General features: G+C 67.3%; 54 protein-coding genes and 4 pseudogenes (1 of these 58 cut by a window edge). 42 read left to right on the forward strand and 16 right to left on the reverse strand.

Annotation, left to right across the window (positions count from 1 at the left end; translation table 11 throughout):
* On the forward strand, window positions 1–831 hold an 831-nt coding region (locus tag ARGLB_RS05065; protein ID WP_003799663.1), incomplete at its 5' end, for an HNH endonuclease.
* A 48-nt stretch (window positions 832–879) separates the two neighbouring features.
* On the opposite strand, the pseudogene ARGLB_RS22995 reads toward ARGLB_RS05065, so the two are convergent.
* Window positions 880–1,344, reverse strand: a pseudogene (locus ARGLB_RS22995) (gfo/Idh/MocA family oxidoreductase); the annotation flags it as partial.
* Window positions 1,345–1,659: pseudogene (locus ARGLB_RS23000) on the reverse strand (ThuA domain-containing protein); the annotation flags it as partial.
* A 1-nt stretch (window position 1,660) separates the two neighbouring features.
* Here ARGLB_RS23000 and ARGLB_RS05080 point away from each other — a divergent pair.
* From ARGLB_RS05080 to ARGLB_RS05100, 5 genes and pseudogenes are all read left to right on the forward strand, one after another.
* A pseudogene (locus ARGLB_RS05080) lies at window positions 1,661–1,954 on the forward strand (substrate-binding domain-containing protein); the annotation flags it as partial.
* A gap of 95 nt (window positions 1,955–2,049) precedes the next feature.
* A complete protein-coding gene (locus ARGLB_RS05085) occupies window positions 2,050–3,759 on the forward strand; it encodes a sensor histidine kinase (RefSeq protein ID WP_139023263.1) in 1,710 nt (569 codons plus the stop codon).
* Window positions 3,760–3,812: 53 nt separating this feature from the next.
* Window positions 3,813–4,631, forward strand: coding sequence for a Cof-type HAD-IIB family hydrolase (locus ARGLB_RS05090; RefSeq protein WP_003799669.1), 819 nt, complete (start codon window positions 3,813–3,815; stop codon window positions 4,629–4,631).
* A gap of 107 nt (window positions 4,632–4,738) precedes the next feature.
* Window positions 4,739–4,981, forward strand: coding sequence for a hypothetical protein (locus tag ARGLB_RS05095; protein ID WP_003799671.1), 243 nt, complete (start codon window positions 4,739–4,741; stop codon window positions 4,979–4,981).
* Window positions 4,982–5,004: 23 nt separating this feature from the next.
* Complete coding sequence (locus ARGLB_RS05100) at window positions 5,005–5,802, forward strand: glycerophosphodiester phosphodiesterase family protein (RefSeq protein ID WP_003799673.1); 798 nt, start codon at window positions 5,005–5,007, stop codon at window positions 5,800–5,802.
* Between the two features lie 27 nt (window positions 5,803–5,829).
* On the opposite strand, the gene ARGLB_RS23960 is transcribed toward ARGLB_RS05100, so the two are convergent.
* Window positions 5,830–6,279, reverse strand: coding sequence for a hypothetical protein (locus ARGLB_RS23960; RefSeq protein WP_003799676.1), 450 nt, complete (start codon window positions 6,277–6,279; stop codon window positions 5,830–5,832).
* A gap of 171 nt (window positions 6,280–6,450) precedes the next feature.
* Between ARGLB_RS23960 and ARGLB_RS05110 the strand changes: the two genes are divergently transcribed.
* Together ARGLB_RS05110 and ARGLB_RS05115 are read left to right on the forward strand one after the other, a co-directional pair.
* Complete coding sequence (locus tag ARGLB_RS05110) at window positions 6,451–6,678, forward strand: DUF6480 family protein (RefSeq protein WP_003799677.1); 228 nt, start codon at window positions 6,451–6,453, stop codon at window positions 6,676–6,678.
* A 104-nt stretch (window positions 6,679–6,782) separates the two neighbouring features.
* Window positions 6,783–7,907, forward strand: a complete 1,125-nt coding sequence (locus tag ARGLB_RS05115; protein ID WP_003799680.1) for a glycerate kinase — start codon at window positions 6,783–6,785, stop codon at window positions 7,905–7,907.
* A gap of 2 nt (window positions 7,908–7,909) precedes the next feature.
* Here the strand turns inward: ARGLB_RS05115 and ARGLB_RS05120 are convergent, their stop codons facing one another.
* Window positions 7,910–8,407 carry a DUF6328 family protein gene (locus ARGLB_RS05120; protein WP_003799682.1) on the reverse strand — a complete coding sequence of 166 codons (498 nt, stop codon included), beginning with the start codon at window positions 8,405–8,407 and terminating at the stop codon, window positions 7,910–7,912.
* Between the two features lie 178 nt (window positions 8,408–8,585).
* On the opposite strand from ARGLB_RS05120, the gene ARGLB_RS05125 reads away from it, so the two are divergent.
* A complete protein-coding gene (locus ARGLB_RS05125; protein WP_003799683.1) occupies window positions 8,586–9,485 on the forward strand; it encodes an SDR family oxidoreductase in 900 nt (299 codons plus the stop codon).
* Between the two features lie 60 nt (window positions 9,486–9,545).
* Window positions 9,546–10,094 carry a hypothetical protein gene (locus tag ARGLB_RS05130; RefSeq protein ID WP_003799685.1) on the forward strand — a complete coding sequence of 183 codons (549 nt, stop codon included), beginning with the start codon at window positions 9,546–9,548 and terminating at the stop codon, window positions 10,092–10,094.
* 106 nt (window positions 10,095–10,200) lie between these two features.
* Here ARGLB_RS05130 and ARGLB_RS05135 read toward each other — a convergent pair whose 3' ends face one another.
* A complete protein-coding gene (locus ARGLB_RS05135; protein ID WP_003799688.1) occupies window positions 10,201–11,553 on the reverse strand; it encodes a uracil-xanthine permease family protein in 1,353 nt (450 codons plus the stop codon).
* Window positions 11,554–11,829: 276 nt separating this feature from the next.
* Between ARGLB_RS05135 and ARGLB_RS05140 the strand changes: the two genes are divergently transcribed.
* On the forward strand, window positions 11,830–12,435 hold the full coding sequence (locus ARGLB_RS05140; protein WP_003799690.1) for a malonic semialdehyde reductase: 606 nt from the start codon (window positions 11,830–11,832) through the stop codon (window positions 12,433–12,435).
* A 264-nt stretch (window positions 12,436–12,699) separates the two neighbouring features.
* On the opposite strand, the gene pgm is transcribed toward ARGLB_RS05140, so the two are convergent.
* Entirely contained in the window at window positions 12,700–14,361 is a 1,662-nt protein-coding gene (pgm, locus tag ARGLB_RS05145; protein ID WP_003799692.1) for a phosphoglucomutase (alpha-D-glucose-1,6-bisphosphate-dependent), read from the reverse strand.
* A gap of 404 nt (window positions 14,362–14,765) precedes the next feature.
* Here pgm and ARGLB_RS22660 point away from each other — a divergent pair, with 404 nt between their 5' ends.
* Window positions 14,766–15,674, forward strand: coding sequence for an NERD domain-containing protein (locus ARGLB_RS22660; protein WP_083839596.1), 909 nt, complete (start codon window positions 14,766–14,768; stop codon window positions 15,672–15,674).
* Window positions 15,675–15,684: 10 nt separating this feature from the next.
* Window positions 15,685–16,251, forward strand: coding sequence for a DUF4190 domain-containing protein (locus ARGLB_RS05155; protein ID WP_003799696.1), 567 nt, complete (start codon window positions 15,685–15,687; stop codon window positions 16,249–16,251).
* A 16-nt stretch (window positions 16,252–16,267) separates the two neighbouring features.
* Here the strand turns inward: ARGLB_RS05155 and ARGLB_RS05160 are convergent, their stop codons facing one another.
* Complete coding sequence (locus tag ARGLB_RS05160; protein ID WP_043418075.1) at window positions 16,268–17,698, reverse strand: amidase; 1,431 nt, start codon at window positions 17,696–17,698, stop codon at window positions 16,268–16,270.
* A gap of 139 nt (window positions 17,699–17,837) precedes the next feature.
* Between ARGLB_RS05160 and ARGLB_RS05165 the strand changes: the two genes are divergently transcribed.
* The 3 genes from ARGLB_RS05165 to ARGLB_RS05175 all read left to right on the forward strand — a co-directional run bounded on the left by ARGLB_RS05165 (window position 17,838) and on the right by ARGLB_RS05175 (window position 19,500).
* Complete coding sequence (locus ARGLB_RS05165) at window positions 17,838–18,164, forward strand: rhodanese-like domain-containing protein (protein ID WP_003799701.1); 327 nt, start codon at window positions 17,838–17,840, stop codon at window positions 18,162–18,164.
* Window positions 18,165–18,211: 47 nt separating this feature from the next.
* Window positions 18,212–19,192, forward strand: a complete 981-nt coding sequence (gene pheA, locus ARGLB_RS05170; protein ID WP_003799702.1) for a prephenate dehydratase — start codon at window positions 18,212–18,214, stop codon at window positions 19,190–19,192.
* Window positions 19,193–19,284: 92 nt separating this feature from the next.
* Complete coding sequence (locus ARGLB_RS05175; protein ID WP_003799704.1) at window positions 19,285–19,500, forward strand: hypothetical protein; 216 nt, start codon at window positions 19,285–19,287, stop codon at window positions 19,498–19,500.
* Between the two features lie 19 nt (window positions 19,501–19,519).
* On the opposite strand, the pseudogene ARGLB_RS05180 reads toward ARGLB_RS05175, so the two are convergent.
* Window positions 19,520–20,566: pseudogene (locus ARGLB_RS05180) on the reverse strand (diacylglycerol/lipid kinase family protein); the annotation flags it as partial.
* A gap of 55 nt (window positions 20,567–20,621) precedes the next feature.
* On the opposite strand from ARGLB_RS05180, the gene serS reads away from it, so the two are divergent.
* Entirely contained in the window at window positions 20,622–21,902 is a 1,281-nt protein-coding gene (gene serS, locus ARGLB_RS05185; RefSeq protein WP_043418050.1) for a serine--tRNA ligase, read from the forward strand.
* A gap of 124 nt (window positions 21,903–22,026) precedes the next feature.
* Window positions 22,027–22,872: an HAD family hydrolase gene (locus ARGLB_RS05190; RefSeq protein WP_003799709.1), complete on the forward strand. Its 846-nt coding sequence runs from the start codon at window positions 22,027–22,029 to the stop codon at window positions 22,870–22,872.
* A gap of 53 nt (window positions 22,873–22,925) precedes the next feature.
* Here ARGLB_RS05190 and ARGLB_RS05195 read toward each other — a convergent pair whose 3' ends face one another.
* Window positions 22,926–23,525: a hypothetical protein gene (locus tag ARGLB_RS05195; protein WP_003799712.1), complete on the reverse strand. Its 600-nt coding sequence runs from the start codon at window positions 23,523–23,525 to the stop codon at window positions 22,926–22,928.
* Between the two features lie 306 nt (window positions 23,526–23,831).
* Window positions 23,832–24,320 carry an inorganic diphosphatase gene (locus ARGLB_RS05200; protein ID WP_003799714.1) on the reverse strand — a complete coding sequence of 163 codons (489 nt, stop codon included), beginning with the start codon at window positions 24,318–24,320 and terminating at the stop codon, window positions 23,832–23,834.
* A 154-nt stretch (window positions 24,321–24,474) separates the two neighbouring features.
* Here ARGLB_RS05200 and dacB point away from each other — a divergent pair, with 154 nt between their 5' ends.
* From dacB to hpt, 4 genes are all read left to right on the forward strand, one after another.
* Complete coding sequence (gene dacB / locus ARGLB_RS05205) at window positions 24,475–25,983, forward strand: D-alanyl-D-alanine carboxypeptidase/D-alanyl-D-alanine endopeptidase (RefSeq protein WP_003799715.1); 1,509 nt, start codon at window positions 24,475–24,477, stop codon at window positions 25,981–25,983.
* Window positions 25,984–26,075: 92 nt separating this feature from the next.
* Window positions 26,076–27,194, forward strand: a complete 1,119-nt coding sequence (locus tag ARGLB_RS05210; RefSeq protein ID WP_003799718.1) for an Rv3626c family coenzyme F420 biosynthesis-associated protein — start codon at window positions 26,076–26,078, stop codon at window positions 27,192–27,194.
* A 144-nt stretch (window positions 27,195–27,338) separates the two neighbouring features.
* Window positions 27,339–28,388: a tRNA lysidine(34) synthetase TilS gene (gene tilS / locus ARGLB_RS05215; RefSeq protein WP_003799720.1), complete on the forward strand. Its 1,050-nt coding sequence runs from the start codon at window positions 27,339–27,341 to the stop codon at window positions 28,386–28,388.
* A gap of 29 nt (window positions 28,389–28,417) precedes the next feature.
* The gene (gene hpt, locus ARGLB_RS05220) at window positions 28,418–28,969 is read left to right on the forward strand and encodes a hypoxanthine phosphoribosyltransferase (protein ID WP_003799723.1); all 552 of its coding nucleotides are present in this window, start codon (window positions 28,418–28,420) and stop codon (window positions 28,967–28,969) included.
* Here hpt and ARGLB_RS05225 read toward each other — a convergent pair.
* Window positions 28,960–29,850 (reverse strand): type IV toxin-antitoxin system AbiEi family antitoxin domain-containing protein, encoded by an 891-nt coding sequence (locus tag ARGLB_RS05225; protein ID WP_003799726.1) that lies wholly within the window; start codon window positions 29,848–29,850, stop codon window positions 28,960–28,962. The genes hpt and ARGLB_RS05225 overlap by 10 nt on opposite strands.
* 339 nt (window positions 29,851–30,189) lie before the next feature.
* Here ARGLB_RS05225 and ftsH point away from each other — a divergent pair, with 339 nt between their 5' ends.
* The 11 genes from ftsH to ARGLB_RS05280 all read left to right on the forward strand — a co-directional run bounded on the left by ftsH (window position 30,190) and on the right by ARGLB_RS05280 (window position 40,951).
* Window positions 30,190–32,256, forward strand: a complete 2,067-nt coding sequence (ftsH, locus tag ARGLB_RS05230) for an ATP-dependent zinc metalloprotease FtsH (RefSeq protein WP_003799728.1) — start codon at window positions 30,190–30,192, stop codon at window positions 32,254–32,256.
* A gap of 10 nt (window positions 32,257–32,266) precedes the next feature.
* A complete protein-coding gene (gene folE, locus ARGLB_RS05235; RefSeq protein WP_003799730.1) occupies window positions 32,267–32,905 on the forward strand; it encodes a GTP cyclohydrolase I FolE in 639 nt (212 codons plus the stop codon).
* A gap of 10 nt (window positions 32,906–32,915) precedes the next feature.
* Window positions 32,916–33,836, forward strand: a complete 921-nt coding sequence (gene folP, locus ARGLB_RS05240) for a dihydropteroate synthase (protein ID WP_003799732.1) — start codon at window positions 32,916–32,918, stop codon at window positions 33,834–33,836.
* Between the two features lie 24 nt (window positions 33,837–33,860).
* A complete protein-coding gene (folB, locus tag ARGLB_RS05245) occupies window positions 33,861–34,220 on the forward strand; it encodes a dihydroneopterin aldolase (RefSeq protein WP_003799734.1) in 360 nt (119 codons plus the stop codon).
* Entirely contained in the window at window positions 34,217–34,813 is a 597-nt protein-coding gene (gene folK / locus ARGLB_RS05250; protein WP_003799735.1) for a 2-amino-4-hydroxy-6-hydroxymethyldihydropteridine diphosphokinase, read from the forward strand. The genes folB and folK overlap by 4 nt, the downstream gene beginning before the upstream one ends.
* Complete coding sequence (locus tag ARGLB_RS05255; RefSeq protein WP_003799737.1) at window positions 34,810–35,337, forward strand: DUF3180 domain-containing protein; 528 nt, start codon at window positions 34,810–34,812, stop codon at window positions 35,335–35,337. The genes folK and ARGLB_RS05255 overlap by 4 nt, the downstream gene beginning before the upstream one ends.
* Window positions 35,318–35,830, forward strand: coding sequence for a PH domain-containing protein (locus ARGLB_RS05260; RefSeq protein WP_003799739.1), 513 nt, complete (start codon window positions 35,318–35,320; stop codon window positions 35,828–35,830). The genes ARGLB_RS05255 and ARGLB_RS05260 overlap by 20 nt, the downstream gene beginning before the upstream one ends.
* Window positions 35,827–37,437: a PH domain-containing protein gene (locus ARGLB_RS05265; RefSeq protein WP_003799740.1), complete on the forward strand. Its 1,611-nt coding sequence runs from the start codon at window positions 35,827–35,829 to the stop codon at window positions 37,435–37,437. The genes ARGLB_RS05260 and ARGLB_RS05265 overlap by 4 nt, the downstream gene beginning before the upstream one ends.
* Window positions 37,430–38,335, forward strand: coding sequence for a Rossmann-like and DUF2520 domain-containing protein (locus ARGLB_RS05270; RefSeq protein ID WP_003799743.1), 906 nt, complete (start codon window positions 37,430–37,432; stop codon window positions 38,333–38,335). The genes ARGLB_RS05265 and ARGLB_RS05270 overlap by 8 nt, the downstream gene beginning before the upstream one ends.
* Window positions 38,336–38,388: 53 nt before the next feature.
* A complete protein-coding gene (locus ARGLB_RS05275) occupies window positions 38,389–39,318 on the forward strand; it encodes a 4-phosphopantoate--beta-alanine ligase (RefSeq protein WP_003799745.1) in 930 nt (309 codons plus the stop codon).
* 118 nt (window positions 39,319–39,436) lie between these two features.
* The gene (locus ARGLB_RS05280; protein WP_003799746.1) at window positions 39,437–40,951 is read left to right on the forward strand and encodes an MDR family MFS transporter; all 1,515 of its coding nucleotides are present in this window, start codon (window positions 39,437–39,439) and stop codon (window positions 40,949–40,951) included.
* 127 nt (window positions 40,952–41,078) lie between these two features.
* Here ARGLB_RS05280 and ARGLB_RS05285 read toward each other — a convergent pair whose 3' ends face one another.
* Together ARGLB_RS05285 and ARGLB_RS05290 are read right to left on the reverse strand one after the other, a co-directional pair.
* A complete protein-coding gene (locus ARGLB_RS05285; protein WP_003799749.1) occupies window positions 41,079–41,915 on the reverse strand; it encodes an alpha/beta fold hydrolase in 837 nt (278 codons plus the stop codon).
* A 43-nt stretch (window positions 41,916–41,958) separates the two neighbouring features.
* On the reverse strand, window positions 41,959–42,912 hold the full coding sequence (locus ARGLB_RS05290) for an alpha/beta fold hydrolase (protein ID WP_050934284.1): 954 nt from the start codon (window positions 42,910–42,912) through the stop codon (window positions 41,959–41,961).
* A 139-nt stretch (window positions 42,913–43,051) separates the two neighbouring features.
* Between ARGLB_RS05290 and lysS the strand changes: the two genes are divergently transcribed.
* The 6 genes from lysS (at window position 43,052) to ARGLB_RS05320 (ending at window position 51,004) form a co-directional block, all read left to right on the forward strand.
* Window positions 43,052–44,590 carry a lysine--tRNA ligase gene (gene lysS / locus ARGLB_RS05295; protein ID WP_003799753.1) on the forward strand — a complete coding sequence of 513 codons (1,539 nt, stop codon included), beginning with the start codon at window positions 43,052–43,054 and terminating at the stop codon, window positions 44,588–44,590.
* A gap of 2 nt (window positions 44,591–44,592) precedes the next feature.
* Complete coding sequence (locus tag ARGLB_RS05300) at window positions 44,593–44,778, forward strand: hypothetical protein (RefSeq protein ID WP_043418082.1); 186 nt, start codon at window positions 44,593–44,595, stop codon at window positions 44,776–44,778.
* 138 nt (window positions 44,779–44,916) lie between these two features.
* Window positions 44,917–45,243, forward strand: a complete 327-nt coding sequence (locus ARGLB_RS05305) for a histone-like nucleoid-structuring protein Lsr2 (RefSeq protein WP_003799757.1) — start codon at window positions 44,917–44,919, stop codon at window positions 45,241–45,243.
* 432 nt (window positions 45,244–45,675) lie between these two features.
* Window positions 45,676–48,168 carry an ATP-dependent Clp protease ATP-binding subunit gene (locus ARGLB_RS05310; protein ID WP_003799759.1) on the forward strand — a complete coding sequence of 831 codons (2,493 nt, stop codon included), beginning with the start codon at window positions 45,676–45,678 and terminating at the stop codon, window positions 48,166–48,168.
* A gap of 159 nt (window positions 48,169–48,327) precedes the next feature.
* Window positions 48,328–50,448 carry a prolyl oligopeptidase family serine peptidase gene (locus tag ARGLB_RS05315; RefSeq protein WP_085929185.1) on the forward strand — a complete coding sequence of 707 codons (2,121 nt, stop codon included), beginning with the start codon at window positions 48,328–48,330 and terminating at the stop codon, window positions 50,446–50,448.
* A 37-nt stretch (window positions 50,449–50,485) separates the two neighbouring features.
* The gene (locus ARGLB_RS05320; RefSeq protein WP_043418058.1) at window positions 50,486–51,004 is read left to right on the forward strand and encodes an amino-acid N-acetyltransferase; all 519 of its coding nucleotides are present in this window, start codon (window positions 50,486–50,488) and stop codon (window positions 51,002–51,004) included.
* On the opposite strand, the gene ARGLB_RS05325 is transcribed toward ARGLB_RS05320, so the two are convergent.
* Together ARGLB_RS05325 and ARGLB_RS05330 are read right to left on the reverse strand one after the other, a co-directional pair.
* Complete coding sequence (locus ARGLB_RS05325; protein ID WP_003799765.1) at window positions 50,991–51,266, reverse strand: hypothetical protein; 276 nt, start codon at window positions 51,264–51,266, stop codon at window positions 50,991–50,993. The genes ARGLB_RS05320 and ARGLB_RS05325 overlap by 14 nt on opposite strands.
* A gap of 2 nt (window positions 51,267–51,268) precedes the next feature.
* Window positions 51,269–52,645: a glycosyltransferase family 2 protein gene (locus tag ARGLB_RS05330; protein ID WP_003799766.1), complete on the reverse strand. Its 1,377-nt coding sequence runs from the start codon at window positions 52,643–52,645 to the stop codon at window positions 51,269–51,271.
* Window positions 52,646–52,970: 325 nt separating this feature from the next.
* Here ARGLB_RS05330 and dhaK point away from each other — a divergent pair, with 325 nt between their 5' ends.
* From dhaK to dhaM, 3 genes are read left to right on the forward strand one after another with little or no spacing between them, the layout of a single operon-like run.
* Window positions 52,971–53,972, forward strand: a complete 1,002-nt coding sequence (dhaK, locus tag ARGLB_RS05335; RefSeq protein WP_003799768.1) for a dihydroxyacetone kinase subunit DhaK — start codon at window positions 52,971–52,973, stop codon at window positions 53,970–53,972.
* A 2-nt stretch (window positions 53,973–53,974) separates the two neighbouring features.
* Complete coding sequence (dhaL, locus tag ARGLB_RS05340) at window positions 53,975–54,601, forward strand: dihydroxyacetone kinase subunit DhaL (RefSeq protein WP_003799771.1); 627 nt, start codon at window positions 53,975–53,977, stop codon at window positions 54,599–54,601.
* Window positions 54,598–55,323: a dihydroxyacetone kinase phosphoryl donor subunit DhaM gene (gene dhaM, locus ARGLB_RS05345; protein ID WP_003799772.1), complete on the forward strand. Its 726-nt coding sequence runs from the start codon at window positions 54,598–54,600 to the stop codon at window positions 55,321–55,323. The genes dhaL and dhaM overlap by 4 nt, the downstream gene beginning before the upstream one ends.
* A 16-nt stretch (window positions 55,324–55,339) precedes the next feature.
* Here the strand turns inward: dhaM and ARGLB_RS05350 are convergent, their stop codons facing one another.
* A protein-coding gene (locus ARGLB_RS05350; RefSeq protein ID WP_003799774.1) for a hypothetical protein crosses the window boundary here: on the reverse strand, window positions 55,340–55,441 show its 3' end. The gene runs 396 nt beyond the window's last position; 102 of the gene's 498 nt are visible here — the last part of the coding sequence; its start codon lies beyond the right edge, outside the window — the gene reads right to left on this strand; its stop codon occupies window positions 55,340–55,342.

Raw genomic sequence — 55,441 nt, forward strand, 5'->3', positions numbered from 1 at the left:
ACCCAGCGCGCCAGCCACGCCGCATCGGAACGGACCGTGAGCCTCCGACCGGCCCCGGACTGCATGACCTATTTGACGGCGCTGCTGCCCGCCCATGAGGGCGTCGCAGTCTACGCGGCCCTGACCCGGCACGCGGACACCCTCAAGTCCGCCGGCGACCCCCGCAGCCTGGGACAAATCAAGGCCGACACCCTCGTCGAACGCACCACCGGCACCCCCGGCGGCATCACCGGCATCGAAATCAACCTCGTCATGACCGACCGCACCCTCCTCCAAGCCGACACCGAACCCGCCCGCCTCACCGGCTACGGTGTTGTCCCCGCCGCCTGGGCACGGGACCTGATAACGCAGGAAAAGAGTGACGGACGTGAGGAGCTCAAAACCTGGCTCCGCCGGCTCTACACCGCCCCAAGGACAGGTGACCTCGTGGCCATGGACTCGAAACGGCGCCTGTTCCCGCCAAAGCTGCGCCGCTTCATCCAGGTCCGCGACGACACCTGTCGCACCCCCTACTGCGACGCCCCGATCCGCCACCACGACCACATCATCCCCTGGCACAACGACGGTCCAACCAGCCTGGCCAACGGCGCCGGGCTCTGCGAAGCCTGCAACCACACCAAGGAACTCTCCGGCTGGAAAGCCCAACCCAGACCCGGGCCGCGGCACACCATCGAACTCACCACACCCACTGGCCACACCTACCAGTCAACGGCACCACCGCTGCCGGGAACCGGGCCAGCAGGAATCGGCAGGAGCTCAATCAACCTGTCTGGAACCAGCCAGCCGGAACAGCGGGGCCGGCCGCAACAGCCCGGCCAACCGCAACAGTAGAAGCGAACCCGATACGGGTGAAGCGGCGGCGGAATTACCGCCGCCGCTTCACCGGACAAGGGAGGGATCCGCTCCTACGAGCTGACCTCGGCGACTTGTTACGGCCAGCGCCGTCAGTTCCACCGGGTCCGCACGGGCCGCCGTGCTCTTGATCTGCACCGCGGAACCCGTCCGGGCCGAAGCCAGCATGGACTCCATCACGTCGAGGACGTGGTAGGCCAGCTGGCCGCCGGCGCGCGGCTCGGAGCCCTGTGGTGTTGCGGCGAGATCGGCGATCCCGAAGCCGCGTCCGGAGTCGACGTAGCCCGCCGAGAGTGGCAGGGTCTGCCAATCGTCCGCGCCAAGCGGGAAGACCTGGACATCGCCGTCGAAATGGTTCGGGTCGGGCACCGCCAAGGAGCCGCGTTCACCGTGGATTTCGATGTTGGCCGACTTGGATTTCACGGCCTCGAAGCTCATGAGCAGCGTGGAAAGGGCGCCGGAAGCGGGCACCAGCACTCCCGTGACATGTGTTGGATGGTGGGCGGCGGCCGGGAGCATGTTCACCGTGTACGGCACGTAGTTGTCGGACTGCTCCCCGATGCGCTCGTCCGGATGCTTGCCGGGGTGGCACGCGAACTGGCCGCCGATCGGGTGCAGGTAGTCGGAGCTGTTGCGGTAGGAATCCGCGATCCCGCCGTGCCAGCCGGCCAGGCCCGTGCCGTTCTCGACGGCGGCCCGCAGTCCCTCGAACTCGTCCCTTTCAATCGTGGTCATGGTCATGCACTGCATGATCAGGTCCACTCCCGCCATGTAGGCGGCGTCGGCGTAGACCTTGGGCGATTCCTCTGCCGAAGCGCGCCGGCAGGGGATCCGGGTGCCTGAGGACATGAGCCTGGTCGGCTTCGACGGCACCTACCAGGCCGAGGAGTCAGTGCCGCCGCTGACGTCGGTTTCGCAGCCGCTGCAGGAGATGGGTGCCACTGCCCTGCGGTTCGTCCTGCGCCGGATGCGGGGCGAAGTGCTGGATTCGCGAGGGGTGGAACTCGCCATCCAGCTGGTGGTCAGGGAGTCCACGGCGCCGCCGCGGGAAGAGGGCGCGCGGAAAAACAGGCTTCGTAAAGATGGGATTATCTCGGGCTAGCCTCGGCTCGGCCGCCTCCTGCCGGTTAGGCTGTGACCAGTGCCTTCAAGCAGCTGGAGGAACGTACTTCATTCTGCTCCGGGGGGAAGGGACTGATGAGCCAGGTAAGTGAAACGCGTGCCCAGCCGGAACAACTGCCCGGTGGCGGCTCGCGCTCCGCCGTGGCGGATAAGGTGGACGCACTCTTTGGCGGCCTTGGCGATCGCGGCCGCGTCATGGTCCGGCAGTTGCCCCTCTCCGTCACGGTGCTCCTGGTGGTTGCCGCGGCCGCAGTTTTTCACCCGGAGACATTGGCCGACTCCCGCTTCCGGCTCGCGTTGCTGGCGCATACCGCGCTTTTTGTCCTGAGCGTGGCCGTTCCCTGGGGCAGACTTCCGGCCAGGACATGGGTGCTGATTCCGGCGCTGGACTGCCTGGCCATCGGTTTCACGCGGGAGGCCGGCGGTCCCAGCTTCAGCGTCTTGAGCCTCCTGCTGGTCTTTCCTGTGGTGTGGCTGTCGGTCGACCGCAACCGGGCCGGCGTTGTTCTCGCCGTGGCCGCAACCGTCCTCAGCACGGTACTGCCCGCGGCAGCCTTGGGTACACCGCCCACGCAGGGGTCGATGATCCGGACGATCTTCCTGCCGCTTGTCATGGCTGCAATTGCAGTGACGGCCCACGTGGTGGCGGGTACCCTCTACCGCCAGCGAGAGACACTGGTCAGGCAGGACGAGGCGCTCGCGGACACCACCGCCGAAAGTGTCCGTCGGCAGCAGCTCCTGGACGCGGTGCTTTCCACGGTCAATGTCGGCGTCTGGGTCGTGGACAGCCAAGGGCGGGACATCCTGACCAACCGTGCCCTGCAGACGGACGCGGCGCTGTCCGGTCTGGCCCCGTCAGCCAGCCAGCCGCGGCTGTTCGAGGCTGACCGGACCACTCCGGTGCCACCGGCACGCTTTCCGACAGCGCGCGCCGCCGCAGGCGAGACGTTCACCGACGCGCTGTACTGGGCCAGTGAGGGCGATGCCGGTAAAAGCAAGGCCGGCGAGGGCGAGGACATGCGCGCCTATTCGGTCACGGCCCGCACCATGAGTTCCACCGATGGAAACCATGCAGGTGCGGTGATCACCTTCGCCGAGGTCACGGCGCTGATCCGTGCCCTGTCGGCCAAGGACAACTTCGTCGCCACCGTGTCCCACGAGCTCCGCACCCCGCTGACGTCCATCCTGGGCTACCTCGAACTGGTCCTGGACGAGCCCGGCCACGAAGACATCGAAGACGAGCTGAAGATCGTGCAGCGCAATGCCACTCACCTGCTCGGCCTCGTGAACGATCTGATCGCCGTTGCCTCCGAACGGGTCGAACTGAACCTGCAGGAGGCCGATGTGGCGGGTCTGCTGGCCAGTGTGGTTTCGTCCGCCCGTACCCACGCCAGCGGCAGTGGCGTGGAACTGGTCCTCGACGTCGAGGAGCCCCTGACCGCCCGCGTCGACCCGGGGCGGATCCGCCAGGTGTTCGGCAATTTGGTCTCCAACGCGATCAAGTTTTCGCCGGACGGCGGACGGGTTATTGCCAGGGCGCACCGGGTGAACAGCCACGTTGTCTGTTCCATCGCGGACAGCGGCATCGGCATGGACGGGCCGGAACAGGAGCAGGCGTTCACCAAGTTCTTCCGGTCCGCCCGCTCACGTGAGACTGCCATCCCGGGGGCCGGCCTGGGGCTGCCGATCAGCAAGACCATCGTCGAGGGCCACGGCGGTTCCATCAGCCTGCGGAGCGAGCCCGGCAAGGGAACCACCGTTACGGTGAACCTGCCCGTCTCCTGAGCCGGCGCCGGCTGCTGCGGAGACCATGCAGTCCGCCCACGTAAACTGGCAGCATGCGGTTGGTAGCGAGTGACATAGACGGAACGATCCTTGGGCACGACGGAAAAATCAGTGACCGCACCGTCCGTGCCTTCCACGCCTGCCGGAGGGCCGGCGTCGAACTCGTCTTTGTCACCGGCCGCCCGCCGCGCTGGCTGCACCCGCTCGAAGAGCAGCTGGGCCACACCGGCACGGTGATCTGTTCGAACGGCGCCGTGGTCTGGGACCTCGAAGCGGACAAGGTTGTTTCGGCGCAGACCATGGCCATCGACGACATCTTCGAAATCCGGCGGATCATCAAAAAGGTGCGCCCCACGGCCCTCTTCGCCGCCGAAACCCTCACCGGCTTCCACCTCGAGCCAGGATTCATCGAAAACGGCTCAAGCGAACTGCTGTCCGAATTCACCCCTGCCCCGCTGGCCTCGACGCTCACCGCGGAGGACGCCGTCGTCAAGTTCCTGGCCATCGTCCGCGAAGGCACGGCCGACGAGTTCCTCGCCGAGGTAAGTCCCGCCGTCGGGAGCCTCGCGTCGGTGACGCATTCGGCGCCCACCGTCGCCATGCTGGAGCTCGCCGTGCCCGGGATCAACAAGGCCGTTACGCTGGCCGAATACGCCGCCTCGCTGGGGGTAGATGCCGCGGATGTCGTGGCGTTCGGCGACATGCCCAACGACATTGAGATGCTCCGCTGGGCCGGCCACGGCTATGCCATGGCCAGCGGGCATCCGGAGGCGATCCGGGCGGCCGGCCAGCAGGCGCCGCATTTTGACGACGACGGCGTGGCCCAGATTCTCGAGGAAAAGCTCGCTGCGCTGGGGCTTCAGCTGCCGTAAGCCGGCTGTCGCCCGCCTGTCACCGAACTCCCGGCTGGCGGTCAACCTGCGTTCATGTGCGGACCGTAGGGTGTGGCCTGTTGGGTGAGTGACCGATAGGGGACATCGTGGCCAGGAAAAAGAGCAAGAATGCGGCTGAGGGCCCGCTGCGTCCCGTTGAGCCGGCCCCGCACTGGTCGGCCCTACGCGAGGGGGACCGGGTCAGTGTCCGGCTGGCGCCTGGCGTTGAAACCGGAGGCCTCATTTCGGCTGTCACTCCGGACCGCACCGTGGTGTGGGTGGATCTCGACGGCGGCCGCGGCCGAACGCTCCTGCACTGCAGCGACGGCGTGGAGATCCTGCCCGCCTGAGGGTGCTCCGTTAAGCTTCGGGGATGACGGGAACCCTGCCTTACTTCTCCGCTGCCGGGCCTGTGGCCTTAGCCCACCGCGGATTTTCGCGTACCGGCCTGGAAAACTCGCTGGCGGCGTTCCGCGCCGCCGTCGAGCTCGGCTATTCCCACCTCGAAACGGATCTACACACCACGTCCGACGGCGTGCTGCTCCTCTTCCACGATCTGACCCTGGACCGGGTCACGGACGGTCACGGCCGGATCCGTGACCTCACGGCAGACGAGGTGCGGCGCGTGCGGATCGGCGGGACGGAGCCTGTGCCCACGTTTGACGAACTTGTGGCGGCATTTCCAAATACGCGCATCAATCTCGAGGTCAAGGACTGGCACTCCGTCCCCAGCGTGGTGGCCGCGATAGAGCGCCACCAGGTCCATGACCGGGTGCTGATCGCCAGTTTCTCCGACCGCCGGCGCCGCGCGGTCCTCAAGCAGCTCAGCCGCAGGACGGCTTCGTCGGCGGGCAGGCAGGCCAACGCCCTCTTCCTGGTGCTGGGGCCGCTGCTGTCCGTTCGCGCGTTCAGGTCACCGGTGCGCGCCGTGCTGCGCCGGGCGCTGCGCGACGTCGATGCCCTGCAGGTGCCGGTCCGCTACCGGGCCATCCCCGTCGTCACCCCGGGATTTGTTCGCCGGGCGCACGCGCTCGGGCTGTATGTGCACGTCTGGACCATCAACGACCCCGCCGAGATGCACCGGCTGCTCGACCTCGGCGTGGACGGGATCGTCTCCGACCGCGCCGACCTGCTGAAGGAAGTCCTGCAGTCACGCGGGCAGTGGGGCTAGGTGTACTCAGCCAGGCGCGCCCAGGACCTAGCCGCGTCCCAGACCGGTGCCCGGGTCCTGGTCCCCTTCCGAAGGATCTGCCCCCATTTCCTCCGGATCCGGATCGGGAAGACCTGCCGGGCCGGGTACGCCGCGCGCTGCTTCCGGGGCGTCCGTGGCGCCTGCCGCGCCGATGCCGCCGGACGCCGCCGCCCCGGTTGGCCGGCCGGATTCGTCGGCGGACGTGCCCGACCTGCCTTGACCTTCGCTCGCCTCGGTGCCCGGGCCCTGCGGCGTGTAGGTGGTGCGGCTGCCTTGCTGCGGACCGTCGTCGCCATCCCGGGCGTTGGAACCTTCGCTGATGGAGGAGTGGACCTGGATGTCCTCGTCGGATGCTCCGGGCTCAGGAACGTGGGCGTCATCCGTAGGATCGGACGTCTGCGCCAGGTCCTCCATCGCGTTTTCCGCTGCTTTGCCAATGCTGTCGCCGATTCCCATCAGCTTGCTCCTTCGATACGTTCCGGCGGGGCCGGACTGCGTGGCATCTGACTGTTCCAGAATTATCAGCATGCTTACAATTAGTCCAGTGCTGCCGGACCCGGCAGCATGAGTCCGTCACCGAAGTCCGTCGCCACGCCGGCGGCCTGTTCCAAGGAGGACCGCAGGACCATGAGCACCTACCATCCCGAAAACGACCCGGCCAACCCGGACCGGGACGCCGCCAGGACAGACGAAGCCAAGGCAGAGGGCCCTGCAGGCGGGGACCCGGCCGCCACGCCCAACCCCGACCCCCTGGACGGCAACATCACCGGACTTGAGCCCGGCGGGGGAGTGCCGCCCGGCGAGACGCCGCCCGCCGAAGACCAGATGAGCGGCGACCAGGGGCACGACGAATAGGCAGCAGCTGGACGCCGGCATTACCACCAGCCTCAGGAGCCTAAAGCTGACCGCATGACGGACCGGGCAAGCCCATTCCCCGGCGCTGATGGCAGGATAGGGGCATGCGTATCCTCATCGCCCCTGACAAATTCAAGGGATCACTCACCGCCGTCGAAGCCGCCGCCGCCATCGCCGAGGGTGCACTCCGTGTCTACCCGGACGCCGTGACCACCCAGTTTCCGATTGCCGACGGCGGCGAGGGAACCCTGGAATCCGCCGTCGCCGCCGGTTACGAGGAGCGGATCAACGCCGTTGTTGGTCCCATCCTGGCCCCCATTGGCGCCGCCTGGGCCCTCCGGAAGGACAAGTCCGGCGCCACCACTGCAGTCATCGAGACCGCGCAGGCTTCCGGCCTGGCCCACATGGAGCCCACACCGGAGAACTCCCTGCGGGCGCACAGTTACGGCTGCGGCCAGCTCATTGCCGCTGCCCTCGACGCCGGGGCCACGGAAATCGTGCTGGGCGTCGGCGGCTCGGCCATGACCGACGCCGGCAGCGGTGCCCTCCGCGCGCTGGGCCTTAAACCGCTCGACGCCGCGGGGAACGTGGTGCCGCTGGGCGGCGGCTCGCTGGCCGACGTCGTTTCCCTCGATGTCTCCGGCCTGGACCCGCGGCTGTCCGCGGTCCAGTTCCGGATTGCCTGCGACGTCCAGAGCCCGCTCTACGGCACCACCGGCGCCGCGCATGTCTTCGGCCGCCAGAAGGGCGCCGACGACGACGCCATTGAGAAGCTCGACGCCGGCCTGCGCAACTGGGCATCCCTCCTCCGGGAGGCGACGGGGCGGGACGTCAACGTCCCCGGCGCCGGCGCCGCCGGCGGCTTCCCGGCGTCGTTCCTGGCCTTCGCCCAGGCCACCTTGGAAGGCGGATTCGCGCTGGTTGCCGCGCTGACCGGGCTGGCCGGGAAGCTTGCCGACGCCGACCTCGTGATCACCGGCGAGGGCTCCATGGACTCGCAGTCGCTCACCGGCAAGGCCCCCATCGCGCTTGCGGAGGCCGCCCGGGAGCGGGGCATCCCCGTGGTCGCGGTGGCGGGACGCATCCTGGTCACGCCGGAGGAACTGGCCGAACACGGCGTGGTGGCTGCGGCGCAGCTGCTGGATGTTGCACCCAGTCCGCAGGACGCCATCTCCGACGCCGGCAAATACCTCGCCTGGGCCACGCGCCAGGTGCTGGAAGGGGCCTGACGCTACTGCTCTTCCTTCCTGGCCTTCCTGTGCAGGTGCACGGGGACATAGGCCAGGAGGATGGCCAGCACGGCCAGCAGCACGCCGCCGGCGATGAGGCCCACCCTGCGGCCGGCCGTAACGTCGAACACCAGCGCGGCGGTTCCCACACTCAGGGCCGCCACGCCGCCGAGGGCGATTTTGGTGATGTTGTCCGCGCTGGCTACGAGGGTAGCCTTGAGCCGCTTCCGGAACAGCCGGCGGTGGACGCTGACCGGCAGGAGGATGAACGCCGTGGTCAGCGCGGCAAGGGCCACGTTCACGAGGTAGAGAGTGACCTGGTAGTCATCGAGGGTTTCAAAGCGCTGCTGGAACGGCAACGTCAGCAGGAAACCGGCAAGGATCTGGACGCCGGTCTGCAGGACCCGCAGCTCTTGGATCAGTTCCATCCAGTTCCGGTCCAGCTGCTCCTCGCGGGTCTCGTTCCGGCCGCTGCCGGCCGGGGCATCCGGATCGGTCATTAGCCCTCCTCTGTCGTGCCCGTGGCGTGCGAGTTTGCCTCAAACCTAGGCTCAAGTCTGCCCTAATTCAACAAATGCTAAGTTTACTGACTAGCTTTGCGCCAGGTGGTGGACTTGCTCCGCAAACCTGCGTTAGGTTCGAACAACCGGCAGCCCGACAATGTGAGCAGGTGGACAAATGAGCGACCCAGCCAAGCAGTCTGACCAGCCCGGTGATCCCCGGGGAACGTACCATTCAGGGCCCTTTCCAAGGCAGGAACAGAAGCAGCCGGGCCTGACCGCACCCATGGACCCGCAACCGGACCACGGCGAGCTGAGCTACGAAGGAAGCGGGGCGCTGGAGGGCAAGGCGGCGCTCATCACGGGCGGCGACTCCGGCATCGGCAAGGCGGTGGCCATCGCCTTCGCACGCGAGGGGGCCGACGTCGCCATTTCCTACCTTCCCGAAGAGGAGGACGATGCGCAGGACACCGCCGAATGGATCCGCAAGACCGGCCGGCGGGCACTGCTCCTCGCCGGTGACGGCAGGAACGAGGACTTCAGCACGGCGATAGTCCAGGACGCTGTTGCTGAGTTCGGCCGGCTCGATGTGGTGGTGCTCAACGCCGCCTACCAGAAGAACCGCGACAGCCTTGAAACGCTGCCCACGGAGGAGTTCGACCGCGTCTTCAAGACCAACCTGTACTCCCTGCTGTGGACTGCCCGGGCAGCGGTGCCGCACCTGAAAGCCGGTGCCTCGATCATCACCACGGCCTCCATCCAGGCATTCAATCCCTCTCCCGGGCTCATTGACTACGCCATGACCAAAGCGGCCCAGGTGGCCTTTACCAAAGCCCTCGCCCAGGAACTGGGACCCAAGGGGATCCGCGTGAACGCCGTGGCGCCCGGGCCCATCTGGACACCGCTCATCCCCGCCACCGAATGGCCGAACAAGCTGCCCAAGTTCGGTCAGGACACCCCGCTGCAGCGCGCCGGCCAGCCTGCCGAGCTTGCCCCCGCCTACGTTCTGCTGGCTTCCGACGCCGGTTCGTACATGTCCGGGGCGGTGGTTCCCGTGACCGGCGGAAAAGGCCTATGAGTTCTCCCGAATACCCAACAATTCCCAGCCAAGCAATTCCCCACCAAGCAGGAGGAACAGATGAGCCAGGACAACCAGCACACCGCCCCTGAAGAGGAAGTGGGAGGCTACGGCACACCCACCGCGGAACAGGAAGCCGGCGGCCAGCAGTTTGCCCAGCCCCGGGAAGAGGAAGACTTCGACGCCGCGGGCCTGAACCAGAACAGCCCCGAGGGTGAGACCTTCCAGACCGGCACGCCGAACCTCAGCCACTTCGCCCAGGAGGACCAGGACAGCTCCGGCGAACCTGGCGCAGGACGCTTCGGCGGAACCGATGAGCAGCTGCACGCCGAGAACGAAAGCAGCGTGGCGGGCTTTGACCCGGCCCCCGGCGAATCACCGCTGCCGCGCGATCCGGACGCCTCACCCGGGGCGGGCGCCGAAGACGCGGACACGGCCGTACCCTCTGCGGACGCCGAAATCGACGAAGGCAACGCTGACGAATCCGGCGCCGGGCAGTTCTCCTCGGAACCCGGGCAGGACGCCTCGGGCATTCCGGACGGCAGCGGGGACGACCTGCCGAAGGAGAAGTCACCCAACGACGACGACGAAACGTTCGACGCCGGGTAAGCATTTTTGCACCGCTTCCGAAACCGGCAAGGCCGCGGCGCCCCGTTCGAACAGGGGCGCCGCGGCCTTGCCGTTTGGGCCGGAGCCACAAAGTGGTGCAGAAATGCTAGCGCTTTTTGGGCTGCCTCTTTGCTGCGGCGTTGATGGCCGCCTTGGCTGCGGGCGGCAGGCCCTGCTGTTCGGTCTCGGGCTCGGCAGCGGTGCCGCGCGCCCGCGCGATGGCCTTCATGCCGTGGTAGATCACCAGGGCTGCAGCGGACCCGAGCGCGATGCCCGTGAACTTCAGTTCCCCGACGGTCCAGGTGTAGTCCGCGATGCCGATGATGAGGGAGACCGCGGCGGTGGTCAGGTTGACCGGGTTCGAAAAGTTGACCTTGTTCTGGACCCAGATCTTCACACCGAGGACGCCGATCATGCCGTACAGCATGGTTGCCGCGCCGCCCAGCACGCCCGGCGGAACGGTGGCGATCAGTTCGCCGAACTTCGGTGAGAAGCTCAGCAGGATGGCGAAGATGCCGGCCACCCAGTAAGCAGCCGTGGAGTAGACCTTGGTGGCTGCCATGACGCCGATGTTTTCCGCATAGGTGGTGGTGCCTGAGCCGCCGCCGAAGCCGGCGAGCACCGTGGCGGCGCCGTCCGCCATCAGGGCACGGCCGGAGACCCCGTCCAGGTTCTGGCCGGTCATGGCGGACACGGACTTAACATGGCCGATGTTCTCCGCCACCAGGACCAGGACCACAGGAACGAACAGGCCCACCACGCCGAGGTGGAACTCCGGGGTCTGGAAGTGGGGGAGGCCCACCCACGGGGCGGCGTCCATCTTGGAGTAGTCCACCTCGCCCCGGAGCATGGCCACAAGGTAGCCCACCACCACACCCACCAGGATGCTGAGGCGGCCAAAGATCCCGCGGAACAGGACGCTCACCACGATGATGGTCACCAGCGTGATCAGTGCTGTCACGGGGGCGGCGTCGAAGTTGTTCTTCGCGGCCGGAGCCAGGTTGAGCCCGATCAGGGCCACGATGGCGCCGGTGACAATCGGCGGCATCAGCCGGTTGATCCAGCCGGCGCCGAACTTCTGCACGATCGCGCCGATCACGGCGAGGCCGGCTCCGGCCATCACCACGCCGCCCAGCGCGCCGGGCACGCCGAACTGCTGCTGGGACGCCGTGATGGGGGCGATGAACGCAAAGCTTGACCCGAGGTAGCTGGGAACCCGGCCCTGGGTGATCACGAGGAACAGGAGCGTGCCGATGCCGGAGAAAAGGAGGGTGGTGGCCGGCGGCATGCCGGTGATGATCGGCACCAGGAAGGTGGCGCCGAACATGGCCACGACGTGCTGCATTCCCACGCCGATGGTCAGCGGCCACGTGAGCCGTTCGCCGGGAGCCACAACTTCGCCCGGACGCACTGCCTTGCCGTTGCCGTGCAGCTTCCATTTGGTTCCGAGCATGCTCATTGGCGGGGCCTTTCGGAGAGGGAGTTTGCCCGCTCGCCGGGCTGGATCTTCAGGAGCAAGAATACCCCGCCGGACGCGGGCACGAGAGGGAATCCTGCCAGCAGTGTGTCCAGCAAGCAGGCGCCTGGGCGTGTCAAACGTCACGCCGCCCATTTGGCCGTTCCGGGAAGAGCCTGCCGCTGCATCCGGTTGAACCCGGGGAAAGCAACTGAACCACCGCAAGCAACAGGACTGCCCGACGCCCGCTGGGATGTCGGCCTAGTGAAAGGGGCGCGAATGACCATCGCCCACGAAGAAGCAGTAATCGATTCCGCCGCCGTGGATGCCATCTTTGCCGAGGCCCGCACCGCCAACGCGTTTACCGGTGAAGTCAGCGAGCAGCAGGCCCGCGCCATCTACGAACTGACCAAGTTCGGCCCCACGGCCTTCAACTCCCAGCCCCTGCGCGTCACCTATGTGCGCTCGGAGGAGGCCCGCGGCAAGCTCGTGGCCGCCCTGTCCTCGGGCAACCGGGCCAAGACGGCCTCCGCACCCCTGGTGGCGATCCTCAGCTACGACACCGCCTGGCAGGAGCAGTGGGACAACTTCCTCCCCGGCTACAACGCCCCCAAAGCCATGTACGACGCATCCCCGGACCTGGCCACCTCCACGGGCAACAACAACGCCCACCTGCAGGCCGGCTACTTCATCCTGGCCGTCCGCTCGCTCGGTTTCGCCGCCGGCCCGATGACCGGTGCGGACTTCGCTGCCATCGACGCTGAGTTCTTCCCGGCAGGCGACCAGAAGAGCTTCCTGGTGGTGAACATCGGCCAGCCGGGTCCCGAGGCCTGGGGTGACGCCAAGCCCAAGTTCGCCTACGAGGACGTCGTCCGCACGGTCTGAGCGTTTCGCGTACTGCGCCACTGACTGGCCCCGGACACGGAATGCCTCCGGCAATATGGGGGACATTCCGGAGGCATTCGGGACAGTATTTTTGCAGTTAAGAACTGCAAGGCATGCTCCGGGCCAATTCCAATGTTAGTCCTGTTTGGACTTCTTGGGCCGGTCCGTTCTGCCCCAACTATGCGCCTGCGGCCGCAGCAGAAAAGCGCCGGATGGCCAAAGCCATCCGGCGCTTTCCGGTTCCTTGCAGTTCCGGCTGGAGCCCTACGAAATGACCCCGTCCACCAGCGCCTTGGCTTCGGCCTGGACCTGCTTGAGGTGGTCGGCGCCCTTGAAGGACTCCGCGTAGATCTTGTAGACGTCCTCGGTGCCGGAGGGGCGGGCCGCGAACCACGCGTTCTCGGTAACCACCTTCAGGCCGCCGATGGAGGCGCCGTTGCCCGGCGCCTTGGTCAGCTTCGCGGTGATCGTCTCGCCGGCCAGTTCAGTGGCAGTGACGTCCTCCGGGGACAGTTTGCCCAGCGCCGCCTTCTGGTCCCGGGTGGCGGCGGCGTCGATGCGTGCATAGACAGGCGCGCCGAACTGGTCGGTGAGGCCCTTGTAGAGTTGAGACGGCGACTTGCCGGTGACGGCAGTGATCTCCGAAGCCAGCAGTGCCAGCAGGATGCCATCCTTGTCCGTGGTCCAGACGCTGCCGTCGCGCTTGTTGAAGGAAGCGCCGGCTGATTCCTCGCCGCCGAACGCGCCTTCGCCGGAGAGCAGGCCGGGGACAAACCACTTGAAGCCCACGGGCACCTCCACGAGCTTGCGGCCCAGGCCGCCCGCCACGCGGTCGATGATCGAGGAGGATACGAGGGTCTTGCCCACGACGGAGTTCGGGTTCCAGCCGCTGCGGTTGCGGTACAGGTAGTCGATGGCCACCGCAAGGTAATGGTTGGGGTTCATCAGGCCACCGTCAGGGGTAACGATGCCGTGCCGGTCGGCGTCGGCGTCGTTACCGGTGGCGACGTCGTAGGCGGCGGACCCGTCCGCACCAACAGCCATCCGGTTGATAAGCGAGGCCATGGCTGACGGGGAAGAGCAGTCCATCCGGATCTTCTCGTCCCAGTCCAGGGTCATGAAGGCCCACTGCGGGTCCACCGTGGGGTTGACCACCGTTAGGTTCAGCTGGTGGCGTTCGCCAATCTCGCCCCAGTAGTCCACGGACGCGCCGCCCATGGGGTCGGCGCCGATCCGGACCCCGGCGTCCCGGATGGCGTCCAGGTTCAGGACAGAAGGCAGATCGTCCACGTAGCTGCTCAGGAAGTCGAACTTTCCGGTGGTTTCGGCCTCGAGGGCCTGGGCCAGCGGAATACGCTTCACGCCGCGGAGCCCGTTCTCCAGGAGTTCGTTGGCGCGGTTGGCGATCCAGCCCGTCGCGTCGGTGTCTGCAGGGCCGCCGTGCGGAGGGTTGTACTTGAAGCCGCCGTCAGCCGGCGGGTTGTGGCTGGGGGTGACAACAATGCCGTCAGCCTGCGGGGCTCCGGCCGGGGCGTTGTTGTTGTACGTGAGGATGGCGTGGCTCAGCGCCGGGGTGGGGGTGTAGCCGTGCCGCGCGTCGATGAGGACGTTCACGCCGTTTGCCGCCAGCACCTCAAGGGCGGAGTTCTGCGCCGGTTCGCTCAGCCCGTGGGTGTCCTTGGCCAGGAACAGCGGGCCGGTGATGCCCTGTCCGGCGCGGTATTCCACGATCGCCTGCGTGATCGCCACGATATGCCCTTCATTGAAGGACGCTTTCAGGCTTGATCCGCGGTGCCCGGAAGTTCCGAAAGCCACGCGCTGGCCGGGATCCCCCAAGTCAGGCTTGACGTCGTAGTACGCGTCGAGCAGTGCGGTCAGGTCGACAAGGTCTTGGGGTTGGGCAACTGTGCCCGCTCGGCTAGCCATGGCACCAGCATGCCAGACGACGGCGGAGGGCAACACGGAGTGTCCGGAATCCGGCCCCTGTGACGCGGAATGTCATCAATTTTCCGGGCTACTTGCATTTATCCGGGATAAGAAACTGAGTAGTGCCGAAAAAGTACTTATATACCCACCCCTGAGGGGGCTGTTACGTTCAAACGGCAGGAATCAGTCCGGTATGAAGTACGACGCCGGGCGTCCGGACCAGCGGAAACGTCCAGGAAGCCTGTGGCTGAATTCCAGCCGTGCCCACGGGGGCGGATAATTCGGCCGGTTTCGGACGGCAATTTGGCCGGCTTTTCGGGCAGGGCCATTTACGGCCGGGTGATTTGGTTCGGTTGAATTGGGCCGGTCATTTGGACGACGCGCGAGTAATGCAGAGGTGAACAATGGGGTCTGGAGATGCAGCATTCGAACGGACGAGGCTCGCCTCTGAACGGATTGCTGCTGGCTCCGTCAGCGCGGAGCAAAGCAGCCATCTCGTGGCCGAAAGGCTAGCCCAACTGGGGCCTTACGGCTGGTTCCTCCTGCACGATGTGCATTGGCCCGGCCGCCCGCTGGCCCGGCTGGAGCATGTCCTGGTGGGACCCGGCGGGGTGGTGGTGGTCAGTGCCAAGAACTGGTCCGGCCATGTCGACGTCGTTGAGGGAACCCTGCGGCAGAACGGTCATGACCGGTTCCCGGCAGTGGAGACGGCGCTGGCGCAGGCAGCCGCGGTGGCTGCTGTCCTGCCGGCGCCGCGGCGGAGGCTGGTCCGCTCGCTGATCTGCCTGACGGCCCAGCCCGAATTGCAGGGCACCACCGGATCGGGCATCGAGGTGCGGGGGATGGATTGCATCGCGGCCGCCGTGACCGACCTGCCCGACGTGCTGGATGCCCCTTCGGTGCTGTTGCTCTACGCGCAGCTTGGGCAGCTCCTCACCCGTCCGCAGGTGCCGGAGGCCGGCACCGTCGGGAACCAGCACAGCCCCGATACACGACGCGCGGACACCCCCCGGCCGGAAACGTCCCCGGCTGCGCTCCGGCGCCCGGTCCACGGTACACCGTGCACAGCCGTCCCCTTCCACCGAACTACCTTTACGGCCGGGACCAACGTCCGGGCCCCGTGCTGCGCGTCGTGGGAAGGTCGCTCATCGCGGGCCTCGTCTTCGCGGCGTTGTTGGCGCCGCCCCTGTGGCTGTTGTGGGAGCTGCTCCCCAAGTGAGCCGGCTTCCCGAGCCATTGCGGTGCACGATCCGTTGCGGTGCACGATCCGTTGCCGTGGCGGCGGCGGTAATGTTCTGTTGAGGACCATATGAGGGGATTTCCATGACAGAGCAGCGTCCCGGATCCGGCGACGAGCCGACACCGGACACCCACCACCAGTCGTCGTACGGCAAACAGGGCCCGGACATCCCGGCCCCGCCACTGTACGATCCGCCGCAATACACCCCGACGCAGTACACCCCGGGCCAGCAGTATGGCGGGCAGTACGGCGACGCCAGCCAGCAGTACGGCCAGCCGGCCAGTCCCTACGGCCAGCCGGCCAGCCCCTATGGCCAGCAGTACGGCTACCAGTACGGCCAGCAATACAATCAGGCCTATGCCAGCCCGTACGGCCAGCCCTCCTACTACGGCGCAGCACCCCAGCCGAAGAGCCTGAGCATTGCCAGCCTTTGCTGCGGCATTGCCGTCTACCTGGGCTTCGGATTCTTCATCCTGCCGCAGCTGGCCGCGGTGATCCTGGGCCATCTGGCGCTGCGGCGTGAACCGTCAGGCCGCGGCTTCGCCATCGCCGGCCTGGTGATGGGGTACCTTGGCCTGGTCCTGACCGTCCTCGCGATCGTGGGACTCACCATCCTGGCGAGCGTTGCCAGCACGTCCAGCACCATCTGAGCGGCCGGTCCCCAACCTAGAACCCCAGCTGGGCTGCCACCTGCAGGAGCAGTGCTTCTGAGCCGGGCCGCCCAATCAGCTGGATGCCCATCGGCAGCCCCGCCCCAGGGCTGCCGCCGGTCCAGTGCACGGGAATGCTGATGGCCGGCAGGCCGCACACATTGACCATGGACGACCATGGTGCGAACTCGCACTGCCTCCGGTAATCGCCGTCGGCGTCGCCTGCCCATTCCGGGGACGGCCACCTGCCGTCCCCGTGCCCCGACCCGGTGAACCAGCCCACCGGACGCGGCGTCTGGGCCAGCGCCGGCGTCAGGACCAGGTCCCAGGCCGAATACTGTGCCAGCGTGTCGCGCTCAAATTGCCGCAGGAACGCGAGGCATTCATTGAGTTTGGCGGCGCTCCGCTGCTGCGCCCGCCGCCGGAAGGTGCGCGTCAGCGGCGTCAGCAGGGCCTCGCGGTGCGGCGCGATCCGGGCCGCGCCCACGCCTGCTGTCCAGGCGGTGGTGAAGGCGTCGGGGTATCGGTTGTCGTACCGGATCTCCGCCTCGGCGACGTGGTGCCCCGCCCCGGTGAGCAGCCGGACGCCGGCGTCCAGCGCGTCCAGGGCCTCCGGATCCGGGGTGAACGGGAAGATCCCGCCCCACGGGCTGTCCAGGCTGACACCGATCCGCAGCGAGGCAGGCGCGCGGCTGACGGCTTCCAGGTAGCCCGCTCCGTCTGGCGTTCCGGGGCCGGTGTGGGCCAAGACATCGAGCAGCAGCGCGGCGTCGGCCGCGGAGCGCGCCAGCGGTCCGGCCACCACCAGGCCGGCCGGATCCCCGCTGCTTTCACCCGCCGGGACCACGCCCCTGCCGGGCTTCAGGCCCAGCAGGCCGCACGCTGCCGCCGGTATCCGGATCGACCCGCCGCCGTCGGTCCCGGGCGCGAACGGCACCAGCCCTGCCGCCACGGCAGCGGCGCTGCCGCCGGAGGAACCGCCCGAACTCCTGCTCAGGGCGTACGGATTACGCGACGGCGGTGCGATGCGGTTTTCGCTGTAGGCCGTCAGCCCGAATTCGGGTACCTGCGTCTTGCCGAGGGAGATGGCACCAGCGCCCCTGACGGCTGCCGCGAGGGCGCCGTCGGCCGGTGCGGGCCGCCGGTCCAGTGCTGCGCTGCCGTGGGTGGTTACCACGCCGGCAACATCGGTGAGGTCCTTGAATGCCACTGGCATCCCGTGCAGCGGCGGCAGCGGCTGGTCCGGACGACGCCGGGCGAACAGGGCGTCTGCTGCGGCGGCCTCGGCCATCGCCCTCGGCCCGGTGACGGTGATAAAGGCACCCAGCCGCGGGTTCGATTCCTCGATCCGCGCGAGGAAATGCGCCGTGACTTCGCGGGCTGAGACCTCCCCGGAACGCAGCGCTGCCCTCAGCTGCACGGCCGGCAGGCGGTGGATGTCGGCCAGGCGGGGTGGGGCGGACACTGTGCTCCTTTGCGGCGGCTCGCGGGCTTCGGACCAGCGTAACCTGTGCCGGCCGAAGGGTGCGGGGGCTGCGCTGGCGATACGCTGGAACTGAGAGCTTGAGGCCAAGGAGAGGACTCCCATGAGCGACTTCGATACCGTCACCGTTAAGGACGTCCCCGCGGACGCCACCATCCTGGACGTGCGGGAGGACTACGAATGGGCGGCAGGTCACGCCGAAGGTGCCCTGCACATCCCCATGGACCAGTTGCCTGGCCGCCTGGATGATCTGGACCCGGACGAGGACCTGTACGTCATCTGCCGGACCGGCGGGCGTTCCTTCCGGGCAGCCCAGTGGCTGGTGGGCCAAGGCTACTCCGCAGTGAACGTAGCCGGCGGCATGGACCAGTGGCTCGAGTCCGGCAAACCGCTGGTGTCCGACAACGGCCTCAAGCCCGTGGTCCTGTAGCAGCAGCAACTCCTGCCTGCCCTTCCCATACACGCAAAGGAATATCCATGCCCTCCGCCCGCCGCACCTACACCTTCCTCGGCCCCGAGGGCACGTTTACGGAGGCGGCGCTCCTGCAGGTTCCGGACGCGGCCGAATCCCTGCGCATCCCCTCCTCCAACGTCAACGCCGCTCTGGACAGGGTGCGGGACGGATCAGCCGACGCGGCGATGGTGCCCATCGAAAACTCGGTGGAGGGCGGTGTTACGGCCACCCTGGATTCCATTGCCACGGGACAGGAACTGAGGATCATCCGCGAGGCTCTCGTGCCCATCAGCTTCGTGCTGGTGGCACGGGCGGGCGTCGAGCTTTCCCAGATCCGCCGGATCTCCACGCACGGGCACGCCTGGGCGCAGTGCAGGTTGTGGGTCGACGAGCATATTCCCGGCGCAGAATACATTCCGGGGTCCTCCACGGCTGCTGCTGCGATGGGCCTGCTGGAGGACGACGCGCACTACGACGCCGCGATCTGCGCGCCGATAGTCGCCGCTGAGCAGCCGGCTCTGCATGTGCTGGCCGAGAACATCGGTGACAATCCGGGCGCCGTGACCCGGTTCATCCTGGTCAGCCGTCCAGGCATCCTGCCGGCCCGGACCGGCGCGGACAAGACAACGGTCGTGGTGCCCCTTCCCGAGGACCGGCCGGGCGCGCTGATGGAAATTCTGGACCAGTTCGCCACCCGCGGCGTGAATCTGAGCCGCATCGAGTCCCGGCCCACCGGGCAGTACCTGGGGCACTACTTCTTCAGCATCGACGCCGACGGCCACGTCGGCGACGCACGGGTGGCCGACGCCCTCGCCGGCCTGCACCGCATCAGCCCCGCCACGCGGTTCCTTGGTTCGTACGGCCGTGCCGATGCGCAGGCTCCCGTGGTGCCGGAGCACACGTCCGATGAGGCATTCCAGGCAGCGCATGCATGGGTCAAGGGGATACTCGCCGGAGACTCCCTGGGCCCGGAGACACTGGTGGAAGCTTCGCCGTCAGCGTAGATAAATGCCCCACCGGGCACTTCCCTGCCCCTGTTGCTGTGCGTATGCTTGCATGATCAACAAAGGGATGACCCCAACGAAAGGAGCGGGTCATGTCGGACAAGAATGACAACGACGGCCAGGGAATGATCGTCAATCCCAAGCCCACAGCGGAGAACCAGGACTGGGACGGGGACGACGCCGACCGTGCGGACCGCCTTCGCTTCGAAGAGGAGCAGGCCATGATCCGCGAACAGTCCGAAGCCCGGGCTGCCGCCAAGGCCGCTGCCGAGTCTGCCAAGCACGCCGGCACAGCGCAGTCAGCCTAGGGCGCAGTCATCCCAGGGTTTCCCTGACCCGCACCAGCAACGATCTCGGCTCCACCTGCACAGTCACCTTTGTGGCATCACCGGACGTGTCGCCGTCGAGCTGGGTGGGCATGGGTTCGGGGCACTTGATGACCACCTTCCCGGAGCGGTAGACGCTCATGACGGGCAGGTGCCGCTTGTGCTTGAACAGGATCTTGGCGTACATCGCCAGCCAGCCCACGGCGCTGCGGGGGCTCATGACCACCACGTCCAGCATCCCGTCGTCGATCATTGCCTGCGGGATGAAGTCGATGCCGCCCGGAACCAGGCCGCAGTTGGCGAACAGGATGCTGCGGATCTTCCTGGACTGGTCCGGCTGGTCATCCAGCGAGATGGCGACTTTCTTCCTGCGCCCGCGGAGGTGGCGGACGCCGGCCTCGGTGTAGGCAAGCCAGCCGACGGCGCGCTTCAGGCCATCGTTCGTGTCGCCCACCACCTCGGCGTCCATGCCGATGCCGGCGATGACGAGGAACGAGTGGCTTGAGGAGTGGCCGGTGCGGGAGTTTTCGATTTTCATCCGCGCCGTGTCGATGAACCGCTGGTGGCCAAAGAGCGCGGTCTGGATGCTTCCGTGCAGGTCGTAAACATCCAGGTCCACGTTGCGTGCCAGCAGGTTGCCGGTCCCGAGCGGGATCAGTCCCATCGCCACGCCGGTGTGGGCCAGGGCCTCGGCGGCCACCCGCACGGTACCGTCACCGCCACCCACAAGAACGACGTCGGCCCCGTACTCCAGCGCCGACCGGACCTGCGAGTGGCCGGGGTCCTCCGGCGTCGTTTCGAAGAAGCGGGGCTCCTCCCAGCCGGCGGCCAGGCAGGCGCGCTGGATGGTTGCGCGGGCTTCATCGGCCTTGGCCTTGATGGGGTTGAGGACGACGGCGACCCGCTGGCGTTCCAGGCCGTGTTCATGGGCCACTTCCCGCACGGCGCTGCGGACGTGCAGGGCCTTCAGCCTGCGCACGCCCCACCAGCTGGAGACGGCGAAGGCCAGGGCTACAGCGATCAGGACGTAAAGAAGCAGGTCGCTCATGGTGCTCCAACACTATCCCGCCCGGAGTGTCCCGCAGATTCGATACCCTTGTCTGGTGATCGACGTAAAAGACCTCAGCGAAAATCCGGACAAGTTCCGCGCCAGCCAGCGCGCCCGCGGTGCGGACGAAACCCTGGTGGACGCGATCATCGACGCCGACGCCGCGCGCCGCACGGCACTGATCAGCTTCGAAAACCTCCGGGCCGAACAGAACGCTTTCGGCAAGAAGGTGGCGCAGGCCAAGGGCGAGGAAAAGCAGGCACTGCTCGCCGAGGTCCGCGAGCTGGCGGGTGCGGTGAAGGCAGCCTCGGCTGAGGCCGACGCTGCCCAGGCCAAGCAGGAAGAACTGCTGCGCACCATCCCCAACCTCATTGAAGACGGCGTTCCGGCCGGCGGCGAGGACGACTACGTTGTGGTCAAGACCGTCGGCACGCCGCGCGAATTCCCTGACTTCGAACCCCGCGACCACCTTGAGATCGGCGAACTGATCGGCGCGATCGACATGGAGCGCGGCGCCAAGGTCTCCGGTGCCCGCTTCTACTTCCTGCGCGGCGTGGGCGCCCGGCTGGAAATGGCCCTGCTGCAGATGGCCATGGAGCAGGCCATCGAGGCCGGCTTCATTCCCATGATCACCCCCACCCTGGTGCGTCCCGAGACCATGCAGGGCACCGGATTCGATGTAAAGCACGACGCCGAGATCTACCGTCTCGCCGAAGACGACCTTTACCTTGTGGGCACCTCTGAAGTGCCGCTCGCCGGGTACCACGCCGACGAGATCCTGGATCTCTCCGCAGGCCCCATCCGTTTCGCCGGACAGAGCTCCTGCTACCGCCGCGAGGCCGGCTCGCACGGCAAGGACACCCGAGGGATCATCCGCGTCCACCAGTTCAACAAGGTGGAGATGTTCATCTACACCACGGTGGAAGAGGCTGCAGCCGAGCATGAACGCCTGCTGGCCTGGGAAGAGCAGATGCTGGCCAAGTGCGAGCTTCCGTACCGCGTGATCGACACCGCCGCCGGCGACCTCGGCATGTCCGCGGCCCGGAAGTTCGACTGCGAAGCGTGGGTCCCCACACAGGGCGCCTACCGCGAGCTGACCTCCACGTCCAACTGCACCACGTTCCAGGCGCGCCGCCTCAACATCCGTGAACGCGTGTTCACCGAGGACGGCAGCCCCAAGGGCACCCGTGCTGTGGCCACGCTCAACGGCACGCTGGCAACCACGCGCTGGATCGTGGCACTGCTGGAGCACCACCAGAACGCCGACGGCTCGGTCAACGTGCCTTCGGCCCTGCAGAAGTACCTCGGCGGCCTCCAGGTTCTCCCGGTTCTCTAAGCCGGTTCCGTCCAGCGGGTAAATACTCACACCGGGAACAACGTGTGAATATTTACCCGCTGTTAACGCGCTGCTGTGCTCTGCGTCCTAGCTGGTGTCAGGGGCGTCTGCTCTACTAGGAAGCATGACTACACTGACTGAATCCTCAGCCGCCGGCATCGAAGACCGGCGAGAAGCACAACAGAACCTCATGATCGCCCTGGACGTGGACGGCACCCTCGTGGACCACGACGGCCACATGTCCGCTCCGGTCCGCGATGCCGCGCAGGCTGTGGTCGCGGCCGGGCACGAGGTCATGATCGCCACCGGCCGCTCGCTCAACGCCACGCTCCCCATCATCGAACAGATCGGCCTGGAACGCGGTTACGCCGTCTGCTGCAACGGCGGCGTGACCCTCCGCCTGGACCCCGGACTGCCCAACGGCTACGACATCATCCACAAGGCCACCTTCGATCCGGGTCCGGCGCTCCGCGCCCTACGAAAGCGCCTGCCGGCAGCAAAGTACGCGCTGGAGGACGCGGACGGGAACTTCCTCTCCACCGAGCGCTTCCAGGACGCGAGCTTCGGCGTCGAGGCCATCGGCGTGGACTTCCAGACCATGCTCGAGGCCACAGCGGTCCGCGTCGTGGTCTTCAGCGCGGAGAACACACCGGAGGAGTTCAACGAAGCCATCCAGCACATCGGCCTTGCCGGTGTTACCTATTCGGTCGGCTGGACCGCGTGGCTGGACATCGCCGCTGCCGGCGTCACCAAGGCCAGTGCGCTGGAGAACCTCCGCAGCCGCCTCGGCGTTGATCCCGCCGCCACGGTTGCCATCGGCGACGGCCGCAACGACATCGAGATGCTCGCCTGGGCGGGCCGCGGGGTAGCCATGGGGCAGGCTCCGGAGGAAGTGGTCGCCGCCGCGGACGAGGTCACCAAATCGGTATACGACGACGGCGCCGCCCACGTGCTGCGCGGCCTCCTGTAGCCGCATCCGTTAGCGGCCGGCCCCCTAGCTGCCGGCCCGCCGTGACGGGCGGTCTAGCGCACGTCGAGAATCAGTGCGAGCAGCCTGGCCGCCGCCGGCCGGGCTGCGTGCTCCTCGTTCCACTGCGACCTCGCCACGGCCTTGCTGACAGCCTGGGAAGTAATGCCGAGTTCGGCGGCCACCATCTTTTGCTGGCCGCGCACCCCGGGGGTCATCAGGTCAAGCACGCGCCACTCGGCCTCGCTCCTGTCCCGCACTATGTGGCCCAGCAAACGGAGCACAGACTCTGACTCGGCCGCGACGTCCGGCAGGGGACCCTCCACGGCCACCGGGATGCGCTCCTTGCTGTTGCGCAGGCGGTCCACGGCCCGGCGGGCGTAGATGAGGCCGTGCCCGCTGGCGTCCTTGATCTGGTTCGGCAGCGGCTCATTCACCGGACCCACGCCGATCCCCACATACCAGCTCCCGCAGCGGAGCGCGACCAGGGCGGCATCCACCGCCTGGTGCGGGCAATCCACGATTCCCTGCACCTCGTCCTCAACGGAGCGGTCAAAGTCCAGACGCGCCGGGATATGCCGTAGGTCCTTAAGGAGATGCGGGACCCGGTCGCCGTCGCGCCGGCTGTCTGTTTGATTGATAGTCAGCGTGAACATTGTGGAAATCAGACTACCCGGTGCCCACGTTGAGGCAAGCCGGGAGCCGATGGCACGTTACGGATCTCACGCTGAGCGCGAACGGACACTTCGGCCCGCCAATTCGCACGTTAAAGAACGACGGCGGCGGGTGCGGTTCACGGGGAACCGCACCGGCCGCCGTCGGGCCTCTTGTCAGGGAGGCGGTGGGTGGGCCCACGCCGTCGGGGTTCCCTGGCCGAGCGGGCGAGGCTAGGGAGGCGGTGGGTGGGCCCACGCCGTCGGGGTTCCCTGGCCGAGCGGGCGAGGCTAGGGAGGCGGTGGGGATTAGTGCGCTGCGGGCACGTAACGCTTGATCGAAGCCTCAAGTTCGGCTTCGGCGGCAGCGCGGTCGGCCCAGCCTTCGGCCTTGACCCACTTGCCGGGCTCCAGGTCCTTGTAACGGGTGAAGAAGTGCTCGATTTCCTTGATCAGGAATTCGTTGACGTCGCTGACTTCCTGGATGTGGTCGAAGCGCGGGTCGGCCGGAACGCAGAGGACCTTGGCGTCCCCGCCACCGTCGTCGGTCATGTTGAAGACACCGATCGGGCGGGCTTCGACGATGACGCCCGGGTGCAGATCGAAGTCCTGCAGGAGCACCAGGGCGTCCAGCGGGTCACCGTCTTCGCCGAGGGTGTTCTCGAAGAAGCCGTAGTGGGTGGGGTACTGCATGGAAGTGAAGAGGACACGGTCCAGGCGGACTCGGCCGGTCTCATGGTCGACTTCGTACTTGACGCGCGATCCCTTGGGGATCTCGATGGTCACGTCATGCTTCATGGAATGCTCCTCGACGATTGCTTGGTGTTCGCGGCACACGCGATGATCAACCAAAAATGGACTGTCGGTGCCGCCGACTACTATTGAGGATATAGCGAGAGGCCCAGGTTTCAGGAACTAATGGGGTAATTTCAGGACTTTGAGGACCAGCAGCATGAGCGGCACCAGGAGCACGGCGAGCGGCCGCGGCAGGCTTACCACCATGGTCCGGAGCTGGCCCACCGTCCTGCTCACAGTGCTCCTCCTGGCGCTGGCCCTTCCCGCCGGGATGCTCATTGCCCCTGCGCTGACAGGCCCGGCCCGGTCCACGGCCGAACCCGCCCAGACCCCCTCCTGGCACCTGGTCCCGGAACGCCTGTCCGTCCCGCAGGGCATCGATCCGCTCAGCAACGCCGCACCGGTGCCGGTTCCCGCCAACGTGGCGGCCCGGCTCGACCCCGTCCTCAAGACCGACGGCGGCGGCTCCTTCACTGCCGTGGTCCAGGACGCCGCCACCGGCAAGGTTCTCTATGACCGCGAAGGTGCCGCCAGCAGGATTCCGGCCTCCAACATGAAGCTCCTCACCGCCGTGGCCGCGCTGCGGGGAATCGGCCCCGAGGAACGGTTCAGCACCAGGGTCCTCGCCGGGCCGGCGGCCGAAACACCGGGAGCAGCTCCGGCGGCTGCAACCAGGTCCATCGTGCTGGTGGGCGGCGGCGACGTCCTGCTCGGCGCCGGTGACTCCGCCGAGTCCAAGGTCCTTGGCCATGCCGGGCTTGCCACACTGGCCAAGCAGACTGTGGAGTCACTTCGGAAAGGCGGCTTCAAGGGGCAGCTCCAGGTGCTTGTGGATGATTCCCTTTTCACCGGTCCGGCACTGAACCCGGCCTGGAGCCCGGACGACGTTGCGGCCGGCGAGATGGCCCCGCTGTTTCCGCTGGCACTGAACTCGGCGCGGTTTGATCCCGCAGACACCACGGCTCCCCGGCCCCAGGACTCCGCCATCGCCTCCGGCGAGGCGTTCGCTGCCGGGCTCAAGGCGGCAGGTGCCGCCGCTGGCCTCACGGTGGCACCCGCCGTCGTACGTCTTGACGGAAAGCCGGCGGCGGACGCCAAGGTCCTCGCCGAGGTGCGGTCCGCGACGGTCAGCCAGCAGGTAGACCTCATGCTCCAGACCTCGGACAACTACCTCGCCGAAACCCTTGGCCGCATGACAGCTGTGGCGGGCGGCCAGCCGGGGACGAACGAGTCGGCCAGGGCGGCCGTTCTTGAGCAGCTCTCCGGGCTGGGAATCCCCACGGACGGGATGTTCGCCGCGGATGTGTCCGGACTGGCCCCGGCCAACCAGGTTTCTGCCCGCCAGTTCTCCGAGGTGGTCCGCGCCATCACCAACGGCAAGGACACCCGGCTCAGGGCTGCGCTGGCGGGGTTCCCCGTGGCGGGGCTGACGGGCACGCTCGGCGACAGATATATCGACGAGTCCACGGCCGAGGGCGCTGGCCTGGTGCGGGCTAAAACGGGAACCCTGAACACGGTCATCGCGCTGAGCGGGTACGTGGTGGACGCCGACGGCAGGCTCCTGGTGTTCTCCTTCATCGGCAACGGCCTGACGCCGGGAGCCGCGGGCAACAAGCCGGCGCTGGACACAGCGGCCACGGCGCTGGCCGGCTGCGGCTGCAGCTAGGCGTGTCTTATGGCTCCGGTGTGGTGCCCTTGCCGTTCGCCGGTCAGCGAACTTAAGGCGCGCTGCAAGGCACGTATGTTCTGATGGAGCGTATGGAGTCCACTGCAAGCCAGTCATCCGCCCCTGCCCAGGCCCTCATCAACTGGGACCTTGCCGCGTCCGCAGCAGCACGGCTGGCTCCGCCCGGTCCGACGCTGACTGCTGCCGAGATCGGGGACGCCGTCTCCCAGCTGCGGGAGCTGGCAGATGCCTCCGTTTCGTACGTCCACCAGATCACCGGGCTGGAAGCTGCTCGGGATCTCCGTGACTCCTCCGTCCTCGTCGTGGACCGTGCCTCGTGGGCGAAGGCCAACACGCAGAGCTTCGCGGTGATGCTGAAGCCCGCCATCGAAAAGATGCTGGAGAACCGCCGCGGCACCGTCAGCCCCGGAGCCGCCACGGTCAGCGGAGCCATCACCGGCAGCCAGCTCGGCGCCGTGCTCGCGTTCCTCTCCAGCAAGGTCCTGGGCCAGTATGATCCGTTTGCCGCGCTCGCTGAAGGATCGCAGGCGCCGTCGGGCGGCCGCCTGCTGCTCGTCGCGCCCAACATCATCGCCGTCGAACGCGAGCTGAATGTGGACCCCACTGATTTCCGGCTTTGGGTGTGCCTGCACGAGCAGACGCACCGCGTGCAGTTCGCAGCGGCACCGTGGCTCCGGCACCACATGCTGAACGAGATCGACAACCTCAGCGGGCACCTTCTGGGCAACGTGGACTCCCTGATGGAACGTGCCTCGGCGGCCGCACGCTCGCTCAAGGACCGCGCCGCCTCCGGTTCCACTCCCGGCCGCGGCGCCATCCTCGATCTCCTGCAGGATCCCGAGGAGAAAGCCTCACTGTCCCACCTGACGGCGGTCATGAGCCTGCTCGAAGGCCACGCCAACGTGGTGATGGACGCCGTGGACGCCAGCATCGTCCCTTCAGTGAAGACCATCCGGCAGCGGTTCAACGCCCGCGGCAAGGACAGGGGTGTCATTGAGAAGTTCATCCGCAGCCTGCTGGGCCTGGACGCCAAGATGAAGCAGTACAGCGACGGCGCCAAGTTTGTCCGCGCCGTGGTGGACGTGGCCGGGATGGACGGCTTCAACCGCGTCTGGGAGGCTCCGGCGAACCTGCCCACCGAAGAGGAAATCCACAACGCCAGGATCTGGCTCGACAGGATGGGTTTCTAGGTTTTCGTGCAGCACCTCCCCAACACTCCAGGCGGCTCTGTCCGCGGCGGGCCTGCTGCCGGCGGGCCCGTTCCCAGTGGGCCCGTTCCCAGCGGAAGGCGGCGGCCTGGCCGTTTGGCGCCGGTCCTCGGCACAGCACGGAAAATGCTGCAGGATGCGCTGGCCGAATCCGGCTATCCCGGGCGCGTCCTGGTGGCCTGCAGCGGCGGCCCCGATTCCCTGGCCCTGGCAGCCGTGGCCGCCTACTTTGCGCGCCGCGGCCACGTGGACGGCCGTCCCGTCACCGTAGGCGCGGTGGTTGTGGACCACCAACTGCAGCCCGGATCCGCTGATGTTGCGGCGAGAACCGCTGAGACCCTCCGGGACCTGGGACTGGACCCGGTGCAGATCCGCACTGTCGATGTCGCCTCCACCGGTTTCGGTCCGGAAGCTGCAGCCCGCGATGCGCGCCATGCCGCACTCGAGGCGGCGGCAGGGGAGTGGGAAGCCGGCGCGATCCTCCTGGGGCACACACTCGATGACCAGGCGGAGCAGGTGCTGCTCGGCCTGGCCCGCGGCTCAGGCACGCGGTCCCTGGCCGGGATGCGCCCTGCCCGGGGCAAGCTGCTCCGGCCATTCCTTGGCCTGCGCAGGGCGGACACCCTGGAGATCTGCCGTGCAGAGGACCTCGATCCCTGGCACGACCCCAGCAATTCTGATCCTGCCTTCGCGCGTTCGCGGACCAGGGTGGAGGTCATGCCGGTGCTGGAGGAAAAACTCGGTCCGGGCGTTGCCGAGTCCCTCGCTCGCACCGCCGCCATTCTGCAGCTGGATGCCGATTACCTGGCGGACGTGGCCAACAGCACTTACGAGTCGCTCGCTGAGTACGACGGCCCGGACATCAGCCTCCCGGAGGCTGCCCTCACTGACCTTGCCCCGGCCATCCGGTTCCGGGTGATCGCTATGGCGGCTGCCGGCGTCGGCGGTCAACAGCCCAGCTACCAGCGCCTTTTGGCGGCGGAAGCACTGCTGCGGCGGAAGGGCTCGGCCGGTCCGGTGGAACTGCCCGGCGGGGTAAGCGTGTACCGCCTCTCGCTCGCCGAGCTGCAGGACCGGGAGCGTGCCCAGGGGCCGAGCGGGACGGAAGGCGTTCCCCGCGAGGCCGCCCGCTGTGGGAAGCTTGTATTCCGGCTTCATAAACCGTCCCGCAAATAGTCGCACCCGCATCTACACAGGAGCAATTGGTGGATTCATCCGACGTCCAGGCAGACCTCAAGCACGTTCTCTACACCAAGGAACAGATCCAGCAGCGCATCACCGAGCTCGCGGCGCAGATCGACAAGGACTACGAAGGCCGTGAAATCCTCATCGTGGGCGTGCTCAAGGGTGCGGTCATGGTCATGGCTGACCTTGCGCGTGCACTGCACAGCCACATCTCCATGGACTGGATGGCAGTCTCCTCCTATGGCTCCGGCACGCAGTCCTCGGGCGTGGTGCGAATCCTCAAGGACCTCGACACGGACCTGATGGGCAAGGATGTGCTCATCGTCGAGGACATCATCGACTCCGGCCTCACCCTGTCCTGGCTGAAGACCAACCTCGAATCCCGCGGCACCGCCTCGGTGGAAATCTGCACGGCCTTCCGCAAGCCGACCGCCGCCAAGGTGGAGATCGACGTCAAGTACGTCGGCTATGACATCCCGAACGAGTTCGTGGTGGGCTACGGCCTGGATTACGCCGAGAAGTACCGCAACCTGGACTTCGTGGGCACCCTGGCCCCGCACGTCTACGAGTAGGCGCCCCTGCCGGAGCTGGCCCCACATTTCTGCACCGCTTTCGGTGACTGCGCCGCCGTCGGACCCTGGAAACACGGGCCCGTCGGCGGCGCATTGCCGTTCAAAGAGGTACAGAAAAGCCCGACGGCGGCCGCCCCAACGTTGTTCCGCCGGATGTCCTTCTTGAACTGGGGCTTGTTCAGATGGAAGCCAACGCCATCGATTTCCACAATCAGGCATCCGTTGAGCAGAAAATCCACATAGCCGATTCCCGCCAAGTAGACTTGGGTGCGCACATCGAAACCGTGCCGCCGGAACAGTACCCGGGCCACCGTTTCCAGCAGGGAATCCGACCCGCGTTCCACGAGGTCGAGCACCGCACGCGCCCGGCCGTTGCGGGCTCCGGGCAGCAGCCGACGCAGGAAATCGAGGTCGATCTCGCCGCGGTTGTAGGCACATTCCGCCATCACCAAGGACTCCAGCTCGGGCAGGCATTGGAGCGCGTGGATGAGGACATCCTTCAGCGGGAGCACGGGCGGCTGCAGGGTCGAGATATTTCCGCTGAACCTGTGGGAACGGACGCCGCGGGGCAGCCGCCGGTGGCAGGCTGCGAGATGCGGTTCGACGGGAGCCTTGAGCGTCCAGAGGGAGTAGTGGCCGGCCGCCGACACACAGGTCACCGCGGCGTTGGATTCGTAGGCCCGCACGAAATCACAGTTCGCTTGAGGCAACTGGTAGACCCCGTGCCGGGAATTGAGCAACAGCCCGGAGTTCACCGCCTGACCGATCTGGCTTCGGCTAAATCCCGCCCGGCGGAGGTGGGCCAGCCTGGCTGCGCCGCCGTGCCGCGAGAGGAACTCCGTGGGCTGCATGCCGTCCAGCGTGGCCCCGCCGGGTTCCATTCTGGCAGGGGGACGCCTTCATTTGTGGATAAAGGTCCATGTGGACAACCGAGGCCGGGCATTTCTGCACCACTTTGGAGGGCCGGCTCATGGCCGCAGGCTGCAAATTCGCGGGGGCTGTTTCCGGGCGGCCTGAGAGTGGTGCAGAAATGCCGCCCGCGGGCCCAACGAGGACCCGTTCGCGCTCCCACCAGCCACTACGCCCTGAGGGAACTTTTGTATTACACCGTGCGTGAATTAGTCCTGACGGTGTATAGCTAGAAACGACGCAGCACCACACGCGCGCAGTCCTCGCGCCGTGCAGCACTACCAGGAGGGACGGGGCCAGCCCCCGAACAGATGAAAGCTAAGAGTTTCTTCAAGGGCCCGGGCATTTGGATCATTGTTGTGGTCGGCATGCTTCTGCTGGCCTTTGCAACGTTGGCTCCGGGCGGCTCGACGCGCATCGACACGCAGCCGGGCCTCGAGCTTCTCGCCCAGAGCGGCAAGGTGGAACAGGCCAAGATCTTCGACGGCGAAAACCGCGTCGACCTGGTGCTGAAAGACAACCTCGTCATCGACGGCCAGGACAAGGGCAAGAACGTCCAGTTCTTCTTTGTCAATGACCGCGGCCCGGACGTCGTCAAGGCCGTGACTGCTGCGAACCCCTCCAAGGGCTACACGGACCAGCCGGTGGAGAGCAACTGGCTCTCGGGACTCTTCTCGCTGCTGGTGCCGGTGCTGCTGCTCGGTGTCCTGTTCTGGTTCCTCCTGTCCCGCATGCAGGGCGGCGGCTCCAAGGTCATGCAGTTCGGCAAGTCCAAGGCCAAGATGGTCAGCAAGGACATGCCCCAGGTGACCTTCGCGGACGTCGCCGGCGCAGATGAGGCGGTCGAGGAACTGCAGGAAATCAAGGAATTCCTGGCAGAGCCTGCCAAGTTCCAGGCCGTCGGGGCCAAGATCCCCAAGGGTGTCCTGCTCTACGGCCCTCCGGGCACCGGCAAGACCCTCCTGGCCCGCGCCGTCGCAGGCGAGGCCGGCGTACCGTTCTTCTCCATCTCGGGCTCGGACTTCGTGGAAATGTTCGTCGGCGTCGGCGCCTCCCGCGTCCGCGACCTCTTCGAGCAGGCCAAGTCCAACGCACCCGCCATCATCTTCGTTGACGAGATCGACGCCGTCGGACGCCACCGCGGTGCCGGCATCGGCGGCGGCAACGACGAGCGCGAGCAGACCCTCAACCAGCTCCTGGTGGAAATGGACGGCTTCGATGTCAAGACCAACGTCATCCTGATCGCCGCCACCAACCGGCCCGACGTGCTGGACCCGGCGCTGCTGCGTCCCGGCCGCTTCGACCGGCAGGTCTCTGTGGAAGCCCCGGACCTCGTCGGGCGCGACCAGATCCTCCAGGTCCACGCCAAGGGCAAGCCGATCGCGCAGGGAGTGGACCTCAAGGCCGTCGCCAAGAAGACCCCCGGCTACACGGGTGCAGACCTGGCCAACGTGCTCAACGAGGCCGCCTTGCTGACCGCCCGCTCCAACGCCAACCTCATCGATGACCGCGCACTGGACGAGGCCATCGACCGTGTCATGGCCGGCCCGCAGAAGCGCAGCCGCGTCATGAAGGAGCACGAGCGCAAGATCACCGCGTACCACGAGGGCGGCCACGCCCTGGTAGCCGCGGCGCTGCGGAACTCCGCGCCGGTCACCAAAATCACCATCCTGCCCCGCGGCCGCGCCCTGGGCTACACCATGGTGGTCCCGGAGAACGACAAGTACTCCGTCACCCGTAACGAACTGTTGGACCAGATGGCCTACGCCATGGGCGGCCGCGTGGCCGAGGAAATCGTCTTCCACGATCCGTCCACCGGCGCCTCGAACGACATTGAAAAGGCCACGTCCACGGCCCGCCAGATGGTCACCCAGTACGGCATGAGCGAACGCGTGGGCGCCGTGCGCCTTGGCCAGGGCGGCGGCGAGCCGTTCCTCGGCCGCGACGCCAGCCATGAGCGGAACTACTCCGACCAGATCGCCTACATCGTTGATGAGGAGGTCCGCCGCCTGATCGACCAGGCCCACGACGAGGCCTACGCGATCCTCACCGAGAACCGGGACGTCCTGGACCGCCTGGCCCTGGAACTGCTGGAACGGGAAACCCTGAACCAGGCCGAAATCGCCGACGTCTTCCGCGACATCCGCAAGCGGGATTTCCGCGAGATCTGGCTGTCCAAGGAGACCCGTCCCGTCCAGATGGCCGGTCCGGTGGAGTCGCGGCAGGAGCGTGCAGAACGCGAAGCCCAGGAAGAAGCCAAGGAAGCCCGCCTCGAGGAACCGCTGGACGCAATTCCGCCGCATCCCCAGGGTGTTCCGGAGGACGCCTCCTTCCAGGGCGGAGTAACGGAAGCCGGACCAGACGGCCACCACGGCTAAGCTCTTTGGTGTGACTCACTTCGACGACGACGACCTCACCGCCACCGCCGACCATTCGGCGGTGGGCGGATCGGGCCACCACCACAAGGTGGACAGGCCCCGAATTGAAGCAGCTGTGCGGGAAATCCTGCTGGCCATAGGCGAGGACCCGGACCGCGGCGGGCTGCAGGACACACCCAAGCGTGTGGCCAAAGCCTATGCCGAGGTGTTTGCCGGCCTGCACCAGGATCCGGGCAGCGTGCTCGGCACCACCTTCGACCTCGACCACGAGGAACTCGTGCTGGTGAAGGACATCCCGTTCTACTCCACCTGCGAGCACCACCTGGTGCCGTTCCACGGTGTCGCGCATGTGGGGTACATCCCCTCGCACGACGGCAGGGTGACCGGCCTGAGCAAGCTGGCACGCCTGGTGGACATCTACGCCCGCCGCCCGCAGGTGCAGGAGCGCCTCACCACGCAGATCGTTGAAGCACTGGTCACTTTCCTCAAGCCGCGCGGAGCCATCGTGGTGGTGGAATGCGAACACATGTGCATGTCCATGCGCGGCATCCGCAAGCCCGGAGCCAAAACCGTCACAAGCGCGGTTCGCGGGCAACTTCATGACCCGGCCACCCGCGCCGAAGCCATGAGCCTCATCCTCGGAAGGTAAAAAACAGACTATGGATTCCCTAGCTGCAGCACCTGGAACCGGCCCCGCAACATCACCCCTGCCCATCCTGCGCAAACCGCGGCCGGCAGCCAAGTTCGACGACCTGCCCACCGACCGCACGCTCGTCATGGGCATCCTCAACGTCACCCCCGATTCGTTCAGCGACGGCGGCAAGCACCCGACGGCCGACACCGCCATCGCCGCCGGCCTGCGGATGTTCTACGCGGGTGCCGACATCATCGACGTCGGGGGCGAATCCACCCGCCCCGGCGCCGAGGAGGTCAGCCCGGAGGAAGAGCAGCGGCGGGTGTTGCCTGTCATCGAAGCCCTCGTGAAGGCCGGCGCGCTGGTCAGCATCGACACCACCCATGTCTCCACCGCCGAAGCCGCGCTAAATGCCGGCGCAGCGATCATCAACGACATCTCCGGCCTCACCATCGAACCCGGCATGGCCGAGCTCGTGGCAAAGACGAAGGTGCCGTATGTCCTGACCCACCGCCGCGGCGACGCCAAGACCATGACCTCCCTGACGGAGTACGACGACGTCGCGGACGACGTCGTCTCCGAACTGAACGGCGTCCGCGACAAGCTGTACGCGGCCGGCGTCCTGCCCGAGCAGATCATCGTGGACCCGGGCATCGGGTTCTCGAAGACTGACGTGCAGAACTGGGAACTGCTGCGGAACCTGGACCGGCTCGACGCCATGGGCCACAAGGTTCTGGTGGGCGCGTCCCGCAAACGCTTCCTTGGCACGCTCCTGACGGTCGCCGGCAAGGCAGCGCTCCCGGAAGAGCGCGACGCCGCCACGGCGGCCATCACCGCCATCAGCGCCGCCCGCGGCGCCTGGGCCGTGCGCGTGCACGACGTCGGACCCAGCCTTGACGCCGTCAAAGTGGCCGCCCGCATGGCGGCCCCGGACCACGGCCGCTGACCAGGAAGGCCTAGCAGAACAGCCATGGACAGGATCTCGCTGACCGGTGTCACCGCCACCGGCTACCACGGGGTGTTCGATTTTGAGCGCCGCGAAGGCCAGCCGTTTGTTGTGGACGCCGTGCTGCACCTGGATTTCAGCCAGGCAGCGGAGTCGGACGACGTCCGCGACACCGCCCACTACGGCGAGGTGGCCGGACGGATCACCGACTGGATCACCGGCGAGCCCCTGAACCTGATTGAGGGATTGGCTGTGCGCATGGCCGAGGGCCTGCTCAAGGAATTCAGGATCCAGGCCGTGGAGATCACGGTGCACAAGCCGAAGGCGCCCATCGAGGTTCCCTTCGGCGACGTCGCCGTCAGCGTCTACCGGGAGCGGACATGACTCCGGCCCCCGCACTGCATGAGAAACCGGTGGAGCAGCCGGCACCGGCCAGGACCGCCTACACCCGGGCGGTGCTGGCGCTGGGCAGCAACCTTGGGGCGCGGAACGAGACGCTGTCCGAGGCGGTTGCGGACCTTGTGGACCGCCCGGAGGTGCGGCTCCTGGCCGTCTCGCCGATAGTGCAGACCAAGGCCGTCGGCGGCCCCGCCGGGCAGCCGGACTTCCTCAACATGGTGATTTCGGTTGAAACCTCGCTGGAGCCGCTTGAGCTTCTCAGGCACTGCCAGTCGGTGGAAAACAAGCACCACCGCGTGCGTGAGGTCCACTGGGGTCCGCGGACGCTCGACGTCGACGTGATCGTTTACGGTGAGCTAGAGAGTGACGATCCCGTACTCACCCTTCCCCATCCCTTTGCGGCAGTGCGGGCCTTCGTGCTTTTCCCCTGGGCCCAGATGGACCCCTCCGCCACCCTTAACGGGCAGCCGGTGGGGGAGCTTGCCCTCAGGGCTGCCGACTTCCCGGACCTGAAGCCGTTCGACGGTTTCGGGGACTTCGACGGTGTGCCCGATGGCGGGGCGGTGGAACAGCCGTGAAGCCCGTGAGTCCTCTGCTGCTCGCAGTCGTGGGCATTGCCCTGGCCATCGCCGGCTGGTCCGCTGCCGTCCTGATCGTCCGTTACGGCATGGCCACGCCGGTCCTGCCGGCCACGGCGCTGGTCACCATGGGCGTGATTGTGGCCCTGACCCTGGTGCTGGGCATCCGCGTGCTCCGCTGGCGGAACGGCAAGAAGAAGAAAATGCTGAACCCCATCCTGGCGGCGTGGACGCTGGTCCTCGCCCAGGCCTGCGCCTACACCGGCGCGATGCTGCTGGGCTGGCACGCCGGCATCTTCCTGGACCAGTTGCGGTTCTGGAGCATCCGCAGCGGGCTGGACGTCACCTGGCTCGCCCTCGGGATGGCCGGCGGCGGGCTGGTCATGATCGTGGTGGGGCTCGTCGTCGAACGCTTCTGCAAGATTCCGCCGGAGGACGGCGAGACGGACGCCAGCAAAGGCCTGCCGGGCCATGGCCGGGGCAAGGCCAAGGGAGAAGGCGAGTATGCCTACCGCGGCGATTGATCCTCCCGGGATCACCTGGCTGCGTGTGTCCCCGAAGTACGTCACGGTCCGGCTCGTGGAGTGGGCCCTCGGCAACCTGGTCATGGTGGCCGTGCTGAGCCTTCCGCTGGTGTTCGTCCGGCTCGGCTGGTGGCGGTGGCCGCCGCTGTGGCTGGCCATCGGCATTCCCGCTTTCATGCTGCTGCTGGCACTGTGGCGCCTGGTCCTGATCCCGCGGCAGGTGCGCGCCATTGGCTATGCCGAGCGCGACGATGACCTCCTCATCCGCGGCGGCATCTTCTTCCAGCGTGTCATGGTGGTGCCGTACGGCCGCATGCAGTACGTGGACATCAGCGCCGGCCCGGTGGAACGCGGGCTGGGGCTGTGCACCCTGAAGCTGCACACGGCGTCCGCCGGAACCAACGCCGGCATTCCCGGGCTTCCCGCCGAGGAAGGCGCCCGGCTCAGGGAACAGCTCTCAGCGCGCGGCGAAGCCAGGCTGGCCGGGCTGTGAGCGCCGGCGGCCTCGCTTCCGGAAAGCCCGACGGCGAGTGGCTGCGAGTGCACCCGGCCACACCGTTCGTTCGTGGCTGGGTTGCGCTGGCGGCCATCGGCTACTTCTTCGGGCGTGACAGCTTTGAACGGATGCTCCAGGGCCAGCCGCTGATCGATGACCGCATCGCCGGCCGCGCCCCGTGGCTCCTGGGCGGCGGGGCATTGTTGCTGGTGCTGGCTGTGCTGGGCTTCATCCTGTCCTGGTACTTCACCCGGTACCAGGTGGCGGAGGGCTACGTCCGGGTCAACACGGGCTTCCTGTTCAAGCAGCAGCGGCAGGCACGGCTGGACCGCGTCCAGGCCATCGACATCGTCCAGCCGCTGCTCGCCAGGATCTTCGGCCTCGCGGAACTCAAGTTCGAAGTTGCCGACGCCGGCGAATCCGCCGTCCGGCTGGCATTCCTGCGCATCGACGACGCCCGGCAGCTGCGCGCCACCATCCTTGCCCGCGCGTCGGGAATCCGGCTGGATCCCGAGCACCCCGAAGCAGCCGCCCCCGAGGCCCCGGAGCAGCTGGTACTGCAGGTCCCGCCGTCGCGTCTTGTCGGTTCGCTCCTGCTCAGCGAGCAGAGCGTCTTTGTGGTCCTGGGCGCCGCGGCATCCGTGATGCTGTCCGCGCTCACCGAAAACAGGGCCTTTTTCCTGTACCTGATTCCCGCGGCCCTCGGCCTCATTGCCGCGTACTGGAACTCGTTCAGCAAGGGCTACAACTTCACGGCGGCCATCTCCCCGGACGGCATCCGGCTCCGGTACGGGCTGCTCGACACGCAGGCGCAGACCCTGCCGCCGGGCCGGGTCCAGGCGCTCAGGGTGGCCCAGCCGCCGCTGTGGCGCCTCTTCGGCTGGTACCGGATGCAGGTCAACGCCGCCGGGTACGGGGCCGGAGCGAACAACGGCGAGGGCGGCTCCCGCACCACGCTGCTGCCGGTGGGAAAGATGGACGACGTCCTGAACATGCTGGCCCTGGTGCTGCCCGATCCGGGAACTGCCGATCCGCTGCGCGTGTTCCACCAGGGGGTGAACGGGCTGGATTCCGACGCCGGTTTTGTCACCACGCCGCGCCGTGCGCGGCTGCTGGCGCCGCTGGGCTGGCGGCGCAACGCCTTCGCGGCCACGGACACTGCGCTGCTCATGCGGTCGGGCCGCTGGTGGCGGCAGCTTGTGGTGGTGCCGCACCAGCGGACGCAGTCGATTGCGCTGCAGCAGGGGCCCCTCGCCCGCCGGTTTGGCCTGGCCGATCTCGTGCTGCACACCACCGCGGGTCCGGTGGTGCCCCGGGTGATCCAGGCCGACATCCGGGAGGCGCAGGCGCTCTTCGACGCCCAGGCAGCCCGCGCCCGCGCCGCCCGCCGGCGCCAGACAAGCGAACAGTGGCTGGCGCAGGTGGCCCCCGCACTGACCGAGCCGGCCCCGACTCCGCTGGTTGAGCCCGCCGAAACCCCTGATCTCACTCCCCAGCAGCCCCCTAGGCTCGCAAGCTCTCCTAGGGAACCCGGCTGGCGTGGCCCCAAGCTCGATCAACGACCCCCGACAGCACCCCAACAGGAAGGCCAGCAACGTGGCTAAGCCAGGACGCCTCGGCGTCGGAATCATCGGTGCCGGCAAAGTGGGCGCCGTCCTCGGTGCGGCGCTCCGCGCAGCCGAGCACGCCGTCGTCGGGGTTTCGGCCGTCTCCGACGCGAGCCGGGAGCGGGCCGAAACCCTGCTGCCCGGCGTTCCCGTCCTGGAGATCCAGGACATCGTGGAACGCGCGGAACTGGTGCTCCTGGCCGTCCCCGATGATGCCCTCGGCGGACTCGTGGAAGGGCTCGCCAAGCTCGGCGCCTGGCAGCCCGGCCAGCTCGTGGCGCACACGTCAGGCAGGTTCGGCGTCGGCGTGCTGCATCCCGTCCGGGCAGCGGGTGCCGTGCCGCTGGCGCTGCACCCGGCCATGACCTTCACCGGCATGAGCCTGGACCTGACCCGCCTGCTGGACTGCACGTTCGGTGTCACAGCGGACGCCGCCATGCTCCCCATCGCCCAGGCCCTCGTCGTCGAAATGGGGGCCGAACCGGTGGTCATCGCCGAGGGCGACCGCACGATCTACCACGCGGCCCTGGCCCACGGTTCGAACCACCTGGTCACGCTCGTGGCGCAGGCGTCGCAGCTGCTCGCCGAGGTGGGCGTCGAGGCCCCGGACCGCATGCTCGGGCCGCTGCTTCGGGCAACCCTGGAGAACGCGCTTGCCTCCGGCGAGACGGCGCTGACCGGCCCGGTGGCGCGGGGGGACGCCGGCACGGTGGAGGCGCACGCCCGCGCGCTGCGCGAGCACGACGGCGGGACAGGCGGGGACGTCCTCGCCGCGTACCTCGCCATGGCGCGGGCCACCGCCACGCGCGCTGAAGGGCGGGGTTTGCTGAAGCCGGATCAGGCGGACAATATTCGTATCGCACTCGAGGGCACCGATGACGACGGCCCGGCATAGGGCCGTGACGGCCGTGCATGAAAACGGCCACAGGGCCAAGGGAGGACACTGACATGGCAATCCGACTCGTAACGACGGCGGACTCCCTCCGTGCACAAAGCCGGCTGCTGCTGACGCAAAAGAACGGCTCGTCGTTGGGCCTCGTGCCCACCATGGGCGCCCTGCACGCTGGCCACGGGCGGCTGGCGCGGGCCGCCGTCGAACAGAACGATGTTGTGGTGGCCTCCATCTTTGTGAACCCGCTGCAGTTCGGCGAGGCGCAGGACCTGGACCGGTATCCACGGACCCTCGAGGCGGACATGGCGCTGCTGGAGGAGCAGGGCGTGGACCTGGTCTTCGCGCCGTCGGTCGAGGAGATGTACCCGGGCGGCCAGCCGATGGTCCGGGTCACCTCCGGCCCGCTGGGGGAGAAGTGGGAGGGCGCCTCCCGGCCCGGGCACTTCGACGGCGCGCTCACCGTGGTGGCCAAGCTGCTGCACCTGGGCATCCCCAGCACGGGCCTCCCCGGTGGCAGCGCCTTCGTTGCCGGCGCCGGCGGCGGATTGCCGGCGTACCGCGCCTATTTTGGCCAGAAGGATGCGCAGCAGCTGGTCCTGGTGCGCCGGATGGTGGCGGACCTGAACTTTCCCGTGGAGATCGTGGCGGTGCCAACCGCCCGCGCCGCCGACGGGCTGGCACTGTCCAGCCGGAACCGCTTCCTCTCGGACGAGGAACGGGAGGCAGCGCTGGTCCTGTCCCGCGCGCTGCACCTCATTGAGGAGCGGGCGAACACCAACGGGCCCCTCGATGTGGGCTCGGCCAGGGCACTGATCGAGTCCCAGCCCCTGGTCCGGCTCGACTACCTCGACGTCGTGGATCCCGTCACGCTGGAGCCGCTCGCCGAGAACTGCCACGAGACACCCTTCCGCGGTGAAGGGCTGGCACTGGTCGCCGCGAAGGTGGGCGCCGTGCGGCTGATCGACAACGTGCCGCTCAGTTCCTAACGAGTAACTTGCCGGGTGGCTTGGGCCCTGTGCGGGGAATGAGCGGTGCCACTACACTGTTGGAGTCTGCAGCGGCGCTGACCGCCAGCCACCACTCCAACTCCCTGAGGGCCTCGCCATGTCTACCAACGTCACGTCCAACTCGTCTGGCGAACCTGCCCGGGAGCCGGCCGCTCCCGTTGTAACGCCGGCCGGTGCGCCGGCATCCCCGGCCGCAGCACCGCCGTCGGACAAGATGTCCCGCGAGTCCGTGACGGTGATCGTCACGCTGCTGGTGGCCACCTTCGTGGTGATCCTGAACGAAACCATCATGAACGTTGCCCTGCAGCGGCTCATGGTGGACCTGCGCGTGGATGCCCCCACCGTCCAGTGGCTCTCCACCGGGTTCATGCTGACCATGGCCGTGGTGATTCCGACCACCGGCTTCATCCTCCAGCGGTTGTCGACCCGGTCCGTCTTCCTCCTGGCAATGGGTCTGTTCGCCGGCGGCACGGCGCTCGCCGCCGCGGCGCCCGGCTATGAAATCCTCCTGCTGGCGCGGATCATCCAGGCCGGCGGTACCGCCATCATGCTTCCGCTGCTGATGACCACCATCCTCACTCTGGTCCCGCTGGCCCGCCGCGGCGCCGTGATGGGCAATGTCAGCATTGCCATTTCCGTCGCACCGGCCATGGGACCCACGGTTTCCGGTTTCATCCTGCAGCACTTCTCCTGGCGCTTCATGTTCATCTTTGTCCTGCCCATTGCCCTGGCGGCCCTGGCAATTGGCGCCAGGTTCCTCACCAACGTCGGCGAGACCGAAAAGTCCAGGCTCGACTTCCTCTCCGTGGTCCTGACCGTCCCCGCCTTCGGCGGCCTCGTCTACGGCCTCAGCCAGATCGGCGGCGGCCACGGCGGCAGCAGCGGCCCGAGCATGCTGGCCGTGGTGGCGCTGGTTGTTGGTGTGGCCGGCCTTGCCGCGTTCACGTTCCGCCAGCTCCGGCTGCAGAGGTCCGAGGCTCCGCTGCTGGACCTGCGGGCCTTCAATTTCCGGATGTTCACGGTGTCCGTGCTGCTGATGGTGGTGTCCATGGTGGCCCTGTTCGGCGCCGTGATCCTGCTGCCGCTGTACCTGCAGGAGATCCGCGGGCTGCAGTCGCTTGAGACCGGCCTGGCCCTGCTGCCCGGGGGCCTCGCCATGGGTCTGCTCGGCCCGGTGATCGGCCGCCTGTTCGACAAGGTCGGCCCCCTGCCGCTGACGGTCACCGGATCCTCGCTCATGGTCCTGACACTCTGGCAGTTCGCAATGCTCGACGCCGGCACTCCGGTCTGGTGGATCGTCACCTTGCACGTCGGGCTCAGTTTCGGGCTCGCGCTGCTCTTCACGCCGGCCTTCACCACCGGCCTGAACCCGTTGCCGCCGCACCTGTACTCGCACGGCTCGGCCATCATGAGCACCCTGCAGCAGGTGGCCGGCGCGGCGGGCACGGCACTGCTCGTGTCCATCTTCGCCTTCGTTTCCGCGGGCTCCGGCCTCGTTGCGGGCATGAATGCCGCATTCCTGACGGCAACCGTCATAGCCGTTGCCGCCGTCGTACTTTCCACCATGATGCGGAAGACGGCAGGAGCCGAAGGCACACCCGCCGCCCACTAGGGCGCGAACGAACACTTAAGCCCCGCCACCGAAGCGCGAACGTACACTTAAGCCCCGGAAAGTCCCGGAAAGTGGGGCTCAAGTGTTCGTTCGCGCTGTGGTTTCGACAGGCCCAACCAGCGGGGGCTCAGCCGGCGAAGAACTCGCTGAGTTCGGTGATGAGCTTGTCCGGGGCGCGGTTGGCGCCGTCGTGCCCGAAGCCCGGCAGGATGGTGTAGCTGGAGCCGGAGAGGACGTCGTGGATCTGGCCGCAGGCCACGCCGAAGTAGGCCGGGCTCTTCTCGCCCACGATGATGAGCGTCTCGAGCGGCAGCGCCAGGAACGGTTCGGCCGGCATGTCCGCCGCGATGATCGCCTTGATCTCCCGGACACCGGTGCGCATCATTTCGCGCATCTGCTTGCCCACCGACGTTCCCGCCGTGAGCTTGTTGGCGAGGGTCATCATGGACAGCGGCATGCGGGAGGAGAAGGCGCTCTCGGCCTCGAGCCCGCGGAGCAGGACCGCGAGGGCACGGTCGTCGTCCCCGGCCGCCGTCGCCCGTTCGTATTCGGCGGTCCAGTCGGCCGTGACGCTGTGGTTGACGGAGACCGCGGGATCGTAGACGGCGAGCCGTTCCACCGGGAGGGTCCGCGCCGCGTGGATAGCCACGGCGCCGCCGAAGCTGTGGCCGAAGACGTCGGTGCTGGCCGTGTGCTTCATGACGGTGTCGAGGTCGCGGATGTCGACGTCCAGGGTGTAATCCCCGGCCTGTTCGGAGGAGGCGCCCCGGCCGCGGCGGTTGAATGTGTGCACCGGCCGGCCGAGGGAGGCGCTGAGTTTCTGCGCGAAGCGGGTGTAGTCCGCCGCCGTCACCATGGAGGCCGTAACCACAACCACGCCGGAACCGGCCGTGGCCAACTCAGCGCCCGTGCTGAACAGCTCGAGCTTGCCGCCGTCGGGTGTGCTGATGATCTCGCGAGTCATGCTCCGAGCCTATCGGAGGCGGGCCCCTGCTGACAGCCAGCGGCTACCTGCGCCGGCGCTTCCTGCTCAGTGGCCGGACGGTTCCGTCAGTGCCGTTCAGGAAGCGCGCCATCCGGATGGCCAGGCGCTTGCCCGGCCGGATCGGCCCCTCGTGCAGCTGGCCGGGAACCACCGCGAAGTCGATGGCCGGCACCGCCGACGCCAGCTGCCGGCCGGTGTCGGCAAAGTATCCCGGGCTCCAGCCGCCGCTGAGCATCAGCGTGGGGGTGGTCAGTTCCATGTAATCCGCGAGCTCAGCGTCGGCGTCGAGCACCGCCCGCATCTCCTTGACGGCCGTCGGCAGCAACTCCCGCATTTCGGCTCCGACGTTGGTCCGGGCCGACATGATGCTCAGCATCCGCAGCGCGCCGAGGGGCAGGTACGACAACGGCCCGGCCGTGGCCAGGCCCTGCACCAAATGCGCCCAGGCATGGTTAAGCTGCCCCTCCGTCACGGCCTGCTCCAGTTCCGGCCGCCAGCGGTGGTCCAGGTTGCCGGAAAGGGACACCGCGGCGTCGTACGTGACGAGCCGGCGCAACGGCATGTTGCGCGCCGCCTGAAGGGCCACGAAGCCGCCGAAGCTGTGCGCCACCACATCCTCCGACCCCGTCGCCTTCATCACGGCGGCGAGGTCCCCGATCTCGGTGGTGACGGAATAGCCGTCCGGCTGCGGCGCGGAACCGGCGCGGCCGCGGCGGTTGTAACAGTGCACCGGCCGGCTCAGCAGGAGGCTCAGGTTGCGCGCGAACGGCCGGTACAGTGCGTCGGTCACCAGTGTTCCGTGGATAACGACGACGCCGGGCGCCGTCACCGGGGCCGGGTCACCTTTCGCGGAGGCACTGCCGGCAGAAGTGCCGGCCATGCTGCCGCCGTGGGCGCGGGTGAGTGTGGCGGGCCTGAAGGAGTGCACCTCAAGCCGGCTGCCGTCGTCGTCCGTCTCAACTGTCCAGGTCTCCACAGCCCGAGTCTATGCCCCACCCCCTCCGGAGTTTTTGTACTGATATCGCGCCCAAATGGCCTTGGAAGTCCGAATATCTGGACAAAAACTCCAAGGTGCGGGGGGCCGAACTCCGATCCGGGAAGTCCCGGTAAACTTGATGACTGTGACTTCCCAAAACACCCCCGCCCCCAAGAACGCCCCAGAACCGCTCGACGCCAGCGAACAGATGCGCATCCGCATGGACAAGCGCGCCAAGCTGATCGAACGCGGGTCGGAGGCGTACCCGGTGGGTGTTGAGCGCACGCACTCGCTCAGCGAGATCCGCGAAAAGTACGTCCACCTGCAGGCCGACGAGACCACCGGCGACGTCGTGGGCGTCACCGGCCGCGTGGTGTTCGTCCGGAACACGGGCAAGCTGTGCTTCGCCACATTGCAGGAAGGCGGCACCGACGGCAAGGGCACCCGGCTGCAGGCCATGCTCAGCCTGGCGAACGTGGGCGAAGAGGCGCTCGCGGACTGGAAGGCCCTGGTTGACCTGGGCGACCACGTCTTCATCAAGGGCGAAGTCATCTCGTCCCGCCGCGGTGAGCTCTCCGTCATGGCCGAGTCCTGGTCCATGGCCTCCAAGGCGCTGCGCCCGCTGCCGGTGCTGCACGCCGAACTCAACGAGGAAACCCGCGTCCGCCAGCGCTACGTGGACCTGATGGTCCGCGACGAGGCCCGCGAAATGGTCTACACCCGCGCCGCCATCACCCGTTCCATCCGCGAGACCCTGTTCCGCCACGCCTACGTCGAGGTGGAGACGCCCATCCTCCAGCTGGTCCACGGCGGCGCCCTCGCCCGTCCGTTCGAAACGCACATGAACGCGTTCGACCAGAAGATGACGCTGCGCATCGCCACCGAGCTCTACCTCAAGCGCGCCGTGGTGGGCGGCATCGACCGCGTCTACGACATGGGCCGCGTGTTCCGCAACGAAGGTGTGGACTCGACCCACAGCCCGGAGTTCACCACGCTCGAGTGCTACGAGGCGTGGGCGGACCAGTTCGTCATGGCCGAGCGCATCAAGGAGATCATCCTGGACGCCGCGGACGCCGTGGGGGCCGGACGCACGCTGCAGACCGAGGCGGGGGAGATCAACCTCGACGGCGACTGGGCCTGGGTGGCCGTATACCCGGGGCTTTCCGAAGCAGTGGGCCAGGAGATCACCCCCGACACCACACTCGAGGAACTGCGAGCCGTGGCCGGGAAGCACGACGTCAAGGTGGACCCCAAGTGGGATGCCGAGAAGCTGGCGGTGGAACTCTTCGGCGAAATCGTGGAACCCACCCTGCTGAACCCCACGTTTGTCTACGACTACCCGCCGTCCGCACAGCCGCTGGCCCGCCCGCACCGCGAGGACGGCCGCCTGATCGAGGCCTGGGACCTGATTATCGGCGGCATGGAGCGCGGCACCGCCTTCTCCGAGCTCATTGACCCGGTCATCCAGCGCGAACGCCTCACCGAACAGTCCATGCACGCGGCAGCCGGCGACGTCGAGGCAATGCAGCTGGACGAGGACTTCCTCCGCGCCCTGGAGTACGGTGCGCCTCCCATGGGCGGCATCGGCCTGGGCATCGACCGGCTGGTCATGCTCTTCACCGGCGCTGGCATCCGCGAAACCATTCTCTTCCCCCTGCTCAAGCCCGAAGGCCACTGATGATGGACTACGTCGCCGTACTGCTGCCCTCGCTGGTAGTTGGCTTGCTCTTTTGGTTTGCAATGAAGTCGATCTTTAACGCGGACAAGGCAGAACGCCAGGCCGAAGCACGCGCGCAGGCCGAAGCCGACGCGCAGGCGGCAGCCGGAGACGATTCCGCAGAACCGCCGAGTAAATCAGACAAATAGCAGGTGACTTTTTTCGCCCCGCGGTTTTCCCCAAGGAACCATTGCGTGTTTTGACGCGTTGCCTTATTGGGGGAGATACTTCAGGTGGAAACATCCTGCTTTTCTGATTACACGTCCTTTCCAAAAGAGAGATTTTTGATGGCACAGAAAGTCAATATCGTCCTCGTGGACGATCTGGATGGGGGATCTGCGGACGAAACCGTTCGCTTCGGCCTGGATGGCGTCGGTTATGAAATTGACCTGTCCTCGGCCAACGCTTCAGAACTGCGGTCATCACTGGAACGCTTTGTTTCAGCCGGCCGCAAAACGTCCGGCGGCCGTCCGACCCGTGCCAAGGCAACGGGAGGACGCAGTCAGGACTCTGCCCAGATACGCCAGTGGGCGCGGGACCACGGTTATACCGTAAACGCGCGCGGCCGTATTCAGGCAGAAATCCAGGAAGCCTACCAAAAGGCCAATTCCTAGCCTGGAGCCCTGACAATCAGCCAGGGCAAAAAGTTCGAAGCAAATGTGCGGCGCCCCCGGTTGACGGGGGCGCTGCGCTTTAACCGGCCGCTGCCGTCCGCATTAATCAGAACCGGCGTTAATCAGAACCGCAGCCAGGCGGGTAATCGATTCCGATGACCACGGGAATCCGACGGTGTGCAAGCTAATCTGCTGCCGCTGGCACATTCCGCGCCGGGTGATTTCCGGCACCCCGCCAAGCGAAACGGTAAATTCACGCCGCGTGCCAGCCGGATGCTATTCAGGCCTTCTCCGGCATCGCGCCGGCAGGGCCGTTAGGCCGGCTGCGCGGACCCGTGCAAGACCCCCGGTTTCCCCTGTGGCGAACAAGCTCCCCAAGTCAGGGTTCCCCCACGTAGCATCAAAGTACGTCGTAGCTAGGAGTGTGGCGAAATGTTTGAGCGATTTACGGACCGTGCCCGTCGCGTAGTTGTGCTTGCCCAAGAAGAGGCACGCATGCTGAACCACAATTACATTGGTACCGAACACATCCTCTTGGGTCTGATCCACGAGGGTGAGGGCGTTGCCGCCAAAGCTCTTGAGTCCTTGAGCATTTCGCTCGACGGCGTCCGCGAGCAGGTGCAGGAGATCATCGGCCAGGGCCAGCAGGCGCCTTCCGGCCACATCCCCTTCACGCCGCGTGCAAAGAAGGTGCTGGAGCTTTCGCTGCGCGAAGCCCTGCAGCTCGGCCACAACTACATCGGCACGGAGCACATCCTGCTGGGACTCATCCGCGAGGGTGAGGGTGTGGCGGCGCAGGTGCTGGTGAAGCTCGGTGCCGACCTCAACCGGGTCCGCCAGCAGGTGATCCAGCTGCTCTCCGGCTACCAGGGCAAAGAAAGCACTGGCGCCGGCGTCGGCCAGAGCCAGGCAGAGGGTACCCCCGCCGGCTCTGTGGTGCTGGACCAGTTCGGCCGGAACCTGACACAGGCCGCCCGTGAGAACAAGCTGGACCCTGTGATCGGCCGCGAGCAGGAAATGGAACGCGTCATGCAGGTCCTTTCCCGCCGCACCAAGAACAACCCCGTGCTGATCGGTGAGCCCGGCGTCGGCAAGACCGCCGTCGTCGAGGGACTGGCCCAGGCGATCGTGCGCGGCGACGTGCCGGAGACCATCAAGGACAAGCAGCTGTACACGCTGGACCTTGGCTCCCTCGTGGCCGGCTCCCGCTACCGCGGTGACTTCGAAGAGCGGCTGAAGAAGGTCCTCAAGGAAATCCGCACCCGCGGCGACATCATCCTCTTCATCGACGAGATCCACACCCTCGTGGGCGCCGGTGCCGCCGAAGGTGCCATCGACGCGGCCTCGATCCTGAAGCCGATGCTGGCCCGGGGCGAGCTGCAGACCATTGGTGCCACCACTTTGGACGAGTACCGCAAGCACATCGAGAAGGACGCCGCGCTTGAGCGCCGCTTCCAGCCCATCCAGGTCAAGGAGCCATCGGTTGCGCACGCGATCGAGATCCTCAAGGGCCTGCGTGACCGCTACGAGGCGCACCACCGCGTCACCATTACCGACGGCGCCCTCGCCTCGGCCGCGAACCTCTCCGAACGCTACATTTCGGACCGGTTCCTGCCGGACAAGGCGATCGACCTCATCGACGAAGCCGGGGCCCGGCTCCGGATCCGCCGCATGACTGCTCCTCCGGAGCTCAAGGAGATGGATGAGCGCATCTCCGAGCTGAAGATGGAGAAGGAGTCCGCGATTGACGCGCAGGACTTCGAGGGTGCTGCCGCGCTGCGCGACAAGGAGCAGAAGCTCATCACGGAGCGCTCCGAGAAGGAACGCCACTGGAAGACCGGCGGCATGGACGACATCTCCGAGGTGGACGAGGACCTGATCGCCGAAGTCCTCGCCAACTCCACGGGCATCCCGGTCTTCAAGCTGACCGAGGAAGAATCCTCGCGCCTGCTGAAGATGGAAGACGAACTGCACAAGCGCGTCGTCGGCCAGGACGAAGCCATCAAGGCCCTGTCCCAGGCCATCCGCCGCACCCGTGCCGGCCTGAAGGACCCGAAGCGTCCGGGCGGCTCGTTCATCTTCGCCGGCCCCACCGGCGTCGGCAAGACCGAGCTCGCCAAGGCCCTCGCGGAGTTCCTGTTCGGTGAAGAGGATGCCCTCATCACGCTGGACATGTCCGAGTACTCCGAGAAGCACACGGTGTCCCGGCTCTTCGGTGCCCCTCCGGGCTACGTCGGCTACGAAGAGGGCGGGCAGCTGACCGAGAAGGTCCGCCGCCGTCCGTTCTCCGTGGTCCTGTTCGACGAAGTGGAGAAGGCCCACGCGGACCTCTTCAACTCGCTGCTGCAGATCCTGGAAGACGGCCGCCTGACCGACTCCCAGGGCCGCGTGGTGGACTTCAAGAACACCGTGATCATCATGACCACGAACCTCGGAACCCGGGACATCTCCAAAAGCGTTGCCACCGGTTTCCAGTCCGGCACGGACACCCAGACCGGCTACAACCGGATGCGCGCCCGGGTCACGGAGGAGCTCAAGCAGCACTTCCGCCCCGAGTTCCTCAACCGTGTTGACGACGTCGTGGTGTTCCCGCAGCTGACGCAGGACGAGATCATCGAGATCGTGGACCTGTTCGTGACGCGCCTGGAGAAGCGCCTCAAGGACAAGGACATGGGCATCGAGCTGACCAAGGCAGCCAAGGTTCTCCTGGCCACCCGCGGCTACGATCCCGCCATGGGTGCCCGGCCGCTGCGCCGCACCATCCAGCGCGAGATCGAGGACCAGCTCTCCGAGAAGATCCTCTTCGGCGAGCTGCACCCCGGCGACATCGTGGTGGTGGATGTGGACGGCGAAGGCGACGACGCGAAGTTCACCTTCGCCGGCAACGCCAAGCCGCGCATCCCGGAAATCGCCCCGAGCGCCTAGCTGCCGGCCGCACTCCAGCGCCAAGAGGCCCCGCCAGTCCCCGAAAGGGTTCAGGCGGGGCCTCTTGCGTCGGTCCGTGGCGGCGCAGTTCTGAAAGCACTGTTTCACTAATAGTGAACCCTGCTGTGATCCAGGGCACAGGAGGTGTTGAATCAGCACATGTCAACTGAAGATGCAGCGATCCTGCGTGAGCAACCGGCGACGCCCTTCCACGACCTCGACCACTACCTGGCGATCCCGCGCGTCAGTGGCCTGGCGCTCAGCCCCGACGGCCGCCGGCTGGTGACCACGGTGGCCACGCTCAACAGCAAGGGGACCGAATACGGCACGGCGCTGTGGGAGCTGGACCCGGCGGGCGAGAAGCAGGCCCGCAGGATCACCCGCAGTGCCAAGGGCGAAGCCGGCGCCGCGTTCGCGGCCAACGGCGACGTCTACTTCACCTCCGCCCGGCCGGATCCGGACAAGGAGGCCGACAGTGATCCCGTCAGTGCGCTCTGGGTGCTCCCCGCAGACGGCGGGGAGGCCCGCGTGGTCCTGTCCAGGCCAGGCGGCGTGGACAAGGTCATGGCGGCCAGGGACGCGAACGCGGCATTCGTCACCGCGTCCGTCCTTGCCGGATCCAGCGACGAGGAGGACGACGCCGAACGCCGCAAGAGCCGCAAGGACAACAAGGTGGCGGCCATCCTGCACAGCGAATATCCGGTGCGCTACTGGGACGCGGACCTCGGTCCTGCCCAGCCGCGGCTCTTCGCCGTGGAGCCGGGGCCCGAGCAGGAAACCGGCAAGCCCGCCACCGTGGACAGCGCCGCGCCCCTCACGCTGCGCAACCTCACCCCGCAGGCAGGGTCCCGCCTCTGCGAGGCCATCTCTGTGGTCAGCCCGGACGGCAAGACCATCTACACGAGCCTGGTGAAGCCATTGCCGAAGGCGGACCTGCGCTCGGTCCTTGCCGCCGTGGACGTCGCCACGGGCACCCTCAGAGTCCTCCTCGACGAGGAGGGCATGAACTACTTCCCGGGACCTGTCAGCCCCGACGGCAGCACACTGGCGGTGGTCAGTGAAAGCGACACAACGCCCCAGCAGGCCCCGCAGGTCAAACTTCACCTGCTCGACGTGTCCGGGGAAGCCGGCCGGGAGGACCTGCAGCCCCTGGCGCACGGATGGGACAGGTGGGCCCACCCGGAGGCGTGGCTACCCGACGGCTCCGCCCTCCTGGTCACCGCGGACGACGACGGCGCGTCGCCGGTTTTCGCCGTCACCGTTGCGGCAGGTGCCGCCCGGGGGAGCGTCACCCGGGTGACGCCGGACGCCGCCGCCTACACCGACGTCGTCGTTTCACCCGACGGACGCAGCGCCTACGCGCTGCGGAGCTCGTATGAGTTCCCCGCCGAGCCTGTCCGGATCGACCTCGCCGCCGGGGATGTCACGCGGCTGCCGTCCCCGGCCGAACGGCCGCAAACGGAGGGGTCGCTGGAGCGCGTGGAGACGACGGCGGCCGACGGCACCCGTGTTCCTGCCTACCTGGCCCTGCCGGCCGGGGCCTCCGCCGAGAGCCCCGCACCGCTGCTGCTGTGGATCCACGGTGGTCCGCTGGGATCCTGGAACGCCTGGACCTGGCGCTGGAACCCGTGGCTGCTCACGGCCCGGGGCTACGCTGTGCTGCTGCCGGATCCCGCGTTGTCCACGGGCTACGGGCAGGGATACATCCAGCGGGGCTGGGGCGGCTGGGGCAAGGCGCCGTACACGGACCTCATGGCCATCACTGATTCGGTGGTGCAGCGGCCGGACATCGACGACAGCCGCACGGCCGCGATGGGCGGATCCTTCGGCGGCTACATGGCCAACTGGGTGGCCGGGCAGACCGACCGCTTCAAGGCGATCGTCACCCATGCCAGCCTGTGGGCGCTGGACCAGTTCGGGCCCACCACCGACGCGTCGCAGTACTGGCTCAAGGAGATGACGGCGGAAATGGCGCTGGAGAACTCCCCGCACCTGCACGTCGAGAAGATCCGGACGCCCATGCTGGTCATCCATGGCGACAAGGACTACCGCGTGCCCATCGGGGAAGGCCTGCGGCTCTGGTACGAGCTGCTGTCCAAGTCCCAGCTTGCCACCGACGACAACGGACAGACGAGCCACCGGTTCCTCTTCTACCCCGACGAGAACCACTGGATCCTGCAGCCGCAGCACGCCAAGGTCTGGTACGGCGTGGTGGAACACTTCCTGGCCAGGAATGTCCTCGGCAGGGACATCGAACTCCCGGCCGACCTGGGCCTGTGACCTCCGGGCCGAAGAGGGCCGTGGCTGTCGCCGTAAGATGGGGGCTGTGACTGACTCCTTCACCGTTCGCCCTGCCCGGACCAGCGATGTCGCTGCCATCAAGAAGCTGGTGGCGCCGCTGGCGGAAGAGCGAATACTGATGGCCAAGGAGACGGTGGCCTATTACGAGAGCCTGCAGGAGTTCCTTATCGCCGAGTCGGCGGCCGGTGAGGTCATCGGCTGCGGCGCCCTGCACGTCATGTGGGAGGACCTCGCGGAAGTCCGCACGCTGGCGGCCTCGGATGCGTGGCGTGGCAAGGGCGTGGGGCACGTCCTGGTCGAGAGCCTCCTGAAACAGGCAGAGGCGCTGGGCGTCGCGCGGGTGTTTTGCCTGACCTTCGAGGTGGACTTCTTCAAGCGGCACGGCTTCGAGGTGATGGCCGACCAGTCGGCCGTGGACCCACAGGTGTACTCCGAGCTGCTGCGCTCGCACGACGAAGGCGTGGCGGAGTTCCTGGACCTCGCGCGCGTGAAGCCCAACACGCTCGGCAACACCCGGATGATCAAGGCTCTCTAGAGCCCGCACTGACCTCCTCGCGGCTGTACTCCGCGTCCGCCAGCCCCGGCTCGGCCTGCCCGTCCGGGTAGATGCCGCGGGGTTCGGACCGTTGCCCGCGCCGCCAGTCCGGCGGCTGCAGCTTCGGGAGGACCTTGGCGAGGGCCAGTGCCGCGTACATCACCGTGTTCACCGCCACGAAGGCGGCCATGAAGCGGAACCAGTCGGTGAAGAGCAGCGCCTCGGGCACGAGGATGCCTGCTGGTACTGCTGCTGCGATCATGCTCAGCCCGCCTTTGCCAGGTGCTTCCAGCTGGCCTCCCGGCCCACTGACATGTCGATGATGCCCTTCACGTAGACCACGTTGAGGAACATGTCGAACATCAGTTCCGGGACTACGGTCATCGCCAGGAGTCGCGCCCGCCAGCCTCCGCGCCAGACAGTGACCACGCGCTCAAAGGAGAAGAGCAGCCCCAGTCCCAGCCAGAAGGGGAACCAGATCCAGGTGTCCAGCGCGAGCACCGTCAGGAGGATCAGCATCAGGTAGGAAGTCAAGGCGATGACGCCGTAACCGAGGCCGAACTGCTGGGCCCAGTACCGTGCCGTGGGCGGGGTCAGGCCATATGCTCCCAGGTTTTCCAGGGCACCGCGCTGCCACCGCAGGCGCTGGGCCCAGAGCGTCCGCCACGTGGGCATGAGTTCGGTGACCACCGCGCACTCAGACGGTGAGACCATGAGGCCGCCGAGCGACTTCAGGGCGATGGTCAGCTCGTTGTCTTCGGTGAGTGCCCAGGTGTCGTAGACGTCCCCTGCCACGCCGGGCAGCGCAGTGCCGCGGTTCGCGGCCACGGCCCGCAGCGCGGCCGGACGGAATACGGAGGCGGTTCCCGTGAGCACGAAGACCCGGCCCCGCCGGCGCCTCATGTCCCGCGCGTACCTGATGTATTCGTTGCGCTGGAACTGGCCAAGCAGCCCGTGGCCCTGTTCGCCGTAGAAGAGCCCGCCGACGGCCATGAGGGCCCTGTCGCGGGTGAAGTACTCGACGGCGCAGGCCAGGAAGCCGTCGTCGAGCAGGGTATCGGCGTCCATCACCATGACCAGATCGTTGTCGCCCTGCCCGGGGAGCAGTCGCTTCAGCGCCTGGTTCAGGGCACCGGCCTTCTTTTGGCTGTTGTATACCGTCTCCAATACTTCGACGCCGGCCGCACGGGCGACGTCGACTGTCGCGTCGGTGCAGTTGTCCGCGACGACGATGATCCGCTGCGGCGGGTGGGATTGGGCAAGAAGCGACGCAAGTGTCGAAGGCAGCGACGCTGCTTCATTGTGCGCCGGGATGAGTACGGTGAGGGTGACCGGTCCGGTGTAAACGCCCCTAGTCTTTGCCATCACGATCCGGGGCGCCAGTGGCTGTCCAGGGCTTGCTGACCGGCGCGCCTTCAGGGAGATGTGCCGGTCGGCCAGCGCGATCCCGGCAATGAGCAGGAAGGCGACGGCGACCGACGTCGTCAGCAGCCACGGCGCCGGGGCTTCGGCGACGTAGAGCACGCCCCAGATCCCCAGCAGCATGCCCTTGCTCGGGGCGGACACCGCCGGCGGCACGGTGGCCGTCACCGCCAGCCACAGCAGCGCGGCTGTGCCGGCAGCCGCCAGGGCGATGATCATACCGGCGGTCTTCTGCAGCGTGCGTGGCGGTTTTATGTTCACTCCATCCGGTGCGGGCTGACGTGGTCGTCGATCTGACCGAGGCGATCGTTGCAGGACCGTCTCGGGTTTCCCGCGGGAACCGATCAAGATCGGATCAAAATTGCTGCGTGATACCCCTTTCATTTTATAAATTTGCTGGATAAACTATCGGGGAACCGGAAGGGGCAGCATTGGGGGCTGCCCCTTCCGCCATTTCCGAACTTCCCCGCAGCCGGTGCCGGTAGTAGGGTCAAAGCACATCCTGACCGATGTCAAAGAAGCACCGAGAGCCCAGGAGCCGGCCGTGAAAAAGCTCATCAATGACCCCCGCGCTGTAGTCGATGAATCCGTGGAGGGATTCGGCCTTGCCCATGCCGACCTCGTGACCGTCAGCGCCGACCCGAAGTACGTCACCCGCAAGGATGCCCCCGTTGCAGGCAAAGTGGGTCTGGTATCCGGGGGTGGCAGCGGGCATGAACCGCTGCACGCCGGCTTTGTGGGGCGTGGCATGCTCGACGCCGCCGTGCCCGGCGCCGTCTTTACCTCACCGACCCCCGACCAGATCATTCCGGCCACGCTCGCCGTGAACTCCGGTGCCGGCGTGGTCCACATCGTCAAGAACTACACCGGCGACGTGCTGAATTTTGAGACTGCGGCGGAGATGGCCCAGGCGGAGGGTGTGGAAGTCCGTACCGTGCTCGTCAACGACGACGTCGCAGTGGAGGATTCGCTGTACACGGCCGGGCGCAGGGGGGTGGGCGGCACGGTGCTGGTGGAGAAGATCGCCGGTGCCGCAGCAGAGCGCGGTGACGACCTCGACGCGGTAGCGGCCATCGGCGACCGCGTGAACCAGAACGTGCGGACCATGGGCGTTGCGCTCTCGGCCTGCACGGTGCCACACGCCGGATCCCCGAGCTTTGACCTTGAGGACAACGAAATTGAAATCGGCATCGGTATCCACGGCGAGCCGGGCCGGCACAAGATCGCCATGGAAAACGCCGACGGCATCACCAACCGCCTGCTGGAACCGATTCTCAGCGACCTCGGAACGGCGTCGGGGGAGAAGGTGCTCCTGTTCGTCAACGGCATGGGCGGAACGCCGCTGAGTGAGCTGTACATCGTCTACCGCCGGGCCGCCCAGATCCTGGCGGAGCGCGGCATTGCGGTGGAGCGTTCCCTTGTCGGGAACTACATCACATCCCTTGAGATGCAGGGCTGCTCCGTCTCCGTGCTGCGGCTTGACGACGAGATGACGGCCCTCTGGGACGCGCCTGTGCACACGCCTGCCCTGCGCTGGGGAGTGTAGCAGTGGGGCTGGACGTGACCTGGGCCGTCAAATGGCTGACGCTGTCCGCCCAGGCAATGGCGGAACACAGGGTGGAACTCATCGAGTTGGACAGGGCGATCGGGGATTCGGACCACGGCGAGAACATGGACCGCGGCTTCCAGGCGGTCCTCGACAAGCTGGCCGAAAGCCCTCCTGAGACCCCCGGTGCGGCGCTCAAGCTGACGGCCATGGCGCTGATGTCGAAGGTCGGCGGTGCTGCCGGCCCGCTCTACGGCACGGCCTTCCTGCGGGCCGCGACCACTCTTGGGGATGCCGCGTATGTCGACGCCCCGGCGCTCGCAGCAGCACTCGCAGCGGCGAGGGACGGCATCGTCGCCCGGGGCAAGGCGGAGTCGGGCGACAAGACGATGGTGGATGCCTGGACGCCGGCCGCTGATGCGGCGGCGGCAGCCGCGGCAGACGGCGACACCCTGGCAGTCCTCATCGCCGCGGCGGAAGCTGCCGAGGCCGGTGCCGTGGCCACGGACCCCCTGGTGGCGCGCAAGGGCCGGGCCAGCTACCTCGGGGAGCGCAGTGCAGGGCACCGTGACCCCGGGGCGGCCTCGAGTGCCCTCATTCTCCGCGCCGCAGCCGGAGCCGCCGCATGACGGTGCGGATCGTGGTGGTTTCGCACAGTGACAAGATTGCCGACGGGGCCGTGGAACTCGCTGCCCAGATGGCACCGGACGTGATGATGGTTCCGGCCGGCGGAACGTCTGACGGCCGGATCGGCACCAGCATGGACAAAGTGATGGCAGCACTGGAAACCGCGGCCGGAGGCGACGGCGTTGTGGTGCTGACCGATCTGGGGTCAGCAGTGATGACGGCGGAGTCCGCCATGGAGTTCGCCGAGGGCGGCGCCCCGGTGCTACTCGCAGACGCCCCCATTGTGGAGGGCCTCGTGGCGGCCGCGGTGGCAGCCCAGGGCGGCGCCAGCGTCCATGCTGTCCGGCGTGCCGCCGAGGCCACGCACGGCTATCCTGCGTCCCGTCCCAAAGCCGAGGACCATGTGGCCGCGGGCGGCCCGGCGGTCTACGGCCCGGCAGCGGGAGAGCCGGCAGCACCGGCCGCCCCGGATGCCAGCGGCGACTTCGAGCTCGTCAACCTCGCAGGCATGCACGCCCGGCCAGCCGCTAAGATAGCCGGCGGCCTGTCGGCGCTGGACGCGGAGGTGACGGTGAACGGAGTGGATGGCGCCTCCATGACGGGGCTGATGACACTCGCCGCCGGCAAGGGCTCGGTGCTGCATGTGGAAGCGTCCGGACCCGACGCGGAGCGTGCCGTCGCGTACGTGGCGGGGCTGGTCAGGAAGGGCTTCGGGGAACCCTGATGCGGATCAGCCCGGGTTACCTGTCCTGCCTGAGGCCTGCCGCATCCAGCACCACGGAAGCGGAGACAAACCGTCCGCACTGTTCGCCAAACGGATAGCTGGCCTTGGGTTCGAAGTG

The organism is Arthrobacter globiformis NBRC 12137, from assembly GCF_000238915.1.
GTDB lineage: Bacteria > Actinomycetota > Actinomycetes > Actinomycetales > Micrococcaceae > Arthrobacter > Arthrobacter globiformis.

Bases quoted from the DNA above. Each gene is read 5' to 3' on its own strand.
- folK (WP_003799735.1), top strand. From the start codon at position 34,217: ATGACTCCGGCCCCCGCACTGCATGAGAAACCGGTGGAGCAGCCGGCA.
- ARGLB_RS05260 (WP_003799739.1), top strand. From the start codon at position 35,318: ATGCCTACCGCGGCGATTGATCCTCCCGGGATCACCTGGCTGCGTGTG.
- ARGLB_RS05190 (WP_003799709.1), top strand. From the start codon at position 22,027: ATGACTACACTGACTGAATCCTCAGCCGCCGGCATCGAAGACCGGCGA.
- ARGLB_RS05310 (WP_003799759.1), top strand. From the start codon at position 45,676: ATGTTTGAGCGATTTACGGACCGTGCCCGTCGCGTAGTTGTGCTTGCC.
- ARGLB_RS05275 (WP_003799745.1), top strand. From the start codon at position 38,389: ATGGCAATCCGACTCGTAACGACGGCGGACTCCCTCCGTGCACAAAGC.
- ARGLB_RS05200 (WP_003799714.1), bottom strand. From the start codon at position 24,320: ATGAAGCATGACGTGACCATCGAGATCCCCAAGGGATCGCGCGTCAAG.
- pgm (WP_003799692.1), bottom strand. From the start codon at position 14,361: ATGGCTAGCCGAGCGGGCACAGTTGCCCAACCCCAAGACCTTGTCGAC.
- ARGLB_RS05225 (WP_003799726.1), bottom strand. From the start codon at position 29,850: ATGGAACCCGGCGGGGCCACGCTGGACGGCATGCAGCCCACGGAGTTC.
- ARGLB_RS05285 (WP_003799749.1), bottom strand. From the start codon at position 41,915: ATGACTCGCGAGATCATCAGCACACCCGACGGCGGCAAGCTCGAGCTG.
- ARGLB_RS05210 (WP_003799718.1), top strand. From the start codon at position 26,076: ATGGAGTCCACTGCAAGCCAGTCATCCGCCCCTGCCCAGGCCCTCATC.
- ARGLB_RS05115 (WP_003799680.1), top strand. From the start codon at position 6,783: ATGCGTATCCTCATCGCCCCTGACAAATTCAAGGGATCACTCACCGCC.
- dacB (WP_003799715.1), top strand. From the start codon at position 24,475: ATGAGCGGCACCAGGAGCACGGCGAGCGGCCGCGGCAGGCTTACCACC.
- ARGLB_RS05140 (WP_003799690.1), top strand. From the start codon at position 11,830: ATGACCATCGCCCACGAAGAAGCAGTAATCGATTCCGCCGCCGTGGAT.
- ARGLB_RS22660 (WP_083839596.1), top strand. From the start codon at position 14,766: ATGGGGTCTGGAGATGCAGCATTCGAACGGACGAGGCTCGCCTCTGAA.
- lysS (WP_003799753.1), top strand. From the start codon at position 43,052: ATGACTGTGACTTCCCAAAACACCCCCGCCCCCAAGAACGCCCCAGAA.
- ARGLB_RS05320 (WP_043418058.1), top strand. From the start codon at position 50,486: ATGGGGGCTGTGACTGACTCCTTCACCGTTCGCCCTGCCCGGACCAGC.
- ARGLB_RS05195 (WP_003799712.1), bottom strand. From the start codon at position 23,525: ATGTTCACGCTGACTATCAATCAAACAGACAGCCGGCGCGACGGCGAC.
- ARGLB_RS05125 (WP_003799683.1), top strand. From the start codon at position 8,586: ATGAGCGACCCAGCCAAGCAGTCTGACCAGCCCGGTGATCCCCGGGGA.
- ARGLB_RS05305 (WP_003799757.1), top strand. From the start codon at position 44,917: ATGGCACAGAAAGTCAATATCGTCCTCGTGGACGATCTGGATGGGGGA.
- ARGLB_RS05085 (WP_139023263.1), top strand. From the start codon at position 2,050: ATGAGCCAGGTAAGTGAAACGCGTGCCCAGCCGGAACAACTGCCCGGT.
- ftsH (WP_003799728.1), top strand. From the start codon at position 30,190: ATGAAAGCTAAGAGTTTCTTCAAGGGCCCGGGCATTTGGATCATTGTT.
- ARGLB_RS05165 (WP_003799701.1), top strand. From the start codon at position 17,838: ATGAGCGACTTCGATACCGTCACCGTTAAGGACGTCCCCGCGGACGCC.
- ARGLB_RS05300 (WP_043418082.1), top strand. From the start codon at position 44,593: ATGGACTACGTCGCCGTACTGCTGCCCTCGCTGGTAGTTGGCTTGCTC.
- ARGLB_RS05155 (WP_003799696.1), top strand. From the start codon at position 15,685: ATGACAGAGCAGCGTCCCGGATCCGGCGACGAGCCGACACCGGACACC.
- pheA (WP_003799702.1), top strand. From the start codon at position 18,212: ATGCCCTCCGCCCGCCGCACCTACACCTTCCTCGGCCCCGAGGGCACG.
- ARGLB_RS05090 (WP_003799669.1), top strand. From the start codon at position 3,813: ATGCGGTTGGTAGCGAGTGACATAGACGGAACGATCCTTGGGCACGAC.
- dhaM (WP_003799772.1), top strand. From the start codon at position 54,598: ATGACGGTGCGGATCGTGGTGGTTTCGCACAGTGACAAGATTGCCGAC.
- ARGLB_RS05110 (WP_003799677.1), top strand. From the start codon at position 6,451: ATGAGCACCTACCATCCCGAAAACGACCCGGCCAACCCGGACCGGGAC.
- folB (WP_003799734.1), top strand. From the start codon at position 33,861: ATGGACAGGATCTCGCTGACCGGTGTCACCGCCACCGGCTACCACGGG.
- ARGLB_RS05315 (WP_085929185.1), top strand. From the start codon at position 48,328: ATGTCAACTGAAGATGCAGCGATCCTGCGTGAGCAACCGGCGACGCCC.
- ARGLB_RS05330 (WP_003799766.1), bottom strand. From the start codon at position 52,645: ATGATCATCGCCCTGGCGGCTGCCGGCACAGCCGCGCTGCTGTGGCTG.
- ARGLB_RS05135 (WP_003799688.1), bottom strand. From the start codon at position 11,553: ATGAGCATGCTCGGAACCAAATGGAAGCTGCACGGCAACGGCAAGGCA.
- ARGLB_RS05100 (WP_003799673.1), top strand. From the start codon at position 5,005: ATGACGGGAACCCTGCCTTACTTCTCCGCTGCCGGGCCTGTGGCCTTA.
- ARGLB_RS05325 (WP_003799765.1), bottom strand. From the start codon at position 51,266: ATGATCGCAGCAGCAGTACCAGCAGGCATCCTCGTGCCCGAGGCGCTG.
- ARGLB_RS05130 (WP_003799685.1), top strand. From the start codon at position 9,546: ATGAGCCAGGACAACCAGCACACCGCCCCTGAAGAGGAAGTGGGAGGC.
- ARGLB_RS05280 (WP_003799746.1), top strand. From the start codon at position 39,437: ATGTCTACCAACGTCACGTCCAACTCGTCTGGCGAACCTGCCCGGGAG.
- folP (WP_003799732.1), top strand. From the start codon at position 32,916: ATGGATTCCCTAGCTGCAGCACCTGGAACCGGCCCCGCAACATCACCC.
- ARGLB_RS05175 (WP_003799704.1), top strand. From the start codon at position 19,285: ATGTCGGACAAGAATGACAACGACGGCCAGGGAATGATCGTCAATCCC.
- tilS (WP_003799720.1), top strand. From the start codon at position 27,339: ATGCTGCAGGATGCGCTGGCCGAATCCGGCTATCCCGGGCGCGTCCTG.
- ARGLB_RS05120 (WP_003799682.1), bottom strand. From the start codon at position 8,407: ATGACCGATCCGGATGCCCCGGCCGGCAGCGGCCGGAACGAGACCCGC.
- ARGLB_RS23960 (WP_003799676.1), bottom strand. From the start codon at position 6,279: ATGGGAATCGGCGACAGCATTGGCAAAGCAGCGGAAAACGCGATGGAG.